This window comes from Flavobacterium aquidurense, assembly GCF_001404985.1.
Classification (GTDB): Bacteria; Bacteroidota; Bacteroidia; order Flavobacteriales; family Flavobacteriaceae; genus Flavobacterium; species Flavobacterium aquidurense_B.
Map to the genome: position 1 here is coordinate 57,672 of NZ_JRLF01000015.1, position 57,671 is coordinate 115,342.

A 57,671-nucleotide genomic window follows, 5' to 3' on the forward strand; every position below is an offset into this window, starting at 1 on the left:
AAGCAAATTTCACTTAAAACCTTCGGTATTCTTACTTTTGGAATAATGGTCTGGATTGTTTACGGCATCTTAAAAGAAGATTTACCTATAATTCTCACCAACAGCGTTTCATTATGCCTGAATTTAATTATGGTTTATTTTATTATTTATTACGAAAAAGAGAGTTAGGAATAAGGGGCTAAGTTTCTAAGTTTTTTTAGCACAATCTTTAACAACAATACATAAAAAAAACAGCCTGGTAAAAGCTGTTTTTTTTTCGTAGAAGTGATATGTAATGCTTATTAGCTAGCTAGTTTTTGATTGTATGGCTTGTATGATAAATGGTATTTTTCTTTAAAAATACGTGGCAAATAGTGTCGGCCGGCTAATCCTGCAGCATTAATTACATCAGAAATATTGATATTCGAAATTCTTTTTATTTCATTAATTTGCTTTGTGGCCAAATTTACAATAGGTTCAAACGTTTTAATGTAGTTGTAACTGTGTTGAGCTATCTCCATCTCTACAATTTCTTTTAATATTACTTTTTTAAGTAAGTTTTTAACGATTCCTTGTTGCGGAAGCGCTTTAAGTTCCAGCCATTTTTCGGCAATTTTTAAATTCTCAGATCCTGTATAAATATAGTTTCCGGATTGGTTCATGAATCTTCTCTTTAATTGAGCGATCATTTCAAAATTCTCATCTTCTGTACTAATCGTTGGCACTCCTATCAATGAGAATTGAATACGTTTGTGGCTTTCAAAATATAGCACACTATTTATAACCGAAGTATTGCTTAAAACCCCTGTTTGATTGTTTTTAAGACTCTTTTTCTCCCCATTTGCACCAAAACTATGTGATAGCTTTCCGTTTTCGCAATACACAAAAAATATTGGTGCTGATTGAAAAGATTCCATACTTAAACTTACATCCTGATTTAATACAAGGTCAAAATTCAAATGCGACATTCTGTTATCCAAACAAACTCCGCTAATAGTGCCTTTTGCCCATTTAGATTTTATGATCAAATTGTATTCGTTATTATTGGTGATCAATTCACCATCAAAACTATCTTTAAGATCATTAAAAATAGTATCAAATCTTCCTGTATTTAAGTATAGTTTTTTCATATTGGTCTGGTTTAATAAAACTGGTTTGTATTTATTTACGTACAAATTTTAGTTTTGGTTTTTTATCTTATTTTGATAATTCAAATTTCAGAAATATTGTCTATCAAACCTTTATACAATTTCAGTCAGATATTTCATAATTATTATAAAGAGATTTTTGTGTGTGAGAATGAAGATGATAGAATATAGAAGAAAGATGTTAGATGCAAGATGTGAAATGTAAGATGTAAGATGTAAGATGTAAGATGTAAGATGTAAGATGTAAGATGTTGGGATAAGTTGAAAGATGAGACAATGTGAAATTGAAAAATGTTTAATTCTAATTTCTTGCATCTAATATCTTGCATCTCTTCTATATTCTAACATCTTGCATCTAACATCTTTCAAAGCAACTTTAAAAAAAGCAACTCAAAAAAAAAGCAGCTGCCCCAGATAAATCTGAAACAACTGCTCCCCAGCAAAATAAAAAATACTTATCTATGTAAGTTCGTTTATGTCGGCATTTTTAGAATAATTTGCCTTCGGTATATCTTTAAAAAATTCAGCTTCTTCCAGGTCTGCTGTTGGGCCGTAACCTATTAAATGGGTTCCTTTTTTTTGATCCTTTGTTTCTATTATATATAAAATCGACATATCATCAGGATCACTCATACCTTCGTATCGATGATGGGCTACAATAAAAATCTCATCCGGCTGATAGGCATATTTTGACTCTGAATCGATTAGGCAACCATTTTCAAACAAATAATTAGTCATATACCCTTCGTCCTGATATTTCTTTATATAGTCGGTTTCGTGTTTTTGTTCCTTTTTCATGATTTTATTGAATTAAGATTTTTTACAATCTATTATATATTCAAATTTCATCAATAGTAACAGATAAAATTAACTCAATTGATTTAAAAATTAGCTCATTCAAAAATTCAAAATAAAATCAATAAATATTTTACTAATTTTAACAATTATTCTGAAAGCGTCTTTAAATAATGCTATCAATTGAATTAGCTTTATTGTTTTAAAATTGTTTTAAACCAAAACGAAATACCTTTTTAATGAGTACTACAAATCAAGATTTTCTTGCTAATGGAGGCGAAATGGGCACTTTAATGCGTGCCAAAGACTGGAATAAATCCCCAATTGGTCCTGTTGAATCCTGGCCACAAAGTTTGCGTACAACTTTAGGAATTCTTTTAAACTCAAAATTTCCTATGTTTTTGTTTTGGGGACCGGAACATATTTGTTTTTACAATGATGCCTATCGTCCCAGTCTGGGAAACGACGGGAAGCATCCCTTGATATTAGGCGAAAAAGGAGCTGAATATTGGCCGGAAATCTGGGATTTTATAAAACCACTAATCGATCAGGTTCTTACACAAGGTGAAGCAACCTGGCATGAAAACCAACTATTGCCGATTTACAGAAACGGAAAGATGGAAGATGTTTACTGGACCTTTAGTTACAGTCCGGTAAATAATGATGAGGGAAAAATAGATGGTGTACTGGTTATCTGTAATGAAACTACAGATAATGTATTTATGCTCAAAAACTTAGAAAACAGTAACGAACGTTACTTAAATAATATACTGCAGACTCCAAATGCTATGTGCGTTTTTAGAGGTAAGGATTATGTTGTTGAAATAGCAAATGAACTTATGCTTGAAATTTGGGAGCGAAATATTGATCAGGTTATAAATAAACCTATTTTTGAAGCCTTACCTGAAGTTACAGGCCAGGGCCTCGAAGACATTTTACTCAATGTTTATACTACCGGAGAGCGCTTTACAGCATATGAACTTCCGGTTAAACTAAACCGTAAAGGCAAAATCGAAAACACTTTTATCAACGTAGTTTATGAAGCGTTAAAAGAACCTGACGGTACGATTTCAGGAATTGTTGCAATTGCAAATGATGTTACGATACAAGTTGTTGCGAGAACGGCGGTTGAAGAAAGTGATAAACGATTCAGGCATAGTGTAAAGCAGCTTCCGTTGGGAATAGCGATTCTTAAAGGCGCTGATTTAGTTATTGAAATGGCCAATACTACTTATCTTCAAATTATTGATAAAACTGAAGATGAAATCCTGAATAAACCTGTTTTTTCATCCGTTCCTGAGGCAAAAGATACTGTTTTACCTTTGCTTTCAAAGGTTTATGAAGATGGAGTTCCGTATTACACAGATGAACTGGAGGTTACTTTAAATCGATATGGCAAACAGGAACTGTGTTATTTTAATTTAGTTTTTCACCCGTTGAGAGATGAAAACGATAGCGTTGAAGGGGTTATTATTGTAACACATGAAGTTACAGAAGCCGTAAAAGCAAGACATCTTTTGACTGAAAGCGAAAAAGCATTTAGAAAATTAGTAGTAGATTCTCCTATTGCGATGGCAATTTTTAGAGGAAAAGACCATATTATCGAAATGGCCAATAATACCATGAGAAAAACCATTTGGCAAAAAAAGAAAAGCGAAACCATTGGAAAACCAATCTTAGAAGTATTTCCCGAATTACTGGAACAAAAATATCCCGAATTACTGGATCAGGTGGTTCAGAATAAAAAAATTGTTCGTGAAAATGAATCACTGGCGTATGTGAATGTCAAAGGCGAACTCAAAAAGTTTTATCTGGATTACCAATACACTCCGCTTCTTGAAAAAGACGGAGAAGCTTCAGGAGTTATGGTTACCGTGAATGATGTAACTGCAAAAGTAGAAGCCCGCAAAAAAGTAGAAGATGCAGAAGAACGTACACGCTTAGCTTCAGAAATTGCTCAAATTGCAACTTGGGACTTAAATGTTCCTACTCAGGAATTGATTTATTCTGAAAATCTGGCTACTGTTTTTGGATATGAAAAAACAACAAAACTTACGCGCGCACAAATTCAGAGTCAGATACATCCTGATGACAAACCTATTTTAGAAGAGGCTTATCATAAGGCGCTTACAACAAGTATATACAAATATGAATCGCGTTTTATTAAACCGGATACTTCTATTGTCTGGATCAGGGCGCATGGCAAGATATTTTTTGACGAAAATAAACATCCTGTAAAAATGCTTGGAACGGTCATGGATATTACAGATGAAAAAAACAACCAGGAAACCCTGATAAAAAGCGAAGAAAAATTCAGGCTTCTTGCTGATTCTATGCCGCAGCATATCTGGACGAGTGACCCAATGGGAAATCTTAATTATTTTAACCAGTCTGTTTTTACTTACTCCGGAATAACGCAAAAAGATGTCGATAAATATGGCTGGCTTCAAATTGTGCATCCTGATGATCGCGAAGATAATGTAAATGCCTGGATGGAATCTATAAAAACAGGAAATGACTTTTTGATAGAACATCGTTTTCGCCGTTATGATGGCGAATACAGATGGCAATTAAGTCGTGCAATTGCACAAAAAAATGCCGAAGGAAAGATCGAAATGTGGGTTGGTACAAGTACTGATATTCAGGATCAGAAGAATTTTACAAACCAACTCGAAAAAGAAGTTTCTGAACGAACTGAAGAACTGGAAAGCAAAAACAGGGATTTGATCAATATGAATATCGAGCTACAGTCTTTCGCCTATATTTCAAGTCATGACTTGCAGGAACCTCTTAGAAAAATCCAGACTTTTGCAAGTAGATTATCAGATTTGGATGAGCAGAATATTTCGGCAAAAGCGAAAACATATTTAAGCAGGATTGAAGTTGCTGCCAAAAGAATGCAGACTTTAATTCAGGATCTTTTAGCGTATTCAAGAACAAACTCAGCCGACAGAGTTTTTGTAAAATCAAATCTTGATGATATTGCTGAGGAAGTAAAAAGTGATTTCTATGAACGCATTGAAGAAAAAAATGCACAGATTCATTTTGACCCTTTAGGCGAAGCAACAATTATTCCGTTTCAGTTTAGACAGTTATTGCATAATTTGATCGGAAACGCGCTAAAATTCGCTAAAAATGATGTTCCTCCTGTAATCGAAGTAAAGGCAAATTTATTAAAAGGGTATAAAATAAAGCAAACTGTCGATTTTCCTGACAAATTATATTATCATCTTCAAATTTCTGATAACGGAATTGGCTTTGATTCAGAATACAACGAGCGTATTTTTGAAGTATTTCAACGTTTAAATACAGAAAGTGAATTTGCCGGAACCGGAATTGGACTGGCAATTGTAAAAAAGATCGTAGAAAACCATAAAGGCATCATTACAGCCAGTGGCATAAAAGACAAAGGCGCGACTTTTGATATTTATATTCCGGATTTATAACGGGTTAATTTTAGGACTTGTAGACAAAGTTTTTATCGGTTGGACTAAATTTTTTCCAATCGATTTCAAGCGCATGATTAATAGATTTTATAATATCCTTCATTAAAATTGGCTTTGTAATAAACAAATTAGCGCCTAAGCTGCGGCATTTTTCTATTATACCAGGCTCGTTTGATGTAGAAAAGATAATCACGGGAATATCGTTTTTTTCAGAATTTCGAAGTTCTGCAAGAACATCAAATCCATTTTTACCGGGCATATTCAAATCCAGAAAGACTACATGAGGAGTTGGCGGCGGGTTGTAAATTGCGTTCAACAATTTTTCTCCACCGGTATATGTCTGAAGCTTTATTTTTTTAGGCAATGATTCTACAGCATCTGCAAAAATGCTCAAATCATCTTCATCATCATCAGTATAAAAAATAGTAAAATCAGTCATATGGTATCTTGTAAATTAGGATTTTTTCCTGCCCAAAGATAACCAAATTAATAGATAAAATCAATTGGTTTTTTGAATAAGCTTAAAAATATTAATAATTGAAATCTCATAATTTAAAAATTTAATTGTGTAAGCCCAAAAAGCATAAAAATGGCAACTTTACAATTATAAAATTTTCATCAGATCCTTGATTTTAATGATCATAAAATGAGAATTTTATAAAAAAACATTCTATAAATTTTTAAAATATAAAGCCATGGGAGATCATAAAGACCTTACAAACGAATTTGCTGTAGATAAAATAAAAGATCTGGCAGAGAACATAAAAACGTGCATGTTTTGTACTTACAATGAATACAGACTTCAGTCACGCCCAATGTCTGTTCAGAAAATAGATGATTTGGGCCAGCTTTGGTTTTTATCAGACAGAAACAGCAGTCAAAATGCTGAGATTAGCCTTAATCCTCAAGTTGAATTATTTTTCTCAGAGCCACACGATAAATTCCTTACTTTACACGGGACTGCAAGTATCTCATATGACAGAGAAAAAATTAAGGAATTATGGGATCCAATTGTAAAAGTATGGATGCCCGGAGGTGAAGATGATCCAAATTTAAGTGTGATAAAAGTAGTTCCTGAAGACGGATATTACTGGAATAATAAAAACGGGAAAATGGTCGCTATTGCAAAAATGGCCGCTGCATTCGTAAGTGGCAAAACAATGGATGACGGTATTGAAGGAAACTTGAAATTATAGTTTTTTTTTTATTGACCTGAAAGGTTAAAAAGTTTTTTAGCCGCAAAGTCCGCTAAGATTTACGCAAGGTTCACAAAGTTATTTCTTTGTGAACCTTGCGTTTTTTTTTGTTTTTTACCTAGTCAAAAAAACAAATTTAATGTCATCTCGACGAAGGAGAGAGAGCATAATAAATTTTAAAAACGTTATAGAATATTGGATGCGATTCTCCTTCGTCGAAATGACAAAGCTATGCCTAATAATGGTGGTAAACACAATTCGTGGATTTTGATTTTAAAATGACTATTTAAAAAAAAAAAAAATGATCACTCCAACATATGTTTTAACTCTAAAGCATTTAGAATACCCGCTTCACTTGCTGTATTATTAAAATACACAAATGCTGATTTTGAATCTATTGCATTCTTTATATAAAGTAACTCTTCAGGTGAATAACTGGAGTAAAACATTTTAGATGATCCGTGAAGTCTGATGAAAATTAGCGGAAAATCTTTAAAAATAGTATTAGGTAATTGCGGATGACTTACGCTGCAAAAGATAATATTGTTATCCTTAAAGGCGGTCCAGACTTCCTCGTTCCACCAACTTATGTGACGAAATTCTATTACATTTTTAAACTTTAAATCTAAACTTCCTATAATTTGGTGCAGTCTTTCGAGGCTAAAATGATAGCTGGGCGGAAACTGAAACAAAATACAGCCTAATTTTTCTTTTAAGCCCGTCTCGCATATCTTATAAAACTGGTTTATGAGATATTCACAGTCCACAAATTTCTTAATGTGCGTAATTTCTTTTGGCGCTTTTACAGAAAAAACAAAATGTTCCGGAGTTTTATTATACCAATTTTCAAAAATTCTCACCGTTGGAAACTTGTAAAAGCTTCCGTTGAACTCATACGTGCTAAAGTACTGGCAATAAAACGAAAACCACCTAGAAACTGACAGGTTGTCAGGGTAAAAAATACCTCTCCAAAAGCGATTATTAAAGCTTGAGCAGCCTATTAAAATTTTATTTTTCATATGTGTAACTTTTGACAATTAGTACAAAAAAAACTTCTTCTCTTTTTCTTTCCTGTACTTTTTTTTATGAGAGGAAGATCACAACGATGACATACTTTTTTAGTATGGGCCAGCCAATGTTTCTTGAGTTCATTTTTTTTCTTCCAGTATAGAAATTCAAAACTATAGATGGAACATTCAGAAATGAGTTCGTCTAATTTTTCAGATGGAATTTTTGCAACCAACGATTCCGGATGAATCCTGCACCTGTACAAAACTTCATTTTTAATAATATTCCCTACTCCTGAAAATATATTCTGGTCTAAAACGGCATCGCAAATCATTTCGTTGGGAGTTTTATCAAGGTTAGCTTTTGCCTTTTTGGGATCCCACAATTCGCTCATCACATCCTCACTCCAATTATAATAATCATTAATATCGCCTTCGAGGATTTTGACAGAGCAGGTATAAAAATTAAGTTCCCCGCTAGAAAAAAGCATACTCAGTTTTGGCTTCAGCTCTTTACGTTCGTTGATACGATAAGTCCCAAACATGAGCAAATGAATCTTGACGGTAAAATCCTTAAAACAAATCAGGAAGTGTTTACCCCAGGTTTTAAACTCCAGGATTTTTTTATCCTCAAGACGCTCAAAATCTATAGCGCTGTTTCCGGAAGCAGTGATTATTTTTTTTCCGGCAAATTGCTGTACTTCTTCTTTTAATATTAATATTGACGGTCCTTCTGGCATACTATAACTTTTAGATTTTTAAACTAAAAAAAGTGCAACATAAGCTGCACTTTTGTAGTAGGTACATTTTATAGATTAATCTGCTTCTGCAGCTTCAAGATTTACTGCATTTACAGCCACTTCAGTCAATTTTTTATCGGCCCCTTTTTCTTCATCAAGGGTTTCTTCTAATAATGCTGCAGCTTCTGTTAAACCCAAAGTCTCTGCAAATTGTCTCAAGGTACCGTAAGTGGCAATTTCGTAATGTTCGATTTTTTGGCTTGCAGCAATAATTCCGGCATCGCGTACTACTCCAACTTCGGTTTCTTCAAGAATTCCTTTTCCTTCTTCGATTAAGCCCTCCATTGCATCGCATTTTTTTGCTGATGCCTTTTTACCAATAAGTTCAAAAACCTTCTCTAAACGCTCAATTTGACCCTCAGTTTCGGTTAGATGACTGTTTATTGCATCGATCAATTCTGGAGATGTTGCATTTTTCGCCATTAAGGGCAATGCTTTTGTCAAAGCTTTCTCTGCCCAGTAAATATCTTTCAGTCCATCTTCAAACAATTCTGTTAGTCCGGACGCGGCATTTGATTTTGGTTTTGTAACTCCTTTTTTTACTTCTTGCTTAGGAGTTGTTTCTTTTTTACTATCTGTAGTTTTCATGGTAATAGTTTTTTGATAATTAATACAGGTTAAAATTACTATCTTGATTATCAGAGCGGTTATATTATTACTCGTATTAATTGCATTCTAAGCACCTGTATATTATGCAACTACAACTTAGAATTCTATAAGGATTCTTTTTGTATTGGTAGATAGCTTTGTAGTATCGAAATTTAAAATACATTATAATGGAAACTTACACAGACTATACATACGAAGAAGCAGAAATTTATTTTCACCAAAAATACCAAAGAGGTCATCTTGATATCGATACTGCCCTATTAATTAATAATGCAATCGATACGCTTCTTAAAAAAGACAACATTGCCAGAAACGAAAATATCCCAAATGAGGAACAAGTGGTCAATGAAGATGATTATATCACCAATAACCCTGATGAAGAATTTGAAATCATTGACGTTGATAATGACGAAGAGGAACACATCGAGGACGAAGATCATTTTGACGACGACGACTTAGAACGAAACGATAATTAAGATTTCGAATTCTAAAAGCACAAATACCGTTATAAAACATAGCGGTTTTTTTATGCCCTGAAACGAGATAAACAGCAAAAACATAACCATCTGTTAATTATGCAATTACACTTTAAAATTCTATAATGCAATTACTTCATTTCAGGATTAGATTTGTATTATAACTATAAAGCTAATTATCATGAATACTACAGATCAAAAAGACAGCATGATTAAAGGAAACAGAGTTTCTGGAAATCAGAATCAAAATACGGCCGATAAAAACAATCTTATGAATGAAGACTTGTATGATATCGATGATATGAAAGAAAGCGATAATGACAATAGTGAAATCGCAGAACGTGGGTATACGGTTAGAAATGGATTTGACCCTAATAAACCAAATCCTGACAAACTTACAGATGATGAAGACGATCTTACCGATGATTTTCATAGCGAGAATGACCTAAATTCAAACAGCGATGATTTGTATGAAGAAGAATTGGACATGAACGGCAAAAATGTAGATGATGTAAACGACGAATTGGACAATCCGTCTGATGCTTCGTTGGAGAGAGAAGAAGAAGATTTTAACGAAACCGAAGATGATCTCGACGATATAGATGACGAGGAAGAAGAGGAAGACGAATACATCGAAGACGATGTTCAGGAAGAAGAAGACGTAGAATATCCGGATAATGATCCGAGAAAATTTTAAAGGAAGCTTCAAAGGGACAAAAGCTCAAAGGAACAAAGGTTCAAAGTTTTAAAAAAGTAACAAAGGTTCAAAGAAGCAAAGTTTCAAAGTTTTAAAAAAGTAACAAAGGTTCAAAGAAGCAAAGTTTCAAAGTTTAGATACTTTGTCTTTTTGCTCCTCTGAACCTTTTTTTTTCTCTTTGATCTTTCCTCTTTCCTCTTGTCTCTTTTCTATTCTCTATTCTCCCTTTTCAACTTAGCCCCTCTGAACCTCTAACCCTTTGAACCTTCTTTTTCAAACCTAATCCCCAATAATTTCAAGGACCGGGATATCGTCCATTTTTTCTAGTCTTTCTGCAAGTCCTGCCCTCGCCTCTTTTAGTTCTTCTTCGGCTTTTATGAGATCTTCAAGCAATTTGTCTTTTCCTGTAGTTGACTTTTCTATTTTGCGCATGATTTCATAGATTTCACCTTCGGCTTCCATTACTTTTAATCTTTTGTAATAGGTCAGGGTTTCGGTCATATGCGCCAGTGCGATCATAGCGGTTAGAAACGGATGATTATTGGTGACATTAACATCTTTAATTTTTCCGTGTTCCAATTCTACTTTTAAGGCAAAAGCAAATTCTTCCATATTAAAAGCCTCGTATTTGCTTTCAGGATTTAGATATGCTTTTATCGATTCGACATTATTCATGGTCGAAAGATCTACATCTGTTTCTTTTTTATCGCTTAAATCTTTAAAAACCACGTTTCCTATGGCTCTTGCTTCAGCAACTGTTGGGTCATTATCCGGATTTTCGAAATCACGTGTCGACCAGTCCCAATTTTCAGGATGAACAGGTTTAATATATTTTTCACAGAAATCTGTTACATCGTTTTTTAAGCTCACCATTGCATCGTCTCTTTTGATGTAAACGTCCTGATAAGCACCGCTTTTAGTTCCCATAATTTTATATTTTTAAATTTTATTATAAATGCAAACGACACATTTACCTGGATATATGTGTCGTTTTTGTTGTTATTTTATTTTACTGAATGTATTCTAGATACTTTTTCTTCCGCTAATTAGTGATATAATAAATAAAACTAAGAATATAAAGAATAAAACTTTAGCGATACTTGCGGCTCCGGCAGCAATTCCTCCAAAACCAAATATTCCGGCAATGATAGCAAGAATAATAAAAATGACTGTATAACGTAACATAAGCTTGTGATTTTAGTTAATAATGATTTTGTTTGTTACTCAAATTTCATACTTTTTAAAGAGATGTATTAACTCTAAACATTATATTGTTAGCACTATAAAACCTGATTTATGATAAATTGATCTGATAGTTCTGAATTAATTCTGAAAATGCAATTTCGCTATGCGAAAAATGCTCTTTAGTGCTTCGGCATTTTTTTGCCCTGTCAAAATACTGCTGGATTGAACCATCTTCATAAGTCGAAACCAATAAAGGATGTACGTAATAATTCTTGCATACATTTCTGGTATTTCCAAGTGCTTCTGCAGTGGTATCAAAAGCGGTCAAAATATTTTTTTTAATTTCTTTTTCATCGGTCGTTGTTCCTATTTCCATCAAGGTTTCAAAAAACACAATCGATGCTGCCCAGGTTCTAAAATCTTTGGCACTAAAATATTCTCCTGAAATTTCATGTAAATATTCGTTTACCATATGACTGTCCAACACTTTTCGTTCGCCGTTTTTATCATAATATTTAAAAACTTCCCAACCCGGAATTTCCTCGCAGCGGCTTACCAATTTTACCAGTTGTTTGTTTCTGGTTGTAATGGTGTGCTTTACTCCTTTTTTTCCCGTAAATTCAAATTTCAGAGAATTTTTGTTGATATTGATATGGCGTTTTCTCAAAGTCGAAAGTCCGTATGACTTATTGTCTTTGGCATATTTTTCGTTCCCAATCCTGATATGGGTTTCTTCCATTAGCCTAATTACAAGAGCGACTACTTTCTCTTTAGACCATTCTTTATTTTCCAGGTCTTCGTCGACTTTTTTTCGAATCAAAGGTAATTTTGTTCCAAACTCTGCTATTTTATAGAATTTTGTCTGATTTCTGATCAAATTCCATTTAGGATGATATCTGTATTGTTTTCTGTTTTTATCGTCTAAACCTACCGCTTGTAAATGTCCGTTTGGTAAATCAGATATTTGTACGTTTACCCAAGCCGGCGGAAGCACTAAACTGCTAATGCGTTTCAATTCGCTTTTTCGTTTTATGCAGCGTCCGTTTTTTTTATAAACAAAACCATCCTCACATTTACATCTTTCTATGGGCAGCCTTTGATTATTGATATAAACTAAATCTAATTTTTCGATCACCAAATGAGGCGTTTTGATCAATTGATTCATTAGTTTTTCGGTTTTTGCTGCTGCATTCATGATAGTTTGTTTATTATATGCCACTCCCGATAACTATCGGGATAGAGATTTAAAAAAGATATTTCCGATATATTCTATTGATCTCCTTTGTGGCATTTTTTATTTTTAAATTCAACTTTAGTTATTGCTATTAGATTTTTCTCTCGCATTAGCAATTTTCTCTCGCAGATTATGCAGATTAAGCAGATTTTCTTTTTTAATCTTTATATTTTATTCCTTGTTTTCACATAAAAATCTATGTTTTTATGTGTTTACGTTTGCGCGAGGATTCTAGTTATTGCGTAATGAATCGATAAGATTTTTTTTACTCATATACGAACGTCCAGAGATTCCAACTTTTCGTGCCTGTTGGTACAATTCTTCCTTTGTCCATTCATTATATGGTTTTGCATTTCCGCCTTTTTCACCTGCATCAGGCGTATTTGCAATTCGGGCTGCTTTTTCTTTACTATATCCTATTTCTAAAAGAGCTTGATATTGCTTTTCGTTTTTAATTCTTGCATCTGGCATGACTGAAAAATTTTGAGGTTAGTGATTCAGAAAATTATTAAATCAAAGTTCTTCAAAAAGTAAGAATGGGTCGTTATACAATTTTTTGATTTATTTTCATAATTAACTCTATGTTAATAGATTTCTTAAGAATAAGATTGTTACTATGATTTTTTAGGAGCTATTCCTGCTTTCCTTCCAAATTTTTTCCTTGCTAAAGAAGCAAGAAAAAGGATTTTCCCTCCAATCAGGGCTAAAAATTGGTTTCATAAGAAAGTATTATAATGAATAATCGTTTACTATATTTGCGGTTCTTAAATCTTCACATTAAGAACGAAATACAATTGCCCTTATGTTATGTAGTAAAGTTCCGAAAGGGCTTTGACGCCGTGAAGAAGCGTAAGACTGCTAACGCATAAGGGTTTTTATTCTTAAATCTTCACATTATGAGTACAAGCACCCTTTCAAAAGAAGCCGAAACAAGGCTTATGAATTTCTTTAACACCGCAATTGACCCACAAGAAATGGCCAAAGCAATTAGACAAGTAAATTATGTACTTGCCTTAAGCGTTCTGAGACAACACGAAACGCCTCAAAACGAATTAGCCAGCTTAGAAAGCAGTTTTTACTGGCTCAACGAATTAGCCGAAATTTTAAATCCTTATCTCGATCTAAAGTAAGTTACTATTTAATGATAAAACAAAAAAGCCTTGATTCTAAAAATCGAGGTTTTTTTATGGCATACTATTTACTGAGGTTTCTTGTTTTGCAATAATCGATTTATTGATTTTTGCAATGAATTTTTCTTTAATCAAATTAAACTCAGGATCTTTTTCTGATACGTATAAATACAATAGCAATCTGGCATTACTATCTAAAGCATTACTAATATCAGGGAAACTACTATTGATAAATTGCGTACTATGCGAACTATACGTATTATAGGATCTTTCTATAAATAATTCCTGAGATTTTAAGGTCCAGTCTTCAATATTAATAAGATCTATTTCGTTTTGATAATCGCTTAAAGCTTTGCTTATTATTTTATCAATTTTAATTTTTACATTTTTAAAATCTATATTAATCATCCTTCGTTAATTTAGTTTATTTCTTTGCAATTATAAAAGCATAAGATATTTTAACAAAATTAACATTAAAAATAATAATTACCCAACATATAATATATATATTATTGAAATATAAATTATAGCACAAAGCATTTATGTTTCTTTAGAGTTTTAAACTATGTCTGGATTTAATAACTCTGTTAAACTATATGCTTGTTGTTTTTTATTGTAAACTACACTAAAAAAATTTGGTATCTTTTATTATCACAAAAATTACTATTATAATAATTATTTATTATTTTGAACTAATCTAACATACATCGTGTCATTTATTGCCTTATGACTTTTAAAGATATATCTAGGTTTTATTTTTTTATTCTCATACAATTCAAATTTCGCCATTTTACTTTCCAAATCATCTATTTTTTGTTCTTGTTCTTTCAACCGCTCTAAAAAATATACATTTTTATCTTGCAAGTCTTTAATTCTTTCATTCTGCAATTTAGCTTCAGGATTTTGCATACATGAAGTAAAAACAAAAAAGATACTAATTATGAAATATTTTTTAAAATAAACTTTTTGAGTAATCATTTATTGAATTATTTAAGTCATGAAAAGTTTTTAATTTATTTACACGAAAGGTTCTGATATCGTTAATAGTATTATTAGTTAAATTCGTGCCTTGATTAGCTCTATAATGTGTCTGAAAATTAATATCATTTTCTATTTGAGATTGAAGATCTAGTATATTTTGCGTTATTGTATGAGAGTCCAATTTATAACGTTCTTCGATACATAAAATTAAATTATTTGTATTTGCAACTAGCCTAAAAAAACAATTTTCAACGTCTTGTGGATTAATTTGATTTGAATCTAAATCATCTAAAAATTTTAAAAGCTCACTATGAACATTGGTCATCTCTCGTATATAATAATCTTTTAGAGTTCTAGAATTTACTTGATTCTTTTGAATAAAATTTGCTAAAAAAAAAGCTAAAGCAATATTTACACAAATTTCTATAATCGATATTATATCTGACAATTCAAAAAATATCATTGTTTATTACATTCTATCCATACTTTCTCTTCAAATTTATTATCTATAAATCTCCACCAAGCTTTGTGTGATTTAGTTTTTTTTGGTAAATTTTTATTCTGACGACGTATTTCCCATAGAGGTAATGTTACATCTTTAATACTTGCTTCCCAAAATTTAAAAGTATCCGATTTAATTTCTAGATACTTAGAAACATTCTGCAAATTAAAATCATAAACTAAATTACCGAAAGATTCATCAATAAAAGATGGTGAATAGCCTCGATTTCCATCTAAATCGACTACTAAAACATTTCCCTTTTCAAAACTTTTCTTAAATTCTTCATTTAAAAATTCATGGTAAAAATCTTCTCCTGACTTGTCACTTACTGAACAATGTCGTAAGCCAGTTACATTTCCAAACTTTTTGCGTAACAATAGAATATCTTTCATAATTAATTAAAACAGGTTTTATTTAACTCCCATTGATAAAATGTTCCCAAAAAGTGAACATATTTTTTATTCAGTAAAATTGATTTAGATTTGTTTTCAAAGTTAAGAAAAACATTATTTGTACAAACCACTAATTTAGTGATTTTATTATCGTCATAAGCACGTTTTATAGAAGGCAACCCCCTATTCCTGTTAATTTCTTGAGATAATGAACCATATCTTCGTTCAAAAGCTCTCTCTATTATATCAAGATCGTTACGACTGAAAAAAAAATCAATAGCTTTTAATTTTCGACTTACATATAATGAATCTCTAATTCCTCTACCAAGATCTGAAACCGTAAATACCACACTATTGGCCTTATAAAAAACACCAATTTGCCACTGATTATTATAGGAGTTACTCCATTCAACTGCATTACCCCCAATTTCTTTTAATAAAGTTATAGATTCATCAGAGTATCCTTCTTTTCCCATTATATGATGAAAAGCTTGACATGAAATTTCATCAAAACTTTTCAGATCTTTTATAGTCAATTTACCTTCTTTTTTTTCAATTGAAAAATATTTCCCCTTTCCTGTAATATTAATTTCTCTTAATTTTTCATCATACATCTTATTAAAAAAACCTGTATCAATAAGATATTGGCGGCACTTTTCATGTTTAGGCATATTACTTTGAAAATTAATACCATTATATTTACTCTCTTCAAAAATTCCTTTTAAAATACTAATTGTTGCAAAATCAATTTTCTCAGTTTTCTTAAATGAAATTCTTACAGTTGGTATTCCATTTTTTAAGGAGATGCTATTTTTATCTCTAATTGAATTAAAAAACACTAAGGCCGGCAAAGGATTTTCAACAAATCTAAAATCTTTGGGAGTCAAGATAGGTGTTTTTAAAATCGTCTTTTTTTTAATTTGTGCTGAATAGTGATATTTAGTTTTTCTTCTTTTCCGAGTTAAACGTCTTCTTTTATATATTTTTTTCTCTAAACTTAATCTTCTAAATACTGAAAGTTGCTTCATTAATTATTAATAAAATTATTTTAAAATAAATTTAAATTTCGTAATTTCAAATATTACAATAAAATATTCATCTTTATTACGGAAAACCGCATTCTAACAAAATTAAAATTTCAACAAGTATAATAATTAATCATAAACTATCAACTAGGTATTTGTACTGTTTTTTTTTTGAAACAAATATCAAAATTTATTTTTATTAAAAATCAACTGTTTAATATTAACATCAAAAATAGGTCTTTTATCACTTCATAAGTTTTCCCAAATTCGTTGGAATATTAAAACTGAGAGGTGTTTTAGAATTATCTAATTTATGCCCGTTAATGACAAGCGATTTGATATTATTCATTATAATCCATTTTCCTGGACCAGACCTTCCTGAAACTGTATCTGTTCCATCTTTTATATCAGTTATTCTATACACAAGACTATCATCAATGACTAATTTGATATCGTAGTTTATTTGACCTATATAAGTAACATTAGGAGAAAGTATTCTTTGGTTTAGTGAAGCATAAATAGAATCACAATTTCTGATATCAAAGTCTGAATCACTACTAATTAATTTCTTAAAATCTGTATTTTTCATGTATTTCTCCAAAACAACTTTTTTAGGACATACAGAAGTTTTCCAATCTCGCATATAAATGCTCTGAAATGATTCGTCACTTTTCGTATATTCAGTTTTATAACAATTCGTGAATAAAAAAACAAAACTTATTAAACTAATAAACCTCAATGTATCCATAATAATTACTTTAGATATTAGTTAGAAATTGCTTTTTTATTTCTTTATGAACTTTGCTATTTTGGTTGGAACCCTTATGTTATTTTTAGCATCTTTATTGTGTAATTTATGACCATTGATTATCATTGAGTAGATTCTATTATCAATATAATATTTTTTCCCTAGTGCAAATGTAAAATGCGTAGTATCCAATTTACTTTTGATATCAGTTATTTCATATTCCAGACTATCATCAATAATTAATTTTATATCATAATTGATTTGACCTGAGTAGAGGTTGAAAGGGGTAAATATCCTTTGATTAAATTTAGAATTTGTTCTATCACATCCTTCAATATTAAAGCTAGAATCTTTTTGAATCAATTTTTTAAAGTTTGATTTTTTTACATATTTTTCCAAAACTATTTTTTTAGGACATATAGACGAATTCCATTCTCTTAAATATATTCCATCAAACGAATAATCATTTTTATAGTACTCATTACAACTTGTAAATAAATAAAATAAACTTATTACACTAATAAACCTCAATGTATCCATAATAATTACTTTTAAATGATTCACTAGAAATATAGGTTTTATCTTTTCATAACCTTTCCTAGTTTTGTTGGAATATCAATATTAAGAGCTGCTTTTGTATTATCTAATTTTTGACCGTTTACGACTAGTGATTTGATATTGTTCATTATCATCCATGTACCAGGTCCTGAATTTACTGAAACTGTATCTATTCCATCTTTAATGTCAGTTATTTTATATACAATACTATCATCAATAATCAATTTTATATCATAATTTATTTGACTGATATAAGAAACATTAGGCTTTAATATTCTTTGATTAAATTGTGATTCTGTTAATTCACAACCTCTAATTTCAAAATTGGAATCCCTTTCGATGATATTTTTAAAATTGGAATTTTTTACATACTTTTCAAATATGATCTTTTGTGGACATATAGACGAATTCCATTGTCTAAGATAAATTCCTTGAAATGATTCATCACTTTTCCTATATTCAGTTTTATAACAATTCGTGAATAAAAAAATAAAACTTATTGAAATAATGTATCTCAATGTATCCATATTAGTTACTTTAAAAGATTCGATAGAAATACGTCTTTATTTTTTCTTTATAACCTTTCCTAATTTTGTTGGAATTTTAATATTTAGCGGTGTTTTTTTGTTGTCTAACTCATAATTATTAACAATTAAAGAATTAATACAATTCATTATTACCCATTTTTTTGGACCAGTCCTTTCTGGAATTGTATCTAATTTATTTTGAATATTTGTTATTTTGAATTCCAGACTATCATCTATAATTAATCTTATATCATAATTTATTTGCCCAGTGTAAGAAACAACAGGCGAAAATATTCTTTGGTTAAATTGTGATTCAGTTTTTTCACAGCCTTTAATTTCAAAATCAGAATTTCTTTCAATTAATTTTTTAAAATTGGAGTTTTTTACATATTTCTCAAATAACATTTTTTTAGGGCAGATTGGCGAATTCCATTGCTTAAGATAGATTGAAAAAAACGACTCATCATATTTTTCATATTCATTTCTATAACAACTTGTTGTAAAAAAAATAACAAACAATAAACTATAAAATCTCAATGTATCCATAATAATTACTTATAAATGATTCAATAGAAATATAGGTTTTATCTTTTCTTTATAACCTTCCCAAGTTTTGTTGGAATATCAACATTGAGAGGTGCTTTTGTATTATCTAATTTTTGACCGTTTACGACTAGTGATTTGATATTGTTCATTATTACCCATTTCTTTCTACCTATATCGGAAATGGTATCTATCTTATCTTGAATGTCTGTTATTTTATATTCAAGACTGTCATCAATAATTAATTTTATATCATAATTTAATTGTCCATTAATAGGAAGATATGGTGTTAATACCATTTGGTCGTTATATGGTGATGTTGGTATGATTTTATTAAATTTATCATATTTTGGTAAACAGTTAATATTTATATCAAAACCAGAAGTACTATCAATTAGTTTTTTAAAATTTGAATTTTTCACATATTTTTTGTAGACTACCTTTTGAGGGCAAATTATTGAATTCCATCCTCGCAAATAGATTGAAAAAAAAGAGTCTTCGTATTTTGTATATTCGTCACTATAACAACTTGTGAATAAACAAATAAACCCTATTAAACTAATACACTTCAATGTATCCATAATAATTACTTTTAAAAAGATTCTATATAAAATACTTCTTTATTTTTTCTTTATAATCTTTCCTATTTTTGTTGGAATATAAATACTAACTTTTCTTGGAATATGAATAACAGATTGTTTAACTATTGAATTATCTAATTGATGTTCATTAATATTTAATGATTTTATACTATTCATAATAGTATAATCTCCAGGTCGCCCACCTAAGAAAACAGTATCGATTTTACTTTGTATTTCTGTTATTTTATATTCAATACTGTCATCAATAATTAGTCTAATATCATAATCAACTTTTCCAATATAATTTTTATTAGGAAATATTATTCTTTGATTATTATTAGCAGATTCATCATCACAATTAATGGTAAAGTCAGAATCACTTTTAATTTTATTCTTAAAATTTGAATTCTTAACATATCGTTCATAGACAATTTTTTTAGGGCATTTTGATGAATTCCAATTTTCTAAAACAATATAATAAAAAGACTCATCGCTTTTTTCATAAGTAATTTGTCTGCAATTAATTAATAAAAAACTTAAGGCAATAGCACTAATAAACTTCAATGTATCCATAATAGTTACTTTTAAAAGATTCGATAGAAATACGTTGTTTTTTATAGATGAGAGGTCTTCTATGCTTTTCATCCTCACGACCCACTTCATCTTTTTGAGTTATGGGATCAAATCCCCAAGTATAAATACTAAAACCCACATACTTACTTTCTTCTACATCAATAAAACTCAACCCTCCTTCGTACACCACCCAATGTACATTTGTTGTTAAGGCTTTCAGGTCATAATTTACTTTATCTTCGATCATATTACTATCGATCATCATTAAAATAGTATGTCCTTGTTTGTACTTTCTATCTATGATTTTAAGGTTCATAATATCAAAATCCCCAATAGCATCGTTTAGTTTTCCGGATAATCCTTTTTTGTTTGAAATTTGAAGCATTCCTAAATCAATCGATTCAGCAGAGGTAAATCCGGCAACTTCTTTACACATTCTGGTCAGCATTTCTGGCCAGTTTGCCCCTTTTAGCATATCAATTTCGTCATTTTCAAATCCGTTATACACAAACTGGCTGTTCAAACTTTCCTTACTTCGGGTTGTGGCAAGTACGATCCAGTCTATTTCGGCCATTTCTAAGGCAATATAATTATCATAACTGGTTCTGACTTCATACATACTTAAAGCTTTTTCATGAGGTTTTATCACATAATCAGCTATTGCATACTCTCCTGTTCTAAACAATTCTTTTGACAGTTTCTCATAAGCTTTTGCATCTCTTTTTATCATGGCATAATACAATGCCGCCATACCGCAGAGTGAGGTAAGTGCCTGATTGATTTTCCAGGGATCCTTGACACGATTCTTTATTTGTTCATGCACTTTCATTCTGTCAAACCATCTAAACCTGTTGTGTTTCCAGACTTTAAGTTCTCCTTCGCTTTCGGGATCTTTTATGTAGGCACGCATATGTATAATACGTCCGCACATGTCTTTTTCGTTTAGCGTAAACTTTAGCGTATCGCCCGTTACGTCAAGCTTTTTCTCGATCCATCTATTCTCAGACAAACTATGGTATTTATACTTCCATTTTATTACCGTTTTATCTGCGGGAGTTTCCTCTGTAAAGGCTACTACTTTAAATTCATATGTTTTGCCATACAACATACCCAGTTGGGTTTCTGTGCCTGAATTGTCATTTGCAGAACCCCAATCCAGGGCTGTTATTAATTCTATGGTTTTTACTTTAGTTTCTTTTTTCTCTTCTGTAGGGAAATAATAAACAGGCGCTATATTAACTCTGGAAACTTGCCAGTATTTTACGAGATCATACGTATAACCATAATTTTGAATCGCAGGCGACAGCACTACAACGGTCTGCATATTGCCTTCGCCATTAGCTTCAAATGTTTCTGAATAATATACTACATAAGCATCGCTGAATTTATATATTCTTATAGCAATATCTTCCTGACCTTTACTGTAAAAACGAATTTCTCCTTTTTCCATTCGGTCAGTATGGTGTTCAATGCGTTTTGTCATATTGTGCCAGAATACATCATCACTTTCCTGCGATGTAAAACCAAAAGTAAGAAAACCTCCTTCAATATCAGTGGTTGGCATGCCATTTACCCATATATGTCTGTAATAATTAGTATTTACCCACAGTAATTCGCGCTCTTCTCCGAACATAAATAGCTTAGCTGATGTCATAATTTTATCGTTTATAGAATCACATTTCAATAAAATTACTCGGAAGATTATTTTACAATGAGACCTAAACGTCATTAAACTATCAGATTAAGACAAAGCTTTAAAAATTAACAGTTTTAGGATAAAATCTAATACAAATAAGAGATGTTTTAATAAATACAAACAACGATATGAGGGAAATATTTTCTTTTTTAGTCAAGAAAGCGTCTCGCCCACTCGTGTAAAAAAGGGCAAGAATCTAAGATGCAAATCTATTTTTAGGATTAAATCTAAATCTGTGAATATATTTCAAGATAAGGATAACGTTCACGAGCGGGACGCTCGCGCGAGCATTAATTAGGATACTGTGAGTATTGGATTATTCCGTTGAAGTTTTTATATAAGCATAAGATATCTTTCCAAAACTATCATTGAAAATGCTAATTTCATTTATCCCTTCAATATTTTTCCATCTAATTAAATCTTGGGGATTTTTGAATTCAGGTTCTGTTTTTTTTAATCCAAATATTTCAATATTTTCTTCATCAAAATCATATTCTGATAAATTATTAATAGTTATCCAATCAGCTTTTTCATTTATAAATATTATCTCAAATTTATCTTTTTGGTAATAACCTTTTTGACAAGGTTTATTTTTACAAGGAGTACTGCTTTCTAAAAAAGGTTCAATTTTATCTGGCTTTCCAAGTATACTTTCAACCTCAATTATATTTTTACCAGCAATACTTTTAAGATCAATTGCAACTTCTATTTTTCTTTGTTTTTCTACTTTTGCTTGATTACAAGAAATTAATGTCACAACTATTAATGACAATATAAGATTCTTCATATGTATATTTTTTGGTTAGATAAAACAAATATTATATTTAAATAATAAGATTAGTTACGGAAAACCATATTGATAAAAATTAATTATACCCATTACTAAAATCTTAAGCATTATTAATATTTAAATAATACTAATCGCATTTTACCTTTTTTAATTCTCCAGATTTAATATCTAATTCAAGACAGCTTTTCTTTATTAAAACCATCTTATTATTTACGACTTTATATTCAGCATTCATCTGGCTTGCTCCGGCGCAACATTGATTGTATTCATGAATTCTTTTGGTTTTACTGTCGAACTCTAATGAAGTGCCGCTAAAACTGCTTTCAAAATATTTCTCTGTCTTTGGGTTGTATAAAAAATACAAACTGGTCGTATTAGGTCCTGCAGTACCTCCTTCAAAAACTGAGAAATCTTCGATTCCGTCAAAATTATAATCGTCGGTACTTATATTGTTTAAACCCCAAAGCTGGCATTCCAGCTCTATTTGCTGAAGCACTTTATCAGTCTTTTTCTCCAGAATTTTAACGCCGGTTACTTTTGCATAAAAATCGCCTTTAGATTTTGAAACGATCAACTTAAAATATTTGCCTTTTAGAGAAACTGCCTGTAAAATTTCTCTGTTTTTCCATTCGATATTATCTCCATAATCAATATCAAATACTTTTGTCAAACTAATTTTAAGTTCTTTTTTGGTGTTCAGGTCTGTCCATGTTCCTTCTAGCTTCTTGCTTTTAGAATTGAAGTTTTCAAAAACCATTTTACCTGTTTTATTGTCTGCTTTATCTTTTTCGAAAAAGGTTAGTATTTTGTTTTTTAGCGTACCGCTTATTTCGATTGGTGTATCATAATTTGAATAGGTATAAATACCCCTCCCGGAACCATCAGAATCTATATCAGTCACAAATTCGATAGGATATTTATCTATAAATCCGGCATAAGTGGTTTGTGCAAACGAGTTAATTGAAGCTAAAAAAAGTAATACCATAATAATTTTCAGGCTTACTATCTTCTTGATTTTTGCAATCATAAAATTTGGTATATATAGGTATAGTTTGGTTTCTGGTTTTGCGAATATAATACTATTTGTATTACATACTCATTTTTCATAAATCCAAATCATATAACATTATCGAAAAATACTGTAAGACATTCTTGACACAATCTGAATAATTTTACATTATAACATTTAAACTATAAAATCATGAAAAAAATACTATTAGCCGGAAAAGCAATTTTAGGAGCAGGATTATTAATCATTTCCCTTAACTCTTGTAAAAATGAAACAAAACAAGAAGATCCAAAAGAAGTTGCTGAAGATAGTAATGAAGCCAAATTTGACTCTATAGATGATAAAAAAGATGATTCGGAATTTTTAGTTGATATCGCAGAAGTGAATCTTGCTGAAATCGAAATTGGAAAATTGGCTCAAATAAAAAGTACCAATCCTGAGGTTAAGAAATTTGGAAAAATGCTTGTTGATGAGCATACAAAATCAGCTTCTGAAGTAAGTGCTTTGGCTAAAGCTAAAAACTTCACTTTACCTACTTCGCTTACCGAAGATGGTCAGGAGGAATATAAAAAACTGAATGAGAAATCAGGTCTTGACTTTGATAAAAAGTTCGCTGATATGATGATCGACGGTCACCAAAAAGCGATTGATAAATTGCAAAAAGCTACAGAAGATGCAAAAGACCAAGATGTTAAACTTTGGGCATCAAATAATATAGCACCGCTAACAGCTCATTTGGAGCATGCAAAATTGCTAAAACAAGACTTAGATAAAAAATAAATTTAATTGGTTATTATTTATTTTTCAAAAACCCCTTAAGAGTTGAATTGCTTAAGGGGTTTCTTTTTTTTTAAAAAGGTACAAAGGTTCAGAGGTGCAAAGGGCCAAAGGTTTTTTTAGTCTAAGATGGATTAAAATCCATCCCTACAATATATTTTGTTCCTCCGGAACGCTAATGAAATTTTCTGAGAATAACGGGAGACGCACTGCTGTGCGCCTCTACGAGAAACCTTTGCCCCTTTGTCCCTTTGCAACTTTGAATCTATGAACCTATTGTTCCGGCAATCATTTTTCCTTTATAAAAAACTCCTTCTCTTTTTGGTAAACGTGCTACAGCTTCGGCAGAACAGCTTGCTTTTACTAAAATAAAATTTGCCTCATTGTCTACTGCAGGCCAAACCCGGATTCCTGAATCGTTAAGAGGGACTATTTCATCTTTTGTCGCAATATGTAAAGCGCGGCTTAAATTGTATTCGTCTGTCCAGCCATAAAGCTGTGCGCATAATTTTGCCTTTTCGAGCATATCGCAAGTTCCGAAAGGCTGCCAGTGATCGACGATACTATCTGTTCCGGTCATTAGTTTTACGCCATATTTTTTTAAGGTGGGAATTGGCATTATCGTTTTCCCAATCGGGATTGTAGAGACCACTCCTATTCCCAGATTTCCCATTTGCTCTGCTATTTTCTCAAGGTCTTTAGGGTCCATTTTAGCAAGAGCAAAACCATGACTTATATAAGTTTTGCCTTGTAGCTGCTTATTTTCTTCTGTCTTTTTAATAATATATTCAATAGCGGCTTTACCTGACGGTGGCGATTCATGCAAATGTATATCGATACCTTTATTAGTATCCAAAGCAATCTGAAACATGGTGTCAAGAGATTTCTCCATATTGCCATCAACGTTTGTTGGGTCAAGTCCGCCAATAAAGTCAATTCCCATACTCGCAGCTTCACGTAGTAAAGGTTCTGATTTCGAATATAAAATTCCGTGTTGCGGAAAAGCTACAATTTCCCAACCAAAACTATCTTTATTTTTATCTAAAGCTGCCTGTAAATGTTCCAGACTTTTTAACCCACTCACAGGATCAATATTACATTGGCAACGGGCAAAATAACTGCCCTGACTCTGCATTAGTTTAATTGCTTCTTCGGCTTTATGTTGAGAATCCGGTAGTAATTGCGGAATTAATTTTTGCTCCAGCGTAATCATATCTTTTACAGTATATCCCTTTCTTGGTGCCGCATTCCAGGTTCCGCTGCCATAATAGGTTTTATCAATATGAATGTGCATATCACGTAATCCGGGAAGCATCAAAAGACCTTTGGCATCTACCGTTTTCAATTTTAGTACTGACTTTCCCGAAGTGATGCTTTTAATCTTACCATCTAAAATATGTATGTTGTATAAAGCTGTTTTGGTTGCAATGACTTCGTTCTTTTCGTTGTATTCAAAACCGTCCTCTAATCGCACATTGATTAAAATATATTCTTTTAATCCGGTTGCTTTATCATTTGATAATACTTGTGCAACGGCATTACCACCAATTCCTGAAAACAAAGCTGCACCGGTTGCTGCAGCTCCTAATCCCAGGAATTTTTTTCGGCTTATTTTATTGTCTTCCATAAATTATATTTTACTTGCTTTGAGTTTGTTATAGATTTTACAATAACACTCTTCTAAAAACAGAAGATATTGCATTGCAAAAATCGTTATAAACTAAAACCTATAACGGTAATATTACGGATAAGGATGGTAAATATTATAACTTTCTTTAAAATCGCCCGGAGTTTTGCCTGTATATTTTTTAAATACTTTTGTAAAATAGCCATTGTCATTAAAACCAAGCTGATAAGCAATTTCTTTTATAGATAAATCTGTACTTGTGAGCAATCGTTTTGCTTCCAGAATGGTTCTTTCTTTGATGACATCACCCGCAGGAATTTTTAAATATTTCTGAGAAAGGATGTTAAGATAATTGGGTGTAATATTTAATTTATCAGCATAAAAATTTACTGATGATTCGCTGTTAAAATATTCATCAATAAAGGCCGTAAAATTTTTAATTATTTTCTCGGGTTTGGTAGCAGAATCGTGTTCCGGAAATTGTGCTAAATAATCCTTTTGTAATAGTTTCAGCAATAAATGCAAACGCAGTAAAAGGATTTCTCTGGTGAGTATATCATTACCAGGCAATAGAAATTCTATTTCATGTAAATGATTTTTAAATTCCTGAAATGCTTGTTTGTTCAAAGAAAGACAAGACGGAACACTTTGCCCAAAAAAAGGAAATTGTCCCAAATTCGAAAAAATAGTAATTATTTCCGGCGAAAGCATCAATTGAAAACCAGTTGTATCAACATCAAGCGACCAATTATGTACCTGACCCGAGCTGATAAAATAAACCTGATAATTGTTTACTTTATATTGCGTAAAATCGACATGGTGAATTCCTGAGCCTTTTTCGACAAAAAAAACCATATAAAAATCATGCTTATGTGGTTGTTCAAATTCATTTCTGCCTTTTACGCTATGGCGAAACAAAGTAATACCCAAAGTTTCCTCTCCAAGGATATTGCCAACTGATAAAATGGGAATCGAATGTTTGTTCAAAACAAGTGTTGTTGATTATTCACTTTCAAAATTATAGAATTAAATTTTATAAAGTTTGAAACCATTCTTTTTTTCTAATTTGAATAATTTCTACAAACAAAAAAAGGTTTGATTTTACTAAAATCAAACCTTTTATATTGATATTCTATGTGAAAATTAATTTACACAAAAGCGCCAAGCTTTAAGTGTTCAATTATCTTATTTTCTAATTGACTAATAGTCTTATTTTCCAAAACTATTATATTCATCATCAGTAACACTTTCCAGCCATATTCCGGTTCCTTTATCGATTTCTGTAATGATCGATATATGCGAAAATTTACTAAACGGTGTTGCGCCATACCAATGTTCTATACCAGGCAAAATGGTCACAACCTCATCTTTATGAAGTAATCGTATAGAAGAACCTTTTTCCTGAAAATAACCTATTCCGTCTGTTGCGATAAATAATTGTAATGTTGCATTTACGTGCCATTTGCATCTTGATCCCGGCTCAAAAGAAACTTCTTTAATAACCGTATTATCAGGATGAATGTTGCTGGTTTGTTTTTTATATGAAACATTACCAGTCATATAAGTGTTCGGGATTTTTCCCTCTTCAATAACAGAAGTATAAAGTGTTGACATAAAAATTTATTTTTTGAGATTGATTTTTTATTTAAAAATGATCTGAGAAAAAACCGTACTTAATTTATCAGATCGACAAACAACACCTTTACTTTAATTATTTAAAGCTATTGTATTGCTCATCTGTTACTGGTTCAAGCCAGTTTACAATACCTTTTTCAGTATTTGTACTAATTGCGATATGGGTAAATTCGCTATCAGGCGAAGCTCCGTGCCAGTGTTTTATCTCGGGCTGAATGTTTACCACATCGCCTTCCTGAAGTAACTGAATGGGGTTTCCTTCTTCCTGATAAAATCCTGTTCCTTGTGTTACGATCAAAATTTGTCCTCCCGGATGTGTATGCCAATTGTTTCTTGCACCAGCCTCGAAAACGACATTACCAACCGCAGTATTTAAAATTGGATCGTTAGGAACCAGCATTTTTACCCATGCTTTTCCTGTAAAGTAATCTGAAGAAGCTAAATCACCTTTAGGGAAAATGGTTTCTTTTAATTGATTTTGAGTTGCTTTCATAATTATTTGTTTTAATATCAGTGCCGGAAACTAAATTAGAAAGCTGGAATGCGCTTTATAGAAGTTATATTTAGTCAGCAAAAAACCGATAGGGATTAATACTAATTATTTGAGGGCAAAATTACTTTAGGAATTGCAATCAGAAATAACAATAATCAAACAAAAAATTAAGAATATGAAACAATTTACATTCTTAACGATTTCGGAATCGTTCCTGTAAGTCTTTTAAAGTAATTATTAAAATAGCTTGGATATTCAAATCCAAGGGAATATCCAATATCAGATATACTCCAATCCGTATGTTGCAATAATGCTTTTGCTTCACCAATAATCCTTTCGGTAATATGTGCAGTTGTAGATTTTCCTGTTATTTCTTTTACTGAACGATTTAAGTGATTAACATGTACAGCAAGGCTTTGCGCATAATCCTGAGGCGTTTTTAATGCCAATGGTTCATTTTTTGTCTCTATAGGAAATTGTCTTTCTAATAGTTCCAGAAACAATGACGTAATTCTTGAAGAAGCATTTTTGTGTTTAAAGAAATTTTCTGAAGGCTGCATTTTCATCGATTCATGTAAAATCAAATTGATATAATTGCGTATTAAATCATCTTTAAAAACATAATCAGTATCTTGTTCTTCGATCATTTTTTTAAACAATGAATCGATAAAAACCTTTTGTTCAGCTGATAATGAAAAAATAGGTGTTCCGCCAATTTTAAACAAAGGCGATTCATGAAGGCTTTCAGAACGATCGTTTACTTTCAAAAATTCTTCGGTAAATACGCAGGCATATCCTTCGTAGACAGGGGAAATAATTTCCCACGAATAAGGAATATGAGGATTACCAAAGAATAATATAGTGCCATTGGTTTCTATACCTCTGTCTGCGTAGTGAATCAAACTCTCGCTAGTATTGATACAAATCTTATAAAAATCCCTGCGATTGTAGGTCGGGATTTTACTAACATCACCATTTACCTCATATACTTTAAAACCTTTTAGCTTTAAATCATTTATACCAAGTTCCGAAGCCTGAAATTCTAATTGATCCTTCATAATGCAAAGTTATGAAAATCAAATATAAAAAATACTTTCAGGTTTCAAGTTTTTTTTGTTTCAGGTTTGAAATGGGGATAAAAAAAAATAACCGCAAAGCTTTATGTGCTTTGCGGTTAAATCTACTATTTAATTACAACAGTACCCGTTTGTAATCCTTTGGCAGAAGCCGATAAAGTTACTTCGCCTGCTTTTTCATTTTTCTGAACAATTATTTGGGCATATCCGTTAAACAATTTTCGTTTCCAGGATTCTGATGGTGTTACAACCTTAATAATTCCGGGATCTGTATTCATAACATCCCAATCTTTTACTTTTTGCAAAGGCGAAGCTCTTATTGTTATAAAATTGGTTCCTTCTTTTAAAACAGCTTTGTCAAGATGGTATTTTTGAGGATCATCAGTACTTGCATTAATCAAATTTCCGTTTACAAAAACAGACTCGTTTACCCCAATTTTTTTATAAAAGAAATCTACAATATTGGATTGTAAATTATTTTTCAACTCAAATTTTCCTCTGTAAATATATGCCGATGCCTGATTTTTATAATCTCTGTCTTTAAAAGCTGGTTTCCAGCCATTCGCATCTTCTAAAGCAGATTGATTTGCATTATCAACAGAAACGCTCTTTCTTTCTTCAAAATCAGTGATGGGAACAAGATTTGTATCATCCAAAAAAATGTCTTTTTCTAAGGATGTGGGATCACCATTGCCAACACCTAATATTTTTCCTCCGCTTATAGAAAATGTAATCTGGTCATTTGCTGTTGGTACATGCAGTCCTTTTTTATCGGTAACTTCAACTGTTATAACCGAAACAATAGCGTTTGAAGGATTTTCTTTATCTACAGAAAGCTTTATGACTTCAGGATTTCCGGTTGTTTTTTGAACTTCTGTCAAAATCTTTTTTCCGTTTTTATATCCAATTGCTTCGAGAGTTCCTGGCGTATATTTCACTTTCCATTCTAAATGACCATATTGCTCCATTTTCTTTTTCCCTAAACTCTTTTTATTCAGGAAAAGTTCAACTTCATCACAATTAGAATGTACCCAGACATCGATTTCTTTGCCTTCCATGCCGCTCCAGTTCCAATGTGGCATAAGATGCAAAACAGGTTCATTTGCCCACCATGATTTTAAATAAAAAACATTGTCTTTCGGGAAACCACAAACATCCATCATTCCAAAATAAGACGTTACAGATGGCCACCCATAAGGCGTTGGTTCTCCGCGATAATCAAAACCGGTCCATATAAACATTCCGGCCAAATACGGACGTGAAGCATAAAATTTCCAGCCTTCTTCTATACTGTAAAAAGTTGGTCTGGGCTTTTTATCATAAGCACTTTGGTAATGTTTGCTGTCATCTGTAAAATAAATCCCTCGTGTTGCAAAAGTAGAGCCTTCCTCCGTTCCCATTCCGGGTTGATTCTTAAATTCATTTCTATGCGCGTCGATATCGCCATTACCCATATAATTGTAACCCATAATTTCGACAACAGAAGAAATTCCGCTTTTAAAACCACTGCTTATTCCAACAGTTACAGGTCTTGTGGGATCAATACTTTTACTAAATCCCTGCATTATATTGGTAATACGTTCACCAACAATTCCGCCTTCGATATTCCATTCTTCATTACCCACAGACCAGCAAAATATACTGGGATGATTGCGATCGCGTTCGATTAAGCGTTTCAAATCATTAAGATGATACTCGTTGATCCCCATTAAACGGGTTTCATCAATTACCAGCATTCCTAACTGATCACAAGCATCAAGCAATTCCGGAGTTGGTGGATTATGTGAGCAGCGATAGGCATTCGAGCCCATTTCCTTAAGTTTTTTTATGCGGTAATATTGCAATTCATCAGGCAATGCAGTTCCTATTCCGGCATGATCCTGATGATTGTTTGTCCCTTTTAGCTTTATAGATTTTCCGTTAAGAAAAAAACCTTTTTCGGGATCAAACTTAATGCTTCTGATTCCAAAATTTGATTCATAACTGTCTATAATTTTTCCTTCTTGTTTTATCTGCGTAAACAAACGATATAAATTTGGCGCATCAAGATCCCATAATAAAGGGTTGTTTACTTTTATTTTTGAAGTGTATTTTGCAGTTTTATAAAAATCCGGTGCCACAGCATTTTCAGAAATACTGGCAACTTGTTTTCCTGAAGCATCCGTAATTGTTTGCAAAATTTCAATTGCCCCTTTATATTTTCCTTTGTTCTCGATTGTAACTTCGGCAGTAACTTCGGCATTGTTATCCTGAATTTCTGAAGTTACATACGTTCCGTTTTGTATCACATACAACGGATTCGTTTTCTGGAGATAAACATGTCTGTAAATACCTGCTCCTTCATAAAACCAACCTTCCTCCATCGAGGCATCGGCACGAACAACAATTGTATTTTCTCCGCCATAATTCACATATGCCGTTACATCATATTCGAAACCATTATAACCACTTTCTTCGGTTCCCAGAAAATGACCGTTAAAAAACACTTTTGAATTTCTAAAAACACCATCAAATTTTAAAGAAATAATTTTTCCCTGATCGCTTTTTTCAATAGCAATTTTTTTTCGGTACCAGCCAATACTTTTTTCAGGAAAACCTTTTCCGGCTGCTTTAAATCCGTGACTAAAACTGGCCTTTTCGCTAAAAGATTGTTCAACAGCCCAATCGTGAGGAAGATCTAGTTTTCTCCAGGCGCGATCATCAAATCCCGGTGCTGCGGGACCATCTGCAAAACCGGTTTTGGCTAAGTAGGAAAAATAACCTTCGGCATGGCCAAAATCCTTTTGAGTATCATATAAATGACCAAACGAAAAACGCCAGTATTTATCTATTAAAATCAATTCGCGATCTGATTTATTCTGGGCAAATGATACCATTGATATCAAAAAAGTAAAATACAACAGGATTTCTTTAGGAGAAATAATTTTCATAATAATGTGGTTAGCAAAAATGGTTAGCAAGTAACGATAAAAATATTGTTTTTAGTGCGGTTAAAATAATAGTATTTTATCAAAATATGATCGTATATACTTTCGTAACTATCATGAAAAATTAGCCAATAAAAATTTAGAATCATTCTACGGGGCTTTACTGTGTTAAATTATTCTCTTTTAATGTAATTTTATCTTTAATTCAACTAAAAAGTACAATCATGAGTGTTATTAAAGACGAAAACACACTTCTTAACACTATTAAGCGCATTGATCAAAAAATTGACAAACTAAATGATCAAAAAATAATTGCTTTTTTTGAATCACTTGGCTTAACAGAAAGAGAAGACATACCACCGGCAGCAGATTTCCTGAAATGGGAAACCATACTTGTTGTCGTACCTAACAGACATATATCGCACGAGTTAAAATATTATAAGTATTCGATTGCAAGGCTTTCGTTTGTTACAAATCCGAATGCAAAAGAAATACATATTTTTGATTTTAAGGAATGGAATAATATCACTCGAAATAAAACCCAATTTCAGGTTAGAGAATTGCTGAAAACGAGTTTTGGAGGTTTAAGACATCATATGGATAGATTAAATTAATTTTTTTATACATAACAGACTTAAATAAACTTACATGAAATGGATTACCAGAGAAAGACCTAAAATTGACCGGATTGCCAGTCCGTGGTTAATTAAGAAATTTGTTGACTCTGAAGCTGAATTCCTATATGTTCCTTTTGATAAAGTTTTAGATAAAGCGCAGGAATTAGGCGCAATTCCTTTTGATATTCCAGATGTAGAATTTACACATTATAATGATGAATGTACTTTTGACTACATTATAAAGAAGTATAAAATTACTGATCCTGCGGTTTTAATAATTTCCAAGATTGTTCGAGGCGCTGATACAGACAGGCACGATCTTGCAAAAGAGGCAGCCGGGCTTTGGGCAATTTCAGCGGGACTTTCTCATAATATCACAGATGATACCGAGTTATTAAAAAAAGCAATGCTTCTCTATGATGCGCTTTATAGCTGGGCTACACATCTTTATAAACAAAAACATTTGCAAAATAGTCCCTTTGAAAATTTGCTTCATGAGGTTTATAATAAATTTCTAAAAGAAAAAAAATCAAAGAAAAAAACACCTTCATGGGTGCAGGACTTAAAAGAGATCATTCAGGATCAAATAGATGCTCAATTTAGTTTTGACCTTAAAAAAATATCAAGCAACTTAGAACTTAATCCGTCCTATTTATCGCGTGAATTTTCTAAATATTTTGAAGATTTAAATTTTGGTGAATATGTTCGTAAATTACGTATTGAAAAAGCCATAAACCTGATTCAGAATTCAACTTATACTCTTACCGAAATTGCTTATATGACGGGATTTTCAGATCAAAGCCACTTTACCAGAATCTTCAAATTACATACAGGAAAAAATCCTTCTTCGTATAGAAAAAATGCTTTAAAAAGTAACTTAGATACAAAAGGTAAATAGGATTCTATTACTAATGATAACGGGAGAATAGTTTTGTCTTTTCTAAAACAAACTATCATGACTTCCTTAAAACACTTTTTTACTATTGTTTTATTTTCATTAATTTCAACTGCATTTGCGCAAACTTCTTATCCTAAAATTACGGGATATTTTGGCATTCTGCATCCAATTGTGACTGTTAGTAATGAACAGACAAACTTAAATTTCAGAGATTATTATGCTGTAGGTTTTCCTACGGGAATCAACATCTGGAAAAGCTCCAAAATAGGTTTTTCTTTTGAAATTGTTCCAAATATCAAAGCAGAAGACGGACACGATAAAGTAACCAATATATTATTTCATCCGGGTATTTTGGTCGCTTTAGGAAACGGTTATACATTTGCCGGAAGGGCAGCTTTTGAAAGCAGCGGAAGATACGGGATAACTCCTGTTATTAATAAAACGATCCTGAAAAATGACAATTGCAGCTATTTTGTTGCGATTCCGCTTCCTGTGAGATTTGGAAATGATCACCCTGCCACTTTTACCGTAGGTTTTCAATTTGGAATTGCTTTCTAGAAAATATTATTTCAATATATTACACTACATAACCCCAAATTACTTTAAGAAACAATGAATCATTTATTTTAAAATTTCGAAAATACGGACAAACTTTCGCTCTAATATTTTTCTCTTTCTTTCTTCTTTCCATCTGGAATAGAAAATGACAATAAGCAGAAACAAACTAACAATTGTTGTCGCTCTTCTAAGTCCTCTTCCAAAAAAAAGAAAAAATACATTTAGTGCTATTAGAAAAACTACCGGAGAAAATCTTGTCCAGATTAACTGAAATTTACTGTTGGGTTCAACGATGTAACTTACTTTAACTATATTATTGATATTCTTGTAATTTCCTCTTATAATAAAATAAGTGGGTGATGTTCGTGAATTTATAGTTAATCGAAAACTTTTATCATCAAAAAGTCCATAGAAAGGCTTTATTCCTCCAAAACGGGGAAATATCCTAAAAAGGCTTAAGTTTACTTTTAGAGAACCAATTTCTGTATTGTTTTCTAATCTTCTGCGAAATTCAGATAAACTGAGTTTTGATTCCATTTAAGTAATTATTTCGGGCAAACTATATTCTTTTAATAAGTTCTTTGACCCTGGCAAAAACATAATTTGCTTTTTCATCAAAAACAACCATATCAAAATCGCTGCTTCCTTCTATAAAATGACCTTCTTTTTTAGTGTCTGAATATACTTTTTCAAAATATGTATCACGTTTCTTTAGCCAGTCCAACTGTTCTTTTTTTAGTTTGGATTGCTCTTTAGAACTCAATTTTAATTTTAAATTCTTGTATGATACATTCAATAAACTATCTGATTGATTGTAATACTCGATCGAACAATCTTTCATACCGCTTCCACTGTCTAAGCAATGATGATACCTGTTTTTTAATTTATTAATTGTTTCTATGGTCTGTGCATTACAATTAAATGAAAACAGAACAACAAATAATAGTATCGATTTTTGTATCATAATTATTTGAATTTTATTATTGAAGTCTTAGTTTGACAACAGCAATATACTCAAAGTTTTATAAGTTTCAAATTTTACTGTGCCGGCAACAAACTTTTAAGCATTTCGTTTAATGCATTTCCGTGAATATTTTTCGCCAGAATAATTCCGTTTTTATCTATCAAAAAATTCAATGGAACAGATTGAAGCATATAATCGCCAATAACCGGAGATTGCCAGTATTTTAAATCGCTCACTTGTGTCCAGGGCAACTTTTGTTTTGCTATTGCCGCTAACCAAAGTGGCTTTTTAGTATCCATAGAAACGCTGTAGATAGAAAATTTACCAGCGTAGGTATTGTACAATTTTATTAATTCAGGATGTTCTTTAGTACAAGGTCCACACCATGAGGCCCAAAAATCAACCAAAACTATTTCTCCTCTCAAAGAAGATAATACAACATTATTTCCCTTTGGATCCGGAAGATCGATTTCCGGCGCAATATCGCCAACATCAGTTCCTACAACCTGAGCTTTTGAACTTGTTATTACACAGCATAAAAATCCTAAAATGAGTAAAGTTTTTTTCATAGTTTGATTAAGTTTATTTGTTTGGGGCTTATTTCTTGAATCTCGTAAAGACGTCAAGGCGCAAAGTTTATTTTTTAACTTTAAAAACTTTGCTACTCTGCATTATTGCGAGATTAATTTTCAAAAGCAAATATAAATTTTCTTTATTAAATGTTCCCTTCTTTTACTCCCACTATCTTAATTTTTTGCTAAATAATTTTCTTTAGATTGGTATATCGGGAAAAGTCGATATATTTGCGCCATGGAACCAATAGAAATCTTTAAGGCACTCTCTAACAAATCCAGATTGCAAATGCTGGAATGGTTAAAAGAACCTGAAATTAATTTTCCGGATCAACTCCAGCATGCAGGATTTGAACACGGAGTTTGCGTTGGACAAATTCAAGCCAAAGCCGGCTTAACGCAATCAACTGTTTCTGAATACTTGTCTATTCTGCAACGTGCGGGTTTTATCGAATCTAAACGTGTAGGACAATGGACTTACTATAAACGCAACGAAGGTGCCTTTGAAGCACTCAGTAACTTAATTCAATCTAATTTGTAAATTACTATGAGTACAAACAACCTGTTTTCGCCATTTAACTTAAAAACGTTAAATCTTAAAAACCGAATCGTAATGGCGCCTATGACGCGTTCATTCTCTCCAAACGGAGTTCCAACTGATGAAGTAGCTTCTTACTATGAAAAAAGAGCTGAAGGCGAAGTTGGATTAATATTATCTGAAGGAACTGTAATCGACAGGGCTTCATCATCTAACGATGCTAATGTGCCACATTTTTACGGTGAAACAGCATTAAACGGATGGAAAAAAGTGATTGATGAAGTTCATGCTGCCGGAGGTTCTATGGGACCACAGATCTGGCATATGGGAATCATGGACAATCATCATTCAGGATGGGTTCCGCCGGTTCCTTTTGAAGGGCCATCAGGATTAAACCGTCCGGATTTTAGAAACGGAGTTACAATGTCTGAAAAAGATATTGAAGATACAATTCTGGCTTTTGGTAAAGCTGCAGGCGATGCTAAAAAACTAGGTTTTGATACCATCGAAATTCACGGAGCTCACGGATATTTAATTGATCAGTTTTTTAGAGCCGAAACAAATTTACGTGAGGATATTTATGGTGGAAAAACTTTACCGGAACGTAACCGTTTTGCTATTGAAGTTGTAAAAGAAATCAGAAAACAAGTAGGAAATGATTTTGCTGTAATCATGCGTTTTTCTCAATTCAAACCTTCTGATTATAATTATAAACTGGCAAAAAATCCACAGGAATTAGAAGCTTGGCTTACTCCTCTTGTTGATGCCGGAGTTGATATTTTACATTGTTCTCAACGTAGATTCTGGGAACCTGAATTCGAAGAATCTGATTTGAACTTTGCAGGATGGGCTAAAAAAGTTACAGGAGCACCAACTATTACGGTAGGTTCTGTTGGACTTTCTGGTGATTTCTTTGGTGCATTTGCAGGAGAAAGTTCTCAACCAACTTCTTTAGAGGAATTAAACAGACGTTTCGACAGAGGTGATTTTGATTTAGTTGCCGTAGGAAGACCTCTTTTATCTGATCCTAATTGGGTTTCAAAAATTAAAGCCGGTAAAACTGATGAACTAAAAGGATTTAGTAAAGAAGCTTTAGGAGCATTAGTTTTAGAATAAGTATTTTTTAAAAAGGTATAAAGATGCAAAGGTTCAGAGGAACAAAGTTTTCCTGATCGAACTAAATATAAAAGGGATAAAACCTAAAAAAGGTTCAAAGTAACAAAGATTCAAAGGGACTGAGGTTTTTCTCTAATGAACTATAATATAAAAGGGATGAAACACATAATGTTTCATCCCTTTTTTTGAATAGCTAATAACTAACAAATTAGAAATTCAATGTTTAATTCAGTTTGAAAGTAAGGGTTTTAGCTCTGACCCTCTGCAACTTTGAAACTTTGCCCCTCCTTTAAGAAACTTTTCTTTTTTGAAATTTATTCTGAAGCCAATTGCGTACAGGTTCATCGTAGAATTTCAAACATAAAAAAGCAATTAAAATACTGGCAATCAAAACTCCGATTCCTGTAACATAGCCATCTTTTAGCGATACTTTATTATCAATAACCCAAGCCGTATACCAATAAATTAGCGGATAATGTGTAATGTAAATTGGGTATGAAATATCTCCAAGTGCTTTACATATTTTAATCGAAAGTGCATTTTTTATCTCTCCTCCTGCACCAATGGCAACAATTATTGGAAACAAAATAATAATGCTAAACGATTCATACAAACCATTCATCCAGAGGCTGCTTTCACCTCCAATTCTTGGTATAGAAAAAATAACAATGATCAAAATACTGCAAACCCAGAAAGCACCTTTTATATGAATTAATTTCCCTAATCTGGAAAGTAAAACTCCTGCAAAAAATGGATATAACAAACGTGTAAATCCAACATTCATTTGTTCAGGATTTAAAGACCAGCCGCCAATAACATCTCCTTTTGGTCCATAAACCGTATAATTGATAAGCATTGCCGCAAAAATAAAAACAAAAATTGCAAGAACTTTATTCGAAAATTTACGAAAGAATAAAGCGTACAAAATATTAGCTATATATTCAAAAAATAATGACCACGCAGGTCCGTTAAGCGGATGCATTTCGCCCCAACCCCTGATTTCTAATGATGGCGGAATTGGTAATAAAGTAAAACCAATAACCATTGTTAAAATAACTTTCCAAACTTCCATTCCTGCAATTTGCGGGAATATCCCCGAAGCCTGAAAATAGTAAAAAATAGCGCCAACAATCATTCCCATAATAACCATGGGCTGCAAACGAATTAAACGTCGTTTATAAAACTCCCATTGCGACATTTTCCCCCAACGATCATCATAAGCATAAGCCACAACAAATCCTGATAAAAGAAAAAAGAAGTCTACGGCTAGGTAACCATGATTGATAATCTGTGCAAATCGGCTTCCGCCGTTATGGGCTTCAAAAATGTGAAAAATAACTACTAAAATTGCGGCTACTCCTCGCAGGCCATCCAGAATTTCATAATGTTTTTTTGGTTTAATATCAATAGAAGTTGAGTTCATAAAAATATTTTTTGGTGGTTAAAGGTTAGTTTTATTCTATTTTTGGTTTAATGTAAATATATTGAATTTATCTTCTAACGTACAGAAGCATAGTTGAATTACAGACTCTAAGAAGTCTTTAAAAAGCAAAGCTGCAACTTTTACAATTGCAGCTTTACAACCAACCAATTTAGAAATAATGAAACTATTGAAGTGAGAAATTCACTTTAGATTTTATATCTGTAGATGATGCTCCAACGATTGCTTCAAAAGCGCCCGGTTCAGCAACCCAGTCGTGTTTTTTATCATCAAAAAAGCTTAAAGCCGTTTTATCTACTGTAACAGTTACTGTTTTTTCTTCTCCTGCTTTAAGCAAAACTTTCTCAAATCCTTTTAATTCTTTTACAGGGCGTGGCAATGAAGATTTTAAATCACTGATATAAAGCTGTACAATTTCAGCACCTTCTCTTGATCCTGTATTTTTTACTTTAACAGAAAAAGTAATTTTATCTCCGGCCGACATTTGTTTTTTATCAGCTGTTACTTTTCCGTACTCAAAAGTGGTGTAGCTTAATCCATGACCGAAAGAAAACAATGGTTTTACTTTTTGTTTGTCAGCCCAACGGTATCCTACAAAAATACTTTCGTTATATTTTACCTCATCTCCACCAGGAAATTCTCCTAAAGCATGTGCTCCGTTATCATCTAATTTTACAGGGAAAGTAAATGTTAATTTTCCTGAAGGATTTACATCTCCAACTAAAACATTAGCCAAAGCATTTCCTGCTTCTGTACCTAAAAACCAACCTTGTAAGATTCCCGGAACTTCTTTTACCCACGGCATTGCCACAGCATTTCCTGAGATATTTACAAAAACTACATTTTTATTTACTTTAACTAAATCTGCAATTAATTTATCCTGACCGTATGGAAGTCCTAATTGTTTACGATCATGTCCTTCATCATCCTGATTTTCACTTTTATTTAAACCTCCAATAAAAATAACAATATCAGCATCCTTGGCTATTTTCAAAGCTTCGGCAGTCAATTCAGCAGGAGAACGTTTTTCTTCTAAACTTACTTTTGCTATAACTCCGTTATAATTACTTGTTGGATCTCCAACATAACCACGAGCATAAACAATTTCTGCCTGATTACCAATTCTCTTCTTTAAACCTTCAAGAGGTGTAATTTCATATCTTGCTTTAAGAGAAGAACTTCCTCCGCCAACAGTCATCATTTTTATAGCATTCTCTCCAATAACAGCAATTTTCTTTGTTTTAGAAAGATTAATTGGCAATATATTGTTGTTGTTTTGAAGCAATACAATTCCTTCTTCAGCAATTTTTAAACCTGCTTTAGCATGTTCTTCAGTACCAAAAGATCCAAAAGGTCTGTTTCTGTCCATTGTAGTCAAAAATGCCAAACGTAAAACACGACGCACTTTTTCGTCTAGTTCTTTTGTTCCAACTTCTCCTTTTCTAATCATTTCTGAATATGGTTTTGCTAGGAAATAATTATCATAAGCATTACTGGTTCCCCATGAAAGGCCATTTGTCCAGGAACCAAATTCCATATCAAGACCATTATGAATCGCTTGTTTTGTATCGTTAACTCCTCCCCAGTCTGAGACTACAACACCTTTGAAACCCCATTCTCCGCGAAGAATATCATTAAGTAAAAATTCGTTATGACAACATTGCTGACCTTTATATTTATTATAAGATCCCATAATTGCCCATACATCACCTTCCTGAACAGCTGCTTTAAAAGCTGGAAGATAAATTTCGTATAAAGCACGATCATCAACAATTACGTTTACAGAATTACGATTTGTTTCCTGATTATTTAAAGCATAATGTTTCACACAGGCAGCAACTCCGTTAGACTGAACTCCCTTTATATAAGGAACAACCATTTTTGCGGCTAAGAAAGGATCTTCGCCCATATATTCGAAATTACGACCGTTTAATGGGCTTCTGTAGATATTAACTCCAGGTCCTAATAGTACATTTTTATTACGGTAACGTGCTTCTTCTCCAATTGATTTTCCGTATAATGAAGATAATTCTTTGTTCCAGGTTGCAGAAAGTGCTGTAAGAGCCGGAAATGCAATACAAGAATCATTTGTCCATCCAGCTTGATCCCATTCGTCCCATTTAACTTCAGTACGAATTCCGTGTGGTCCGTCAGTCATCCAGTTTTCCGGTATTCCAAGACGTTTTACACCCGGTGAACTAAATTTAGATTGCGCATGGATTATCGCAATTTTTTCTTCTGTTGTCATTCTTTTAAGTGCATCTTCGACACGCTCATCCATTGGTTTTTTATCGTCCAGATAAACCGGAACTTTACTCTGGGCATTTACGCCAATCGAGCTCAACAAAAGTAAAACAAGAATTGTTTTAACGTTTTTAAACATAACTATTAATTTATTAAAGCATTTAATTTAAAATCTAAAAGGCACTATAAAGTCATAAATACCTTTTAATAATATTGTAAAGCTAAAACGTTATAGTTCGTGTTGAATTTTTAAAGCAAAAAAAGTAGTGAAATAAAAAATTAAAATACTTATTATCAATAAATTAATAAAAAATATACAGCAAAAAAAGTAGTGATTTTAAAATAAAAAATTAGACTTTCACAGAGATTAAACCTATTTTCATGACCATTTCTTCGAAATCATTTCGCGAAACTGCGGCTTTGTTTCGAGCTCTGGTTCTGTAATTATAAATCGTACTTAAAGAGTAACGCAGGAACGCTGCAATTTTTACACTGTCCGTAATTCCTAAGCGAATCAAAGCAAAAATTCTCAATTCAGTATTCAGTAATTCTCCCTGCTTTAGAACGATTTGTTCTTCCTTGATTAAAAGTGCATTGAAGTCTTTGACGAAAGTAGGATATAAATTGAGAAAGATGATGTCGAAATTCTTGTATAATTCTTCCAGTTCATTATCAACCAGAGTAGTTGATTTTAGCATTTTATAAATCTCATCAAACTGTTTTGCAGTAGCCTTTTTATTTAAAATAATGCGGTAATTTTCTAACTTATTGATATATGTCGAGCAAAGACTGAAAAAATGAGCAATATATTCTTCCTTGATATGGTTGGATTCTGATAATTGCGCATTACGTTCCTGCAGCTGATTATTTGTCTCGGTTATATCTTTGTTTAAGTTGGCTAATTTTTGACTGGTTTCATAAAGTTCTCCACGTATTCTCGATACTTTTTTCATTTGCTTGTATACATAAATAATGGCTACAATTAAAAATGCCGAAAGCAGACTAATACACAAAAGATACAGTTGTAATTCTGTTTTTCGCTGTGCTTCTCTCTCCAGATAAACCGTATTGATGATCGAATAAACCTCTGACATTAACAAAGTACGAAACTGAACATTGCAATAAAGTGCGTCTTCAATTGCTGACTGGGTAAGCTTATACGCCATATCGACATCGCCAACCTGATAAAAAACCAATGCCAATTCCTGAAGTGAAGCATTGTCTTTATTCGCATTTTTTATATCTGAAGTAGCAGAAAGTGCATAGTATTTTTTTCTTAGTTCTAATTGATGGCTTGCTTCATAAATACTTCCTAAAAGATAGGTAATCATAGCATATTGCGGATTATCTTCTTTAATACTGCCAAATAATTGCAACAATTGTTTCTCTGCAAGTTGTAGCTTTTTTTGAGACATGGCTTGCTGAATCTTAGTAATCTGATAGTTTACTGTATTAGGATCTAAAACAGTGAGCAAAGAATCACGATAACTTCGTATTTGCTGGAGGTATTTTATATCATAACTGTTGGCGGCATAATGTTCGAAAAATTCCCTATAGGCTACATAATAATTTTGAAGCAATGATTTTGAAAGGCTGTTTTTATCAATACTTTTTAAAAGCGCTTCAGATTCACGGTATTTCCCTGAAGAAGAATAAAGGGTAACCAATTGAAGATTTGCCAGGTTTAGCAATTCTTTATTTTGAAGTTGATCAGCAATTTTCAGATTCTTTTTCACATAAAAGATAGCTGAATCTGAATTGAATTTTTGGTATTCAGTATATAGTGTTTTGTTGTAATTGTATTCTTGTTCTTTTGTCAGATCATCTGATTTTATTTTTTTGAAATTCAGAATACGTTCTTCTTTTAGACGAACATAATGCTCTTTGTTTTTAAGAGCGTCGTTTAATTTTGCCAAAATAGTATCTGTACTGTCTGACGAATAAACAGGAATACTTAAAAGAACGAACAGCAAAAACAACAGATAATTTTTCAAGACAATTAAAATATAATGAGACCCACAAATATAAGAAAGTGTAAATACAAAAATGAATTAATTAGTAAGTCGTCAATTTTGAATTTTGTAACAGAAAAAGGAAGTAAAAGTTACAGTATTGTTCCCGATTAAAAAATAAAACCTATGTTTCTATGTTAAGCATATTTATACCCATTTGATTTTTGTAAATTTGATTGTACTTCATTTATTAATTTCAACTATTTACAAAATGCCTCACTTTATTATTGATTGTTCTGAAAATGTAATTCGATTAAAATCTGCAGATGATATTATGCAGGAAGTTTTTAATGCGGCATCGTCAACAGCTCTTTTCGCTGAATCTGAAATTAAGGTTCGTATTAATCCGTTTACCTATTATAATAATGGAAATTCTTTAGACGATTTTATTCACGTTTTTGGATACATTATGGAAGGTCGGAATACAGATCAAAAAGCCAATTTATCGAAAGCCATTGTAACAAAGTTAAACGAAATTCTTCCTGAAGTTCCTGTTATTTCTATCAATATAAAAGATTTTGAAAAGGCAAGTTATTTTAATAAAACAATGATTTAAAACACTTTATGATATAAAATAAATAATAACAAAAGATTGTTTGTTATTTGATTTTTTTTTCGAAATAGATTAAGAAAGATTTTTTACTAACTATTAGAGATCTCAATATTGTCATTACGAGGAACGAGGAATCTCCGTTATTGAATCGTCAAAGATTTGTGATTTGTTTGCGGAGTTTCTTGCGGAGATCCCTCGTTCCTCGGGATGACAAAAATACTCAAACTAACTTTAGATACAAAGCTTTGTCAATTTTAGAACTTTGACAAAGCTCCACTCTAAAGATTATATCTATTCTCTTGATTCTATTTCCTTTACTCTTCTATCTTTCCTCTTTCCTCTATTTTCTTTAGTCTTTTATCTTTCCTCTTTATCGAACAGCAATTGGTGCCGCCAAACAACTTTCCGGAATATCAAAAGCATTTACTAAAGAAACCGCATCGGGACGTATATCCCAACAAAGCTGATTGACCATTTTACGGATTGCTTTGGTTTTTACAGCTTCCATATAACCATCTTCCAGATACCACGCTTTGTTTTTCTCGATTTGCGAAAGCGCATATAAATGATTTAGTTTTGTCAATATTTCTTTTGACTTAACATCTTCAACTTCTTTTATAGCTAATTGAAATTGTTCTAAAACCACTCTTTCTAAATAAGCCTGAGCGACATCGATCATTTGGTGCTGTACAACATTAAAAGCATCGTATGGTTCTAGACCTCCATCAACCAATTTTTTGATACGTCGTGCGGCAGAAGCTAAGATTGTTTTTTCTCTATGAATAAAAGCCTGCAAATGAAACTCCTGATCTAATAAATGTTCCTCATCAGTTTTGCGTGTTGCAATCGGATTTTTTTCTGTAATTGCCGTTTTTGCATTTTCGTATACATAATTAATGATTCCTAGAGATCCCATTTCACCAAATGATTTTCTGAATTCTGACAAACGGTTTTTAGCTACTAATTGCATCAAAACTGTATTATCACCTTCAAAAGTGGTATATATTTCAGTATCATTTTTTAAAGCATCGATTCGGTTTTCAGATAAATATCCTTTTCCCCCGCAAGCTTCACGGCATTCCTGCAGAATATCTCTGGTACTCCAGGTCGAATAGGATTTCATTCCTGCCGCCAAAGCTTCGATTTCCTGCATTTCTGATTCTGTTTTATTCAGGAAACGATTTGTTAAGTATTGTAAAGCAAAGTGTACTGCATATGTTTTGGCCAAAGGCGGAATCAATCTGCGTTGGTGCATTCTATAGTTTAAAATCGGAACTTCAGAACCTCCTTCAGGACCAAATTGTCTGCGTTGATCGCTATATCGAATGGCAACTGTTAACCCGGATTTAGCTGCAGCCAATGCAGAGCGCGGAATCCCGATTCGGCCTCCAACCAAGGTTCCCAACATCGTAAAAAATCGTCTGTTATCACTTGGAATCGGGCTTTCGAATTCGCCTTTGTCGTTAACCGAAGCAAAACGATCCAACATATTTTCTTTCGGGATCACCACATTATCAAAACTAATTGTTCCGTTATCGACTCCGTTTAAGCCCATTTTATGTCCGCAATCGCCAATCGTGATTCCGTTTAAGGTATTCCCGTTTGTATCCCGTAACGGAACAACAAATGCATTTACACCATAATCATGATCCTCTATAATCAGTTTTGCAAAAACAGTTGCCATTTGTCCGTGAACTGCTGCATTACCAATATATTCTTTTTGTGCATTTTTATTAGGTGTATGAATCGTAAATGTTTGATCATTATGATTATAGGTTGCTGTAGTTTCTAATCCTTTTACGTTTGACCCGTGATGGGTTTCTGTCATGGCAAAACAACCCGGAATTTTTAATGTTCCAATATCTTTTAGGTATTTGGCGTAATGTTTCTCTGTTCCTAATGATTGAACGCTCATTCCCCAAAGTCCAAACTGAACGCCAAATTTTATTACCAAACTTAAATCGTGATAACTTAAGGTTTCCATAATGGCAAAATAATCGGCTATGTTTTCTCCTCCGCCATATTGTTTGGGATATGCCATGTTTCCCAGATTTTCTTCGGCCAGGATTTTACACCAATTATAAACAGTTTGACGATACACATTGATATCTGTAGAAGTTTCATAAGCAAATTCAGGTCTCGAAATAACTGATTTTACCTTATTAATAATAGCTGCTTCTTTACCATTTAAAATAGCGGTTATTTTTTGAATATCGAAATCAGCATTAGTTTGTGAGTTTGCGGTAAAAGAATTGGCTTTTGTTTTAAAATTCTGAAGTGCTTCTTCCCCTAAAATACCAAGATCATTTTCTAATTTTATAAAACTGGATTCTAAGGTCGAAATATCCACATCTTTTTCAGAAAGTGCCACTGCAATATCAAAAATAGATTTTATATCTGTTTTGTTCTGAATGCTTTTTTCAATATCCAGTTTCCACTGTGTGAGTTCATTTCGCGAAGGCGGATTCGAAATATCTAATCTTGACACCAATTGTTGTTTCTCTTCGGGCGAAAGCCAAGTCAGATCATTAATAAATTTCTGAATTGTTGTAAACTCTTTCTGAGTCAGTAAATCATCAGACCACACTAAATAAAATAACGGAATAAAGGCTTGAAGTTTGGTATTTTTCATATAAATATAGTTGTTCGGTTTGTATTTTTTTGCCAGAGATTAAATGTTTTTTAGCCACTAATTCCAATAATTTTCACTAATTTTTTTCTTAAGACGCAGAAACTAAATTCATACAATCTTTGACATTTCTTTTCATACTTTTTATTGCATAAAAAAGCAGGAATGAAAATAGTGATTCCTGCTTAAATATCCTGTTAAGATTGTGGTAATTTAATTAAAATTGTTAGGGATAGAAAAAAGGTTTGCCACGAATTACACAAATTTCCACTAATTTTTTTCTTCAATTCAGTTATCAATTAAGAATAATTTTAATTCGTAAAAATTAGTGTAATTCGTTGCAAAAAAACTTTAATTATAATATAAAAAAAACAGGAATGAGTATTTTCATTCCTGTTTTAAATATCCTGGTAAGATTCGGGTAATTAATATTTCAAACCAATAAAAAAATAAAAACCTCACGTTATTTTAGAATCTTTGGATATTATGGTAAACTTTTGCTTCATAGCAAAAATATGATGTGAATTAAAAACAATAACAGCCAGAAAAACAATTCCGTATGCGATGATTTGTATGAGTCCAAATTGTTCTTTATACAGGAACATTGCCAGAAGAAAAGCAATCATTGGGTTAATGTTTAGAAGCATTCCAACTGTCGATGAATTAATTCCTGAAAGGGCATATAAATTAAGAAATAAAGGAAAAATGGTGAATAAAATTGCTATGGTTTCGATACAGAAATAAAACTTAAATTCTGTTGGAATCGTGCCGCTGTAAGCCGGATAAAAAGGCAATAAAAACAAAGCTGCCAACGAAATATGAAATGTTAGAATTATAAATTTATCAAACCCTTTATTAACACGTTGACTTACTAAATAAGAAGCGTATGTAAAACCAATTATAATACTAAAAAACATATCCATAATATTGGCATAAGATAAAAGTAAACAGCCTGAAATGCTTAATCCGACTGCCATCCATTGTGTTTTGCTAAGTTTTTCATGTAGAATAAAATAAGCCAGTAAAGTGGTAAGAATTGGACAAACCAAATATGCCAGAGAAGTCGCTTTTACGCTTACATGGTTCATTACATAAATAAATGTAAACCAGTTTGCCATAAGAAAAACACTTCCGCCAATATTCAGCAAAACTGTTTTACGTTTCTCAAAAGCCGACATTGAGTTGAAAGTTTCTACTGCTTCTTTCATTCTTTTTCTTTTGAAAGTAAAAGAAATAAGCAACATTAAAATACTACAGCTAAAAACGCGATAGAATAAAATATCCAAAGAAGGATAGTCGTGTATTGGTCTTAAAACCAAACTGAAAAATCCCCAGATTACAAAACAAGTAATGGCAGCGAAGTAGTATTTTGTTGTTTTCACGAAATATGGTTTTGTTTAGTTTTCTTATTAAGCAAATTTCTAAAAAATAAAACAGCAATACAGATACAGTTTTTGTAAATTGCACCATAACAGTTTTTTTTATGAAAAATTCAAATTACTTATATCTTCAGTTTGCTGACAGGATCGAAAAGCAAATAAAATCAGGTGTTTTAAGTGTGGGCGACAAGTTACCATCTATACGTGAAGTTTGTGCTGAAACAGGTTATAGTATGAGCACGGTGAGTAAAGCGTATTATGAAATAGAAAGCAGGTCACTTATCGAATCGAGACCGCAATCCGGTTATTATGTGAGTAATATTTCGGCCAGAACAATTCCTGAGCCATCACCAAGCAGTCCAATTTTAAAATGTGCTAATATTGATCGGGAGGATTTAATCGATCAGGTTTATGGTAATATGACAGACCCGAATATTACGATGCTTTCGTTGGGATTTCCTTCAAATGAGCTTCTTCCTATTGCAAAATTAAATAAAGGAATGGTCCAGGCGATGCGTCAGCTGCCCAATAGCGGTACAAGTTATGAGCAGGTAAAAGGAAATCCTAATCTAAGACGGGAAATTGCCAGATGGTCTTTTACCTGGGGCGGATCTCTGACAGAAGAAGATATTATTACAATGCCTGGCTGTACAAGCGCAATATCACATTGTTTGATGACGCTTACACAACCAGGCGATACTATTATAACCGAAAGTCCTGCTTATTTCGGGATTTTACAATTGGCCAAATCATTGGGTTTGTATATCATGGAATTGCCTACCAATATGACAACCGGAATAGAACTTGATGCACTGAAAAAGGCTCTTTCGTCTAAAAAAGTGAAACTTTGCCTGCTGATGAGTAATTTTAGTAATCCGTCAGGAAGTATGATGCCGGCAGAACATAAAATAGAAGTGGTTAAGTTGATGGAGTTCTATAATATTCCGTTGATTGAAGATGATATTCACGGGGATTTGTACTTTGGCTCAAGCCGACCTACAAATTGTAAGACGTATGACGAAAGCGGGATTGTTCTTTGCTGCAGTTCGGTTTCTAAAACATTAGCGCCGGGCTATCGTGTAGGCTGGGTTTCGCCGGGGAAATTCAAAAAACAAATACTACGAAATAAAATTTACCATTCGCTCTCCTCACCTACTATAACTCATGAAGTTGTGGGTGATTTTCTAAAAAACGGACGATATGAGAATCATCTTAGAAAAATACGTCAGATTTTGATTCATAACTGCAATAATTATATTAATACTGTTTTGGAATCTTTTCCAAAAGGAACCAAAGTGAGTCAGCCTCAAGGTGGTTTTTTTCTTTGGATAGAACTGGATAAAAGCGTAGACACTGCAGCATTTTATCATTTGGCCATGCAGCATAATATTAGTATTGCGCCGGGCCGAATTTTCTCTTTTCAGGATCAGTTTTCGAATTGTATGCGACTGAGCTTTGGTTTGCCCTGGACAAATGAGTTGAGAAATTCGATACAAATATTAGGAAGATTGCTTCATCGATAATTTTTTATTTATTGAATAGAATAATTTCTAACACATAATATTAACTAAGATTAGCAATACAAAAAAAGCCGGACAACGGCATGAAAAGCGTTGTCCAGCTAACAAATTGAGAAACCAAAATCAATTTAATTAAATTATAAAACAAAGTAAGCGTTGTTTTCCGCTTTTTTAGGCTCAGGCTGAAGATGAAACTCATTGATAATATCAAATTCGCTTTGGTATTCGTTCAGCATTTGCGTAATATTCTTTTCAATTGTATTGGCAATAGCCGTTACAGGTGTATCTGTAGCTCTGTTTTCGAAAGGATCCTGCAAGTGAATTGCCATTCTTTCGATTAGAAAAAAAGCTGCAGCAATAGCCGTAATTAATGGAATCGCAAACCAGCTAAGTACACTAATTAATCCAAAAGGCAGTAACAAAATAAACAAACACAATGTCAATCTGATGTACATACTGTAAGTCGTTGGGAAAATGGTATTTTTAATACGCTCACATTTACCCATTTCATCACACAATCTCGATAATGTATTATCAATTTCTACCTGTTGGTACATATTAATACGTTTGTCATTTTTAGCATTTCGCAGATCTCTTGCATGCAGTAATAAAATCGCATTAGGTATGTTTTGATGGTTTTTTACAAAACGCATTTCTTCTTCGCTAATCAAACCTTCAAGAGGTTTTAGGGCATCTTTATTTCGAAGGGATTGCCCTAAACTGTAGCACCAGGCAATTTGTCTCTTTGCAAAATTTTCTTTGAATTCGTTTGCTTCTACAGAAAAATCAGGATCTTTATAAAATGTCAGTACTTGCCTGATCAGTGTTCTGGAATCATTTACAATTGCTCCCCAGACAATTCGTGCTTCCCACCATCTGTCATAAGCCTGATTTGACTTAAAAGCCAATAGCAGGGATATAATGGTACCAATCATTGTTGGTATTGCAATTGGGATATCTACGGGAAGATTGATGAAATAATTGTGAAAAACTTCAAATAGTATGGTATAAGCCAATACTAATGTAATTTCTACTTTAATTTTCCCGAGAACGTACTTCATTGGTATTCTTTTCTTTAACAACATATCTTTCGGTTTAAAATTAAACTTGTGTATTTTTTTAGCAACAATTTGGTCTTATGCCATTTCTTCATAAAGTGAGAGAACCGGAAGCCCTAATTTGTCGTTTAGATTTTCTGTTTTCTTTTTCTTGAATTTGATTTTTTCGCCTTTGCGGGTTTCAACCAATAAATCGATATCATATTTTGAAATAGCTTCAGATAAATGAGGTGCAAAATTTTCGTAATTATCTTCAAAACTGGCAGTCTGACTTACAATTTCGAATGAAAAATTGGCACTTAAAAACTGCTGTACATCTTTGACATGCATATTACCGCTCGCATTTTCTATATAAAGTGCTTTATTAAAATCATCTTTGTATTGCTCTAAGCTTAAATGTAATATTGGGCATTTTTGGTTTGCAGCCAGTTGTACTACATATTGATGAATTCTTTTTGTTTCCTGTTTATATGAATGTGTAAGAATCATTAATTTTACAGAGAAAACATCAATAATACGTTTAAAAATTGGAGACGAAAGTCCGTATTGATTGTGTACTTTTATTTTGCAGTTTGGAGTGTGATCTATTATATAGCGACAGGTATCAAGTACAGTTTCCTGACTTGCAGTAAGTCCGGTGCGCATTTCGCGTAAGTAACCTGATGATGAAAAAGTATCTGGAGCATCTGAAACCATCATTAAAATGATTTCACAACCTGATGATTTTGCCTGGCTGATTGCTGATTTTACAGCGCAAATAGTATCATCTTTTAAAGTGGTAGGTATTAGGAAATTTTTCATATGTACAATCGTTTAGTTTATACATACAAAATAACTTCACCAATATTAGAAGGGTCTTAATATAAAATTAGAAGTTTCTAAGATTCAACATTAGAATTTTTAATGTTGATTTTCTTTATTTTTGATTTATTAAAAACAATAGTTACAATAGTGCCTTTATTTTGCTCTGACTGAACTTGTATTTCTCCATCATGCATTCGTATAATTTTTGAAGCCAATGGAAGTCCTAAACCATAACCTATATATTTTGTTGCTATTTTTCCTCTAAAGAAAGGTTCATACAAATGCGGAATATCTTCTGGCGGAATACCAATACCAATATCATTAATAGCGATCTTAATCATTTCCTGATTTGCAGAAAGTGTCACAAATACTTCGTTATTATCAGAATATTTTACACCGTTTGTAATAATATTATTAATTGCCAGCTCTAAAAGAGGCTTATTACAAGGTATTAAAAGCAGATTAGAATCTTTTGGAGCAAAATTAAATTTCATACTCACGCGATTATCAGGATAAATTTTATCCAGATCAGATTTTACATCCATTAACAACTCGTCTATTCTGGCAATATCCAGTACTTGTTTTTTACCATCGTAACCGGTTTGTGTGAGCTTTAATAAGCTCTCTGTCAGGTTTCCTAATTTTGAAGCCTGATTGTATATATTCTCTAAAGACTGAATATATTCTGAAACATCCCTTTCTTTCAAAAGCATAATTTCAGACTCGGCGATAATAGTTGTTATTGGTGTTTTTAATTCGTGTGATGCATTGTTTATAAAATTAGCCTGGATTTCAAAAGAGGTTTCCAAACGATCCAGCATATCATTAAATGTCTCGGTAAGATCTGAAATTTCATCTGAATTTTTAACTTCAGGTAATCTGTTATGCAAATTAGATGCACTGATCCTATTTACTTCTCTGGTAATTCTCGCTACTGGATTAATAACCCTTTTTGCCAGAAATCTTCCTAAAAAGAAAGCCAAAAGGATAAATGCAATACCTCCAAAAATTAATATTTTTGCAATAAAAATAGTCGTCGTTTTTCCTCTTCGGTCTCTTGCGGCAACTATTACAATATACCTTTGATTGTTTTCTTTAAAAACCTGTCCTAAATAATATTTGCTGTTTACTTCAAAATAATCTTCTCCGGTTCTTAAAACATTAGTGTAAAACTCGTTTGGTAAATTTAAATTAGTATTATAATCAAAACTGTTGGCGCTGTTTATTTTAAGAACAAATTCTTCTTCTTCAATAAGTTCTTCAAGTCCGTTTTTCTTTAATTCCCGGTAATATTTACTTTTTTCAGGATCATTCTGAAAATGAATTGATGCCACAATTTTAGCCCTGTCTTCTAATCGTTTTAAGAAGTGGTATCTGTTATTTTCACGAAACAGTACAAAAACGATAACACATAATAATAGTGTACTAAACGTAGAAAGTGCTACATAAGTAAAAGTGATTTTTTTTCTTATATCCATTTTATGGCTTTATGACATAACCTAAACCTTTCATGGTATGAATCAGTTTGGTTGCAAAAGGTTTATCTATTTTTTTTCTTAAATAGGTGATGTAAACATCAACAACATTGGTATTCATATCAAAATTAATATCCCATACATTATCTAAAATCTGATCACGGGAAACAATTCTTCCACTATTTTTCGCTAAATAATACAATAGTTTAAATTCTTTTGCGGTTAAGATTATAGATTCACCATCTCTTTTTACCGTTTTAGCCCGTGCATTTACTTCTAAATCGCCTACTGTTATACTATCGATTCTTTCGGTTTCCTGATGTGCTCTTCGGTTTAAAGCGTTAACCCTTGCATCAAGTTCTCCAAATTTAAAAGGTTTAACGAGATAATCATCGGCACCGGCATTAAGTCCTGTTACAATATTTTCTGAAGTACCAAGAGCTGTTAAAAGCAAGACTGGAACAAAGTTTTTACTGGCACGCAGTCGTCTGCAAATTTCAATTCCGTTAATATCCGGCAGCATTACGTCTAAGATTACAACATCAAAATTATAGTTGTGAAGCATTTCTAAGGCTGTTGTACCATCCATGGCTACACTAACTTCGTTGTTGTTTTCAGCAAATCCCTTGCGCAAAATCGATAAAAGATTTGGTTCGTCCTCGACTATAAGTAATTTCATTTTGATTAATGTTGAATAACAAAAATAACGATTGCCATTAAAAATATAAATCACAATAGTTATAAATTATGATTTAATTATGAACAGTAACTTTTAGCAACTAAAAAAAGCATTCACCAGTGGCAAATGCTTTTGTATTTTTAAATATGCTTTTTGGGTATGCTATTAATTTTTGAAGTTGAAACTTAATACGGCACCAAGTCCAAACTGATAAGTACTTACATAATCTTCTACACCAACCGGCCCATAATAGGTCCAGTAATAACTATTGCCAACTGCTGCAGACATGGATTGAAGATACGCATTGATATTTACAGAAACTGATGAAGCCGTTTTAATTTTTACACCGCCTTTTATGTTCCAGGCAAAATAAGTTCCGCTGCCGCTTTGTGGTGTTTCGGTAATCCCAACGCCAAGTCCTCCGCCTAAATAAGGCAATAAGTTTGATCCTATGTCGAAATAATGTGTGGCATCAAGAAGAATAAAATTTAATGCTCCTTTATCGTCCCCCGCATTTAATTGATTACCTGCCGGATCGTAAAAGGGAAGTTTAGTATCTGCTCTTAGATATTTTACTTCGACTGAATTGTTTGTAGAGAAAAAATATTCAAAACCTGCTCCATATTGAAAACCATCTTCAATAGTTGCAGAATAACCATCATAATCAATCGTATCAGAAAAATTGTAACTACCATACAAGTTAAGAGAAAAGGATCTGGCATCCTGGGCCTGCATCCCTATTGCCGACAGGAAAACAACTAATAATAAACTGTACTGTTTCATAATATTTGTTTTTGAAAGTTAATTGAATCTCAAATTTAAGTTTTTTCTTTCGAATATTATGATTTAATTATGATAAAATTCTCACATTTAAAACATAACCATTTGATAATTAATTTTTTAAATTCAAAAACTTTCACCAGCATTCAAATAGAATCCTTTAGAATTATTTCCCCACGCATAATCGACAATCAGGTTTGTTCGTGTTTTTTTATCAATTAAAATGCGCAAACCTACTCCCACAGCAGGTTGTACTGATCTAAACAAAGAGATGTTATTATCGTCGTTACTTGCGGTTACAAAATTAGTAAAGACTGTCCCGCTAAACATTTGGTCACAAGTAATTGGAAACCTGAATTCTGTTGAAAGATAAATCAAACCGTTTCCTCTAAACAATCCCTGTGTATATCCTTCTCCGCTCCGGCTGCGCTGATCCCAGCCAATGGCCGGTAAGTTTAAGTACGGAACTTTTCCTCTTGTTACAAATTGACCGTAAGTCCAGAGGGCTAAGATATATCTTTTGTCTTTACTTGAAACTGGTATAAAATGACGGTATTCTGCATACAAAACATTACTGTAATCCTGATTATTAAACAAAACCGGATTAAAACGATAGTTGATATTGGCAAACCACCCGTGGGTTGAATTAACCTGATTGTCTCGTGAATCATACACTAAGTTGAGACTTATCCCATTTAAAAAATATTCTAAATCACTAAATCCGTGTTTTTGGCTATAAGTATAATGATAGGTATATTTTTGATTCCCGATATCCAGATCTTTATCTTTTATACTTGTATACCAATCGAGATTTATTCCTCCGCCAACATAAAAATTATTGTAAACTTCAAAAGATACGGTTTGGTGAAATTTAAAATAATCGTAATCCATTGGTTGTGCAATAGAATCAATACTAAAATTATTTTTCCTACTGTGATGTGGAATATTAGTAGTTCCCAGTCCGTAATTGGGCTGTGAGAAAATATACAATCGATAATCTCCACTTAAAAAAATCCTGTTGTTCCTGAGCAGAATATTATTCTTCACGTTTACAAGCCATTGTTTCTTTGCCGTATATGTTATTCCTAAATTAGCAATAGAGTATTTATCTGATTCTTGTTTTCCTTTGAAAGTATATTGTGCTACTCCGCCAAAAAAGAATCCGGTTGCAGGCTGTGAACCAATCGCTGGAATAACCAGGAAAAAATTATTTTTTGTGGGTTTAACAACATACGCAGAATCCTTTTTTTTAAAGATTTCCAGTATTGTTCTGGGAGGACATAATTCCGGATTAACAGATTCCTGAGCAATGGAGTTGAATGTCACAAAAAAGAGTAACCCGAAGATTTGAGAATGAAAACAATTATTTTTTAAAAAATTTATCATTTTAAAATTTTATTTCTTCTAAATAGCGCTCAACCTTTATGTAAATATATACCTAATTTTCAATATTTTACACAATAATTATTTTAAAAAACAGTAGTTGAAACCACAAAAAAAGCCGTCAATAAAATTGACGGCTTTTAAAATTATAAGGGTAAATATTTTATTTCGTAATAAACTTAGGATTTATTAAATTGTCTAACGAATAAATTTCGTCCCATTTTTCCTGAGTAATTAATTTTCTCTCGACTACTACAATATCATGTACGCTTTTATTCATTTGCAAAGCTTCACCAGCAATACTGGCACTAACTTCATAACCTAAAATTGGATTAAGCTGAGTAACAATACCAATACTGTTCATTACCATATTGTAACAATGGTCTACATTTGCAGTAATTCCTATAATACATTTATCAATTAAAGTCTGAATTGCATTCGACAGGTAATCTAATGATGTAAACATGGCAAAGGCAATTACCGGTTCCATTACATTTAATTGTAATTGTCCTGCTTCAGCTGCCATAGTAACCGTAAGATCCTGACCAATAACATAAAAGCAAGTTTGGTTGACCACTTCCGGAATTACGGGATTTACTTTTCCGGGCATTATTGAAGATCCGGGCTGACGCGCCGGTAAATTTATTTCGTTAAGACCAGTTCTGGGACCTGAGCTTAATAGTCTTAGATCGTTACAGATTTTAGAAATTTTTACGGCAGTTCTTTTTAGTGTTCCCATAATCTGAACGTATGCTCCGGTATCAACTGTGGCCTCAATTAAATCAGGAGAAAGCGTTAACGGAATTCCAACTTCTTTGGCGAGATAATTTACACAAATTTCCGGATATCCTTCCGGTGCGTTTACTCTTGTACCAATTGCAGTTGCCCCCATATTGATCTCCAAAACCAGACTTTGAGCATCCTTTAATCTTTTAACATCTTCGCCTATTGTAGTCGCATATGATTTAAATTCCTGCCCTAATGTCATAGGAACAGCGTCTTGCAATTGCGTTCTTCCCATTTTCAGGACACTTTTAAACTCCTCTCCTTTTGCAGCAAAAGCAACTTCTAAACCTTCTAATGTTTTAATAAAACTTTCCATTTTCATGTAAAGTGCAATTCTAAATGCCGATGGATAAGCATCATTGGTTGATTGAGAACAATTTACATGATTGTTAGGATGCAGGAAATTATATTCTCCCTTTTTATGTCCAAGATATTCAAGGCCAATATTGGCAATAACTTCGTTAGCATTCATATTTACCGATGTTCCGGCTCCTCCCTGAATCAAATCACTTACAAATTCCTGATCAAATTTACCTGAAATAACCTGATCACTTCCATAACAGATTGCTTCGGCAATTTTAGGATCAAGAGCTCCACAATCTTTATTTGCTAAAGCAGCAGCCTTCTTAACATATCCCAATGCTTTGATAAACAAAGGTTCCTTTGAAATTGGAATCCCCGTAATGTTAAAATTTTCTACAGCCCTAAAAGTTTGGATACCATAATATAAATGATTGGGAATGTCTAATTCTCCCAGAAAATCATGTTCTTTTCTTGTTGATCCCATATAATATAAATGTTATGTTTTAACGAAAAATAAGTGTAAAGCTACAGCAAATTAATAGTATAATAAAGCAATTCGAAAAACAAATCTGCTCGTTTTTTTTTAAATCCACTAGTTTTAGAACTTAAAAAATAATGCCATTTACTATCCAATTAATGCATTGTAATTATTATCTTTTGGAGCTTAAAATAATCCTTAATAATTGCCTTGAAAAAAGAGTCTGAATATTTCCTTGATAAAGAATACGATACCATTGTTTATGGTAGAGATAATGCCAATTTTAAGGATTTTGAATGTTGTGTTTTTAATAATTGTAATTTTTCTGCCTGTACTTTTTTAGCAGTTACATTTATTGACTGCATCTTTAATGATTGCATTTTTAATGAGGCCAAAATAAATTATGTAGCTTTTAGAACTGCAACTTTTAATCGTTGCGAAATCAAAGAAGTGAATTTTGCAATGTGCGACAAACTCATATTTGAAGTTCACTTTTATGATTGTATTCTTGATTTTTCTAAGTTTTACACCTTAAAAATAAAAGGAACCACATTTACCAATTGCAGTTTAATTGCCGTAGATTTTATGGCAACTGATCTTACAAGTGTTCTTTTTGATAATTGCGACTTATATCGCTCAGAATTTGACAAAGCAATCGCCAACAAAGCCGATTTTAAAACCAGTTATAATTATACTATTGATCCTTCAAAAACCAAACTAAA

General features: G+C 32.3%; 60 protein-coding genes (2 of these 60 cut by a window edge). 15 read left to right on the plus strand and 45 right to left on the minus strand.

The window, feature by feature from the left end; translation table 11 throughout:
• Positions 1 to 168, plus strand: partial view of a SemiSWEET family sugar transporter gene (locus RC62_RS18700; RefSeq protein WP_055097828.1) — the 3' portion only. It extends 96 nt beyond the left edge of the window; only the last 168 of its 264 coding nucleotides appear in the window; the start codon falls outside the window, past its left edge; the stop codon is at positions 166 to 168.
• Between the two features lie 113 nt (positions 169 to 281).
• Here RC62_RS18700 and RC62_RS18705 read toward each other — a convergent pair whose 3' ends face one another.
• Both RC62_RS18705 and RC62_RS18710 read right to left on the minus strand, forming a co-directional pair.
• On the minus strand, positions 282 to 1,109 hold the full coding sequence (locus RC62_RS18705) for a hypothetical protein (RefSeq protein ID WP_055098578.1): 828 nt from the start codon (positions 1,107 to 1,109) through the stop codon (positions 282 to 284).
• Between the two features lie 477 nt (positions 1,110 to 1,586).
• Entirely contained in the window at positions 1,587 to 1,925 is a 339-nt protein-coding gene (locus tag RC62_RS18710) for a hypothetical protein (protein WP_055097829.1), read from the minus strand.
• A gap of 236 nt (positions 1,926 to 2,161) precedes the next feature.
• On the opposite strand from RC62_RS18710, the gene RC62_RS18715 reads away from it, so the two are divergent.
• Positions 2,162 to 5,368, plus strand: coding sequence for a PAS domain-containing protein (locus RC62_RS18715; RefSeq protein ID WP_055097831.1), 3,207 nt, complete (start codon positions 2,162 to 2,164; stop codon positions 5,366 to 5,368).
• 10 nt (positions 5,369 to 5,378) lie between these two features.
• On the opposite strand, the gene RC62_RS18720 is transcribed toward RC62_RS18715, so the two are convergent.
• Positions 5,379 to 5,807 (minus strand): response regulator, encoded by a 429-nt coding sequence (locus RC62_RS18720; protein ID WP_055097832.1) that lies wholly within the window; start codon positions 5,805 to 5,807, stop codon positions 5,379 to 5,381.
• 256 nt (positions 5,808 to 6,063) lie between these two features.
• On the opposite strand from RC62_RS18720, the gene RC62_RS18725 reads away from it, so the two are divergent.
• Entirely contained in the window at positions 6,064 to 6,564 is a 501-nt protein-coding gene (locus RC62_RS18725) for a pyridoxamine 5'-phosphate oxidase family protein (RefSeq protein ID WP_055097833.1), read from the plus strand.
• A 305-nt stretch (positions 6,565 to 6,869) separates the two neighbouring features.
• On the opposite strand, the gene RC62_RS18730 is transcribed toward RC62_RS18725, so the two are convergent.
• The 3 genes from RC62_RS18730 to RC62_RS18740 form a co-directional block, all read right to left on the minus strand.
• Complete coding sequence (locus RC62_RS18730) at positions 6,870 to 7,583, minus strand: DUF72 domain-containing protein (protein ID WP_055097834.1); 714 nt, start codon at positions 7,581 to 7,583, stop codon at positions 6,870 to 6,872.
• On the minus strand, positions 7,580 to 8,311 hold the full coding sequence (locus RC62_RS18735) for a DNA-formamidopyrimidine glycosylase family protein (protein WP_055097836.1): 732 nt from the start codon (positions 8,309 to 8,311) through the stop codon (positions 7,580 to 7,582). The genes RC62_RS18730 and RC62_RS18735 overlap by 4 nt, the downstream gene beginning before the upstream one ends.
• 75 nt (positions 8,312 to 8,386) lie before the next feature.
• On the minus strand, positions 8,387 to 8,959 hold the full coding sequence (locus RC62_RS18740) for a ferritin-like domain-containing protein (RefSeq protein WP_055097837.1): 573 nt from the start codon (positions 8,957 to 8,959) through the stop codon (positions 8,387 to 8,389).
• Positions 8,960 to 9,147: 188 nt separating this feature from the next.
• Between RC62_RS18740 and RC62_RS18745 the strand changes: the two genes are divergently transcribed.
• Together RC62_RS18745 and RC62_RS18750 are read left to right on the plus strand one after the other, a co-directional pair.
• Positions 9,148 to 9,456 (plus strand): hypothetical protein, encoded by a 309-nt coding sequence (locus tag RC62_RS18745; RefSeq protein WP_055097838.1) that lies wholly within the window; start codon positions 9,148 to 9,150, stop codon positions 9,454 to 9,456.
• A gap of 181 nt (positions 9,457 to 9,637) precedes the next feature.
• Entirely contained in the window at positions 9,638 to 10,153 is a 516-nt protein-coding gene (locus tag RC62_RS18750; RefSeq protein WP_055097839.1) for a hypothetical protein, read from the plus strand.
• A gap of 279 nt (positions 10,154 to 10,432) precedes the next feature.
• Here RC62_RS18750 and RC62_RS18755 read toward each other — a convergent pair whose 3' ends face one another.
• From RC62_RS18755 to RC62_RS18765, 4 genes are all read right to left on the minus strand, one after another.
• Positions 10,433 to 11,080 carry a DUF5661 family protein gene (locus RC62_RS18755; RefSeq protein WP_055097841.1) on the minus strand — a complete coding sequence of 216 codons (648 nt, stop codon included), beginning with the start codon at positions 11,078 to 11,080 and terminating at the stop codon, positions 10,433 to 10,435.
• A gap of 96 nt (positions 11,081 to 11,176) precedes the next feature.
• Positions 11,177 to 11,338 carry a DUF1328 family protein gene (locus RC62_RS22790; protein ID WP_082421327.1) on the minus strand — a complete coding sequence of 54 codons (162 nt, stop codon included), beginning with the start codon at positions 11,336 to 11,338 and terminating at the stop codon, positions 11,177 to 11,179.
• A 109-nt stretch (positions 11,339 to 11,447) separates the two neighbouring features.
• Complete coding sequence (locus RC62_RS18760) at positions 11,448 to 12,533, minus strand: DNA topoisomerase IB (protein WP_055097843.1); 1,086 nt, start codon at positions 12,531 to 12,533, stop codon at positions 11,448 to 11,450.
• Positions 12,534 to 12,803: 270 nt separating this feature from the next.
• Entirely contained in the window at positions 12,804 to 13,043 is a 240-nt protein-coding gene (locus RC62_RS18765; protein ID WP_055097844.1) for a hypothetical protein, read from the minus strand.
• Positions 13,044 to 13,468: 425 nt separating this feature from the next.
• Between RC62_RS18765 and RC62_RS18770 the strand changes: the two genes are divergently transcribed.
• Positions 13,469 to 13,702 (plus strand): hypothetical protein, encoded by a 234-nt coding sequence (locus RC62_RS18770; protein ID WP_055097845.1) that lies wholly within the window; start codon positions 13,469 to 13,471, stop codon positions 13,700 to 13,702.
• A 54-nt stretch (positions 13,703 to 13,756) separates the two neighbouring features.
• On the opposite strand, the gene RC62_RS18775 is transcribed toward RC62_RS18770, so the two are convergent.
• From RC62_RS18775 to RC62_RS18840, 14 genes are all read right to left on the minus strand, one after another.
• Positions 13,757 to 14,110: a hypothetical protein gene (locus tag RC62_RS18775; protein WP_055097846.1), complete on the minus strand. Its 354-nt coding sequence runs from the start codon at positions 14,108 to 14,110 to the stop codon at positions 13,757 to 13,759.
• Between the two features lie 267 nt (positions 14,111 to 14,377).
• Positions 14,378 to 14,680 (minus strand): hypothetical protein, encoded by a 303-nt coding sequence (locus RC62_RS18780; protein WP_055097847.1) that lies wholly within the window; start codon positions 14,678 to 14,680, stop codon positions 14,378 to 14,380.
• Positions 14,655 to 15,146 carry a hypothetical protein gene (locus RC62_RS18785; RefSeq protein ID WP_055097848.1) on the minus strand — a complete coding sequence of 164 codons (492 nt, stop codon included), beginning with the start codon at positions 15,144 to 15,146 and terminating at the stop codon, positions 14,655 to 14,657. The genes RC62_RS18780 and RC62_RS18785 overlap by 26 nt, the downstream gene beginning before the upstream one ends.
• Complete coding sequence (locus RC62_RS18790; protein WP_055097849.1) at positions 15,143 to 15,577, minus strand: STAS-like domain-containing protein; 435 nt, start codon at positions 15,575 to 15,577, stop codon at positions 15,143 to 15,145. The genes RC62_RS18785 and RC62_RS18790 overlap by 4 nt, the downstream gene beginning before the upstream one ends.
• Positions 15,578 to 15,579: 2 nt before the next feature.
• Positions 15,580 to 16,605 carry a hypothetical protein gene (locus RC62_RS18795; RefSeq protein ID WP_055097850.1) on the minus strand — a complete coding sequence of 342 codons (1,026 nt, stop codon included), beginning with the start codon at positions 16,603 to 16,605 and terminating at the stop codon, positions 15,580 to 15,582.
• 241 nt (positions 16,606 to 16,846) lie between these two features.
• A complete protein-coding gene (locus RC62_RS18800; RefSeq protein ID WP_167343871.1) occupies positions 16,847 to 17,245 on the minus strand; it encodes a hypothetical protein in 399 nt (132 codons plus the stop codon).
• 141 nt (positions 17,246 to 17,386) lie between these two features.
• Entirely contained in the window at positions 17,387 to 17,890 is a 504-nt protein-coding gene (locus RC62_RS18805) for a hypothetical protein (RefSeq protein WP_055097852.1), read from the minus strand.
• Positions 17,891 to 17,928: 38 nt separating this feature from the next.
• On the minus strand, positions 17,929 to 18,435 hold the full coding sequence (locus RC62_RS18810; protein ID WP_055097853.1) for a hypothetical protein: 507 nt from the start codon (positions 18,433 to 18,435) through the stop codon (positions 17,929 to 17,931).
• Positions 18,436 to 18,471: 36 nt separating this feature from the next.
• Positions 18,472 to 18,981, minus strand: coding sequence for a hypothetical protein (locus RC62_RS18815; RefSeq protein ID WP_055097854.1), 510 nt, complete (start codon positions 18,979 to 18,981; stop codon positions 18,472 to 18,474).
• A gap of 38 nt (positions 18,982 to 19,019) precedes the next feature.
• Positions 19,020 to 19,559 (minus strand): hypothetical protein, encoded by a 540-nt coding sequence (locus tag RC62_RS18820; protein WP_055097855.1) that lies wholly within the window; start codon positions 19,557 to 19,559, stop codon positions 19,020 to 19,022.
• Positions 19,560 to 19,598: 39 nt separating this feature from the next.
• Positions 19,599 to 20,132: a hypothetical protein gene (locus RC62_RS18825; RefSeq protein WP_055097856.1), complete on the minus strand. Its 534-nt coding sequence runs from the start codon at positions 20,130 to 20,132 to the stop codon at positions 19,599 to 19,601.
• Entirely contained in the window at positions 20,110 to 21,786 is a 1,677-nt protein-coding gene (gene tssD / locus RC62_RS18830) for a type VI secretion system tube protein TssD (RefSeq protein ID WP_157472583.1), read from the minus strand. The genes RC62_RS18825 and tssD overlap by 23 nt, the downstream gene beginning before the upstream one ends.
• Positions 21,787 to 22,144: 358 nt before the next feature.
• On the minus strand, positions 22,145 to 22,615 hold the full coding sequence (locus RC62_RS18835) for a hypothetical protein (protein ID WP_055097858.1): 471 nt from the start codon (positions 22,613 to 22,615) through the stop codon (positions 22,145 to 22,147).
• A 130-nt stretch (positions 22,616 to 22,745) separates the two neighbouring features.
• On the minus strand, positions 22,746 to 23,645 hold the full coding sequence (locus RC62_RS18840) for an XAC2610-related protein (protein WP_082421328.1): 900 nt from the start codon (positions 23,643 to 23,645) through the stop codon (positions 22,746 to 22,748).
• Between the two features lie 174 nt (positions 23,646 to 23,819).
• Here RC62_RS18840 and RC62_RS18845 point away from each other — a divergent pair, with 174 nt between their 5' ends.
• On the plus strand, positions 23,820 to 24,407 hold the full coding sequence (locus tag RC62_RS18845) for a DUF4142 domain-containing protein (protein WP_055097860.1): 588 nt from the start codon (positions 23,820 to 23,822) through the stop codon (positions 24,405 to 24,407).
• A gap of 262 nt (positions 24,408 to 24,669) precedes the next feature.
• Here RC62_RS18845 and RC62_RS18850 read toward each other — a convergent pair whose 3' ends face one another.
• The 6 genes from RC62_RS18850 to galA all read right to left on the minus strand — a co-directional run bounded on the left by RC62_RS18850 (position 24,670) and on the right by galA (position 32,165).
• Positions 24,670 to 26,031, minus strand: a complete 1,362-nt coding sequence (locus RC62_RS18850) for an amidohydrolase (protein ID WP_055097861.1) — start codon at positions 26,029 to 26,031, stop codon at positions 24,670 to 24,672.
• Between the two features lie 114 nt (positions 26,032 to 26,145).
• Positions 26,146 to 27,018, minus strand: coding sequence for a helix-turn-helix domain-containing protein (locus tag RC62_RS18855; protein ID WP_055097862.1), 873 nt, complete (start codon positions 27,016 to 27,018; stop codon positions 26,146 to 26,148).
• A gap of 222 nt (positions 27,019 to 27,240) precedes the next feature.
• A complete protein-coding gene (locus tag RC62_RS18860; protein ID WP_055097863.1) occupies positions 27,241 to 27,645 on the minus strand; it encodes a cupin domain-containing protein in 405 nt (134 codons plus the stop codon).
• A gap of 97 nt (positions 27,646 to 27,742) precedes the next feature.
• A complete protein-coding gene (locus tag RC62_RS18865; protein WP_055097864.1) occupies positions 27,743 to 28,159 on the minus strand; it encodes a cupin domain-containing protein in 417 nt (138 codons plus the stop codon).
• Positions 28,160 to 28,344: 185 nt separating this feature from the next.
• Complete coding sequence (locus RC62_RS18870) at positions 28,345 to 29,217, minus strand: helix-turn-helix domain-containing protein (RefSeq protein WP_055097865.1); 873 nt, start codon at positions 29,215 to 29,217, stop codon at positions 28,345 to 28,347.
• Positions 29,218 to 29,342: 125 nt separating this feature from the next.
• Positions 29,343 to 32,165, minus strand: coding sequence for a beta-galactosidase GalA (gene galA / locus RC62_RS18875; protein ID WP_055097866.1), 2,823 nt, complete (start codon positions 32,163 to 32,165; stop codon positions 29,343 to 29,345).
• Positions 32,166 to 32,386: 221 nt separating this feature from the next.
• On the opposite strand from galA, the gene RC62_RS18880 reads away from it, so the two are divergent.
• From RC62_RS18880 to RC62_RS18890, 3 genes are read left to right on the plus strand one after another with little or no spacing between them, the layout of a single operon-like run.
• A complete protein-coding gene (locus RC62_RS18880; RefSeq protein WP_055097867.1) occupies positions 32,387 to 32,776 on the plus strand; it encodes a hypothetical protein in 390 nt (129 codons plus the stop codon).
• Between the two features lie 34 nt (positions 32,777 to 32,810).
• On the plus strand, positions 32,811 to 33,677 hold the full coding sequence (locus tag RC62_RS18885; RefSeq protein ID WP_055097868.1) for a chromate resistance protein ChrB domain-containing protein: 867 nt from the start codon (positions 32,811 to 32,813) through the stop codon (positions 33,675 to 33,677).
• A gap of 57 nt (positions 33,678 to 33,734) precedes the next feature.
• On the plus strand, positions 33,735 to 34,235 hold the full coding sequence (locus RC62_RS18890) for a hypothetical protein (protein ID WP_055097869.1): 501 nt from the start codon (positions 33,735 to 33,737) through the stop codon (positions 34,233 to 34,235).
• 63 nt (positions 34,236 to 34,298) lie between these two features.
• Here the strand turns inward: RC62_RS18890 and RC62_RS18895 are convergent, their stop codons facing one another.
• The 3 genes from RC62_RS18895 to RC62_RS18905 all read right to left on the minus strand — a co-directional run bounded on the left by RC62_RS18895 (position 34,299) and on the right by RC62_RS18905 (position 35,768).
• A complete protein-coding gene (locus RC62_RS18895; protein ID WP_055097870.1) occupies positions 34,299 to 34,772 on the minus strand; it encodes a hypothetical protein in 474 nt (157 codons plus the stop codon).
• Between the two features lie 22 nt (positions 34,773 to 34,794).
• A complete protein-coding gene (locus tag RC62_RS18900) occupies positions 34,795 to 35,199 on the minus strand; it encodes a lysozyme inhibitor LprI family protein (RefSeq protein WP_082421329.1) in 405 nt (134 codons plus the stop codon).
• A gap of 74 nt (positions 35,200 to 35,273) precedes the next feature.
• The gene (locus RC62_RS18905) at positions 35,274 to 35,768 is read right to left on the minus strand and encodes a TlpA family protein disulfide reductase (protein ID WP_055098579.1); all 495 of its coding nucleotides are present in this window, start codon (positions 35,766 to 35,768) and stop codon (positions 35,274 to 35,276) included.
• Between the two features lie 241 nt (positions 35,769 to 36,009).
• On the opposite strand from RC62_RS18905, the gene RC62_RS18910 reads away from it, so the two are divergent.
• A complete protein-coding gene (locus RC62_RS18910; protein WP_055097872.1) occupies positions 36,010 to 36,312 on the plus strand; it encodes an ArsR/SmtB family transcription factor in 303 nt (100 codons plus the stop codon).
• Between the two features lie 6 nt (positions 36,313 to 36,318).
• Positions 36,319 to 37,425 carry an NADH:flavin oxidoreductase gene (locus tag RC62_RS18915; protein WP_055097873.1) on the plus strand — a complete coding sequence of 369 codons (1,107 nt, stop codon included), beginning with the start codon at positions 36,319 to 36,321 and terminating at the stop codon, positions 37,423 to 37,425.
• Between the two features lie 289 nt (positions 37,426 to 37,714).
• Here the strand turns inward: RC62_RS18915 and RC62_RS18920 are convergent, their stop codons facing one another.
• From RC62_RS18920 to RC62_RS18930, 3 genes are all read right to left on the minus strand, one after another.
• A complete protein-coding gene (locus RC62_RS18920; RefSeq protein ID WP_055097874.1) occupies positions 37,715 to 38,848 on the minus strand; it encodes an acyltransferase family protein in 1,134 nt (377 codons plus the stop codon).
• 184 nt (positions 38,849 to 39,032) lie between these two features.
• Complete coding sequence (locus RC62_RS18925) at positions 39,033 to 41,249, minus strand: glycoside hydrolase family 3 C-terminal domain-containing protein (protein ID WP_055097875.1); 2,217 nt, start codon at positions 41,247 to 41,249, stop codon at positions 39,033 to 39,035.
• Positions 41,250 to 41,460: 211 nt separating this feature from the next.
• Positions 41,461 to 43,104, minus strand: a complete 1,644-nt coding sequence (locus RC62_RS18930) for a DUF6377 domain-containing protein (RefSeq protein WP_082421330.1) — start codon at positions 43,102 to 43,104, stop codon at positions 41,461 to 41,463.
• A gap of 229 nt (positions 43,105 to 43,333) precedes the next feature.
• Between RC62_RS18930 and RC62_RS18935 the strand changes: the two genes are divergently transcribed.
• Positions 43,334 to 43,678, plus strand: a complete 345-nt coding sequence (locus tag RC62_RS18935) for a 5-carboxymethyl-2-hydroxymuconate Delta-isomerase (RefSeq protein WP_055097877.1) — start codon at positions 43,334 to 43,336, stop codon at positions 43,676 to 43,678.
• Positions 43,679 to 44,045: 367 nt separating this feature from the next.
• Here RC62_RS18935 and RC62_RS18940 read toward each other — a convergent pair whose 3' ends face one another.
• Positions 44,046 to 46,307 carry an acyl-CoA dehydrogenase gene (locus RC62_RS18940; RefSeq protein WP_055097878.1) on the minus strand — a complete coding sequence of 754 codons (2,262 nt, stop codon included), beginning with the start codon at positions 46,305 to 46,307 and terminating at the stop codon, positions 44,046 to 44,048.
• A 455-nt stretch (positions 46,308 to 46,762) separates the two neighbouring features.
• A complete protein-coding gene (locus RC62_RS18945) occupies positions 46,763 to 47,686 on the minus strand; it encodes an EamA family transporter (protein ID WP_055097880.1) in 924 nt (307 codons plus the stop codon).
• A gap of 101 nt (positions 47,687 to 47,787) precedes the next feature.
• Between RC62_RS18945 and RC62_RS18950 the strand changes: the two genes are divergently transcribed.
• Positions 47,788 to 49,206, plus strand: coding sequence for a PLP-dependent aminotransferase family protein (locus tag RC62_RS18950; RefSeq protein WP_055097881.1), 1,419 nt, complete (start codon positions 47,788 to 47,790; stop codon positions 49,204 to 49,206).
• Positions 49,207 to 49,340: 134 nt separating this feature from the next.
• Here RC62_RS18950 and RC62_RS18955 read toward each other — a convergent pair whose 3' ends face one another.
• The 7 genes from RC62_RS18955 to aspA all read right to left on the minus strand — a co-directional run bounded on the left by RC62_RS18955 (position 49,341) and on the right by aspA (position 56,955).
• On the minus strand, positions 49,341 to 50,288 hold the full coding sequence (locus RC62_RS18955) for a bestrophin family protein (RefSeq protein WP_055097882.1): 948 nt from the start codon (positions 50,286 to 50,288) through the stop codon (positions 49,341 to 49,343).
• 51 nt (positions 50,289 to 50,339) lie between these two features.
• Positions 50,340 to 51,062: a hypothetical protein gene (locus RC62_RS18960; protein ID WP_055097883.1), complete on the minus strand. Its 723-nt coding sequence runs from the start codon at positions 51,060 to 51,062 to the stop codon at positions 50,340 to 50,342.
• Positions 51,063 to 51,139: 77 nt separating this feature from the next.
• Positions 51,140 to 52,543, minus strand: coding sequence for a sensor histidine kinase (locus RC62_RS18965; protein WP_055097885.1), 1,404 nt, complete (start codon positions 52,541 to 52,543; stop codon positions 51,140 to 51,142).
• Position 52,544: 1 nt separating this feature from the next.
• Positions 52,545 to 53,219 carry a response regulator transcription factor gene (locus RC62_RS18970; protein ID WP_055097886.1) on the minus strand — a complete coding sequence of 225 codons (675 nt, stop codon included), beginning with the start codon at positions 53,217 to 53,219 and terminating at the stop codon, positions 52,545 to 52,547.
• 165 nt (positions 53,220 to 53,384) lie between these two features.
• Complete coding sequence (locus tag RC62_RS18975; protein ID WP_055097887.1) at positions 53,385 to 54,002, minus strand: outer membrane beta-barrel protein; 618 nt, start codon at positions 54,000 to 54,002, stop codon at positions 53,385 to 53,387.
• A 123-nt stretch (positions 54,003 to 54,125) separates the two neighbouring features.
• Complete coding sequence (locus RC62_RS18980; RefSeq protein WP_055097888.1) at positions 54,126 to 55,385, minus strand: BamA/TamA family outer membrane protein; 1,260 nt, start codon at positions 55,383 to 55,385, stop codon at positions 54,126 to 54,128.
• A gap of 160 nt (positions 55,386 to 55,545) precedes the next feature.
• Entirely contained in the window at positions 55,546 to 56,955 is a 1,410-nt protein-coding gene (gene aspA, locus RC62_RS18985; protein WP_055097889.1) for an aspartate ammonia-lyase, read from the minus strand.
• A gap of 204 nt (positions 56,956 to 57,159) precedes the next feature.
• Here aspA and RC62_RS18990 point away from each other — a divergent pair, with 204 nt between their 5' ends.
• On the plus strand, positions 57,160 to 57,671 hold the 5' portion of the coding sequence (locus tag RC62_RS18990; protein ID WP_055097890.1) for a pentapeptide repeat-containing protein. It continues 67 nt past the right edge of the window; 512 of the gene's 579 nt are visible here — the first part of the coding sequence; its start codon is at positions 57,160 to 57,162; its stop codon lies off the right edge, out of view.

Coding starts and splice junctions, on each gene's coding strand:
- RC62_RS18705 (WP_055098578.1), bottom strand. CDS start 1,109: ATGAAAAAACTATACTTAAATACAGGAAGATTTGATACTATTTTTAAT.
- RC62_RS18710 (WP_055097829.1), bottom strand. CDS start 1,925: ATGAAAAAGGAACAAAAACACGAAACCGACTATATAAAGAAATATCAG.
- RC62_RS18715 (WP_055097831.1), top strand. CDS start 2,162: ATGAGTACTACAAATCAAGATTTTCTTGCTAATGGAGGCGAAATGGGC.
- RC62_RS18720 (WP_055097832.1), bottom strand. CDS start 5,807: ATGACTGATTTTACTATTTTTTATACTGATGATGATGAAGATGATTTG.
- RC62_RS18725 (WP_055097833.1), top strand. CDS start 6,064: ATGGGAGATCATAAAGACCTTACAAACGAATTTGCTGTAGATAAAATA.
- RC62_RS18730 (WP_055097834.1), bottom strand. CDS start 7,583: ATGAAAAATAAAATTTTAATAGGCTGCTCAAGCTTTAATAATCGCTTT.
- RC62_RS18735 (WP_055097836.1), bottom strand. CDS start 8,311: ATGCCAGAAGGACCGTCAATATTAATATTAAAAGAAGAAGTACAGCAA.
- RC62_RS18740 (WP_055097837.1), bottom strand. CDS start 8,959: ATGAAAACTACAGATAGTAAAAAAGAAACAACTCCTAAGCAAGAAGTA.
- RC62_RS18745 (WP_055097838.1), top strand. CDS start 9,148: ATGGAAACTTACACAGACTATACATACGAAGAAGCAGAAATTTATTTT.
- RC62_RS18750 (WP_055097839.1), top strand. CDS start 9,638: ATGAATACTACAGATCAAAAAGACAGCATGATTAAAGGAAACAGAGTT.
- RC62_RS18755 (WP_055097841.1), bottom strand. CDS start 11,080: ATGGGAACTAAAAGCGGTGCTTATCAGGACGTTTACATCAAAAGAGAC.
- RC62_RS22790 (WP_082421327.1), bottom strand. CDS start 11,338: ATGTTACGTTATACAGTCATTTTTATTATTCTTGCTATCATTGCCGGA.
- RC62_RS18760 (WP_055097843.1), bottom strand. CDS start 12,533: ATGAATGCAGCAGCAAAAACCGAAAAACTAATGAATCAATTGATCAAA.
- RC62_RS18765 (WP_055097844.1), bottom strand. CDS start 13,043: ATGCCAGATGCAAGAATTAAAAACGAAAAGCAATATCAAGCTCTTTTA.
- RC62_RS18770 (WP_055097845.1), top strand. CDS start 13,469: ATGAGTACAAGCACCCTTTCAAAAGAAGCCGAAACAAGGCTTATGAAT.
- RC62_RS18775 (WP_055097846.1), bottom strand. CDS start 14,110: ATGATTAATATAGATTTTAAAAATGTAAAAATTAAAATTGATAAAATA.
- RC62_RS18780 (WP_055097847.1), bottom strand. CDS start 14,680: ATGATTACTCAAAAAGTTTATTTTAAAAAATATTTCATAATTAGTATC.
- RC62_RS18785 (WP_055097848.1), bottom strand. CDS start 15,146: ATGATATTTTTTGAATTGTCAGATATAATATCGATTATAGAAATTTGT.
- RC62_RS18790 (WP_055097849.1), bottom strand. CDS start 15,577: ATGAAAGATATTCTATTGTTACGCAAAAAGTTTGGAAATGTAACTGGC.
- RC62_RS18795 (WP_055097850.1), bottom strand. CDS start 16,605: ATGAAGCAACTTTCAGTATTTAGAAGATTAAGTTTAGAGAAAAAAATA.
- RC62_RS18800 (WP_167343871.1), bottom strand. CDS start 17,245: ATGCGAGATTGGAAAACTTCTGTATGTCCTAAAAAAGTTGTTTTGGAG.
- RC62_RS18805 (WP_055097852.1), bottom strand. CDS start 17,890: ATGGATACATTGAGGTTTATTAGTGTAATAAGTTTATTTTATTTATTT.
- RC62_RS18810 (WP_055097853.1), bottom strand. CDS start 18,435: ATGGATACATTGAGATACATTATTTCAATAAGTTTTATTTTTTTATTC.
- RC62_RS18815 (WP_055097854.1), bottom strand. CDS start 18,981: ATGGATACATTGAGATTTTATAGTTTATTGTTTGTTATTTTTTTTACA.
- RC62_RS18820 (WP_055097855.1), bottom strand. CDS start 19,559: ATGGATACATTGAAGTGTATTAGTTTAATAGGGTTTATTTGTTTATTC.
- RC62_RS18825 (WP_055097856.1), bottom strand. CDS start 20,132: ATGGATACATTGAAGTTTATTAGTGCTATTGCCTTAAGTTTTTTATTA.
- tssD (WP_157472583.1), bottom strand. CDS start 21,786: ATGACATCAGCTAAGCTATTTATGTTCGGAGAAGAGCGCGAATTACTG.
- RC62_RS18835 (WP_055097858.1), bottom strand. CDS start 22,615: ATGAAGAATCTTATATTGTCATTAATAGTTGTGACATTAATTTCTTGT.
- RC62_RS18840 (WP_082421328.1), bottom strand. CDS start 23,645: ATGATTGCAAAAATCAAGAAGATAGTAAGCCTGAAAATTATTATGGTA.
- RC62_RS18845 (WP_055097860.1), top strand. CDS start 23,820: ATGAAAAAAATACTATTAGCCGGAAAAGCAATTTTAGGAGCAGGATTA.
- RC62_RS18850 (WP_055097861.1), bottom strand. CDS start 26,031: ATGGAAGACAATAAAATAAGCCGAAAAAAATTCCTGGGATTAGGAGCT.
- RC62_RS18860 (WP_055097863.1), bottom strand. CDS start 27,645: ATGTCAACACTTTATACTTCTGTTATTGAAGAGGGAAAAATCCCGAAC.
- RC62_RS18865 (WP_055097864.1), bottom strand. CDS start 28,159: ATGAAAGCAACTCAAAATCAATTAAAAGAAACCATTTTCCCTAAAGGT.
- RC62_RS18870 (WP_055097865.1), bottom strand. CDS start 29,217: ATGAAGGATCAATTAGAATTTCAGGCTTCGGAACTTGGTATAAATGAT.
- galA (WP_055097866.1), bottom strand. CDS start 32,165: ATGAAAATTATTTCTCCTAAAGAAATCCTGTTGTATTTTACTTTTTTG.
- RC62_RS18880 (WP_055097867.1), top strand. CDS start 32,387: ATGAGTGTTATTAAAGACGAAAACACACTTCTTAACACTATTAAGCGC.
- RC62_RS18885 (WP_055097868.1), top strand. CDS start 32,811: ATGAAATGGATTACCAGAGAAAGACCTAAAATTGACCGGATTGCCAGT.
- RC62_RS18890 (WP_055097869.1), top strand. CDS start 33,735: ATGACTTCCTTAAAACACTTTTTTACTATTGTTTTATTTTCATTAATT.
- RC62_RS18895 (WP_055097870.1), bottom strand. CDS start 34,772: ATGGAATCAAAACTCAGTTTATCTGAATTTCGCAGAAGATTAGAAAAC.
- RC62_RS18900 (WP_082421329.1), bottom strand. CDS start 35,199: ATGATACAAAAATCGATACTATTATTTGTTGTTCTGTTTTCATTTAAT.
- RC62_RS18905 (WP_055098579.1), bottom strand. CDS start 35,768: ATGAAAAAAACTTTACTCATTTTAGGATTTTTATGCTGTGTAATAACA.
- RC62_RS18910 (WP_055097872.1), top strand. CDS start 36,010: ATGGAACCAATAGAAATCTTTAAGGCACTCTCTAACAAATCCAGATTG.
- RC62_RS18915 (WP_055097873.1), top strand. CDS start 36,319: ATGAGTACAAACAACCTGTTTTCGCCATTTAACTTAAAAACGTTAAAT.
- RC62_RS18920 (WP_055097874.1), bottom strand. CDS start 38,848: ATGAACTCAACTTCTATTGATATTAAACCAAAAAAACATTATGAAATT.
- RC62_RS18925 (WP_055097875.1), bottom strand. CDS start 41,249: ATGTTTAAAAACGTTAAAACAATTCTTGTTTTACTTTTGTTGAGCTCG.
- RC62_RS18935 (WP_055097877.1), top strand. CDS start 43,334: ATGCCTCACTTTATTATTGATTGTTCTGAAAATGTAATTCGATTAAAA.
- RC62_RS18940 (WP_055097878.1), bottom strand. CDS start 46,307: ATGAAAAATACCAAACTTCAAGCCTTTATTCCGTTATTTTATTTAGTG.
- RC62_RS18950 (WP_055097881.1), top strand. CDS start 47,788: ATGAAAAATTCAAATTACTTATATCTTCAGTTTGCTGACAGGATCGAA.
- RC62_RS18955 (WP_055097882.1), bottom strand. CDS start 50,288: ATGTTGTTAAAGAAAAGAATACCAATGAAGTACGTTCTCGGGAAAATT.
- RC62_RS18960 (WP_055097883.1), bottom strand. CDS start 51,062: ATGAAAAATTTCCTAATACCTACCACTTTAAAAGATGATACTATTTGC.
- RC62_RS18965 (WP_055097885.1), bottom strand. CDS start 52,543: ATGGATATAAGAAAAAAAATCACTTTTACTTATGTAGCACTTTCTACG.
- RC62_RS18970 (WP_055097886.1), bottom strand. CDS start 53,219: ATGAAATTACTTATAGTCGAGGACGAACCAAATCTTTTATCGATTTTG.
- RC62_RS18975 (WP_055097887.1), bottom strand. CDS start 54,002: ATGAAACAGTACAGTTTATTATTAGTTGTTTTCCTGTCGGCAATAGGG.
- RC62_RS18980 (WP_055097888.1), bottom strand. CDS start 55,385: ATGATAAATTTTTTAAAAAATAATTGTTTTCATTCTCAAATCTTCGGG.
- aspA (WP_055097889.1), bottom strand. CDS start 56,955: ATGGGATCAACAAGAAAAGAACATGATTTTCTGGGAGAATTAGACATT.